The organism is Streptomyces sp. NPDC052109, from assembly GCF_040680195.1.
Classification (GTDB): Bacteria; Actinomycetota; Actinomycetes; order Streptomycetales; family Streptomycetaceae; genus Streptomyces.
Genome location: NZ_JBFAWF010000005.1, coordinates 287106 through 342527, shown reverse-complemented (window position 1 = coordinate 342527; position 55422 = coordinate 287106). Strand labels below are relative to the sequence as shown.

General features: G+C 72.3%; 57 protein-coding genes (2 of these 57 running past the window's edge). 14 read left to right on the top strand and 43 right to left on the bottom strand.

Annotation, left to right across the window (positions count from 1 at the left end):
• The 4 genes from AB0L59_RS14470 to AB0L59_RS14455 form a co-directional block, all read left to right on the top strand.
• On the top strand, positions 1-694 hold the 3' portion of the coding sequence (locus AB0L59_RS14470) for a GntR family transcriptional regulator (protein ID WP_365582671.1). The gene continues 2 nt to the left of window position 1, outside the view; 694 of the gene's 696 nt are visible here — the last part of the coding sequence; only part of the start codon is in view: it crosses the left edge, with 1 base visible at position 1; its stop codon occupies positions 692-694.
• Between the two features lie 48 nt (positions 695-742).
• Entirely contained in the window at positions 743-1393 is a 651-nt protein-coding gene (locus AB0L59_RS14465) for a hypothetical protein (RefSeq protein ID WP_365582669.1), read from the top strand.
• A 77-nt stretch (positions 1394-1470) separates the two neighbouring features.
• Positions 1471-1710 (top strand): DUF6400 family protein, encoded by a 240-nt coding sequence (locus AB0L59_RS14460; protein WP_365582667.1) that lies wholly within the window; start codon positions 1471-1473, stop codon positions 1708-1710.
• Entirely contained in the window at positions 1697-1924 is a 228-nt protein-coding gene (locus AB0L59_RS14455) for a hypothetical protein (RefSeq protein ID WP_365582666.1), read from the top strand. The genes AB0L59_RS14460 and AB0L59_RS14455 overlap by 14 nt, the downstream gene beginning before the upstream one ends.
• A 225-nt stretch (positions 1925-2149) precedes the next feature.
• Here the strand turns inward: AB0L59_RS14455 and AB0L59_RS14450 are convergent, their stop codons facing one another.
• The 4 genes from AB0L59_RS14450 to AB0L59_RS14435 all read right to left on the bottom strand — a co-directional run bounded on the left by AB0L59_RS14450 (position 2150) and on the right by AB0L59_RS14435 (position 6229).
• On the bottom strand, positions 2150-2584 hold the full coding sequence (locus tag AB0L59_RS14450; RefSeq protein WP_365582665.1) for an ester cyclase: 435 nt from the start codon (positions 2582-2584) through the stop codon (positions 2150-2152).
• Between the two features lie 29 nt (positions 2585-2613).
• A complete protein-coding gene (locus tag AB0L59_RS14445; protein WP_365582664.1) occupies positions 2614-4431 on the bottom strand; it encodes a 5'-nucleotidase C-terminal domain-containing protein in 1818 nt (605 codons plus the stop codon).
• 176 nt (positions 4432-4607) lie between these two features.
• Positions 4608-4835, bottom strand: coding sequence for a hypothetical protein (locus AB0L59_RS14440; RefSeq protein ID WP_365582662.1), 228 nt, complete (start codon positions 4833-4835; stop codon positions 4608-4610).
• 110 nt (positions 4836-4945) lie between these two features.
• Entirely contained in the window at positions 4946-6229 is a 1284-nt protein-coding gene (locus AB0L59_RS14435; RefSeq protein ID WP_362111493.1) for an adenylosuccinate synthase, read from the bottom strand.
• A 196-nt stretch (positions 6230-6425) separates the two neighbouring features.
• Here AB0L59_RS14435 and AB0L59_RS14430 point away from each other — a divergent pair, with 196 nt between their 5' ends.
• Positions 6426-7262 carry a diacylglycerol kinase gene (locus AB0L59_RS14430; RefSeq protein ID WP_365582660.1) on the top strand — a complete coding sequence of 279 codons (837 nt, stop codon included), beginning with the start codon at positions 6426-6428 and terminating at the stop codon, positions 7260-7262.
• A gap of 350 nt (positions 7263-7612) precedes the next feature.
• Complete coding sequence (locus AB0L59_RS14425; protein WP_365582658.1) at positions 7613-9124, top strand: APC family permease; 1512 nt, start codon at positions 7613-7615, stop codon at positions 9122-9124.
• A gap of 6 nt (positions 9125-9130) precedes the next feature.
• On the opposite strand, the gene AB0L59_RS14420 is transcribed toward AB0L59_RS14425, so the two are convergent.
• A complete protein-coding gene (locus AB0L59_RS14420) occupies positions 9131-9631 on the bottom strand; it encodes a MarR family transcriptional regulator (RefSeq protein WP_365582656.1) in 501 nt (166 codons plus the stop codon).
• Between the two features lie 73 nt (positions 9632-9704).
• Between AB0L59_RS14420 and AB0L59_RS14415 the strand changes: the two genes are divergently transcribed.
• The gene (locus AB0L59_RS14415) at positions 9705-10598 is read left to right on the top strand and encodes an ABC transporter ATP-binding protein (protein WP_365582655.1); all 894 of its coding nucleotides are present in this window, start codon (positions 9705-9707) and stop codon (positions 10596-10598) included.
• Positions 10595-12166, top strand: a complete 1572-nt coding sequence (locus AB0L59_RS14410) for an ABC transporter permease (protein WP_365582654.1) — start codon at positions 10595-10597, stop codon at positions 12164-12166. The genes AB0L59_RS14415 and AB0L59_RS14410 overlap by 4 nt, the downstream gene beginning before the upstream one ends.
• Positions 12167-12169: 3 nt before the next feature.
• On the opposite strand, the gene AB0L59_RS14405 is transcribed toward AB0L59_RS14410, so the two are convergent.
• The 25 genes from AB0L59_RS14405 to AB0L59_RS14285 form a co-directional block, all read right to left on the bottom strand.
• Positions 12170-13396 carry a cytochrome P450 gene (locus tag AB0L59_RS14405; RefSeq protein WP_365582653.1) on the bottom strand — a complete coding sequence of 409 codons (1227 nt, stop codon included), beginning with the start codon at positions 13394-13396 and terminating at the stop codon, positions 12170-12172.
• Positions 13397-13970: 574 nt separating this feature from the next.
• The gene (locus AB0L59_RS14400) at positions 13971-14636 is read right to left on the bottom strand and encodes a response regulator transcription factor (RefSeq protein WP_365582652.1); all 666 of its coding nucleotides are present in this window, start codon (positions 14634-14636) and stop codon (positions 13971-13973) included.
• Positions 14633-15970: a histidine kinase gene (locus tag AB0L59_RS14395; RefSeq protein ID WP_365582650.1), complete on the bottom strand. Its 1338-nt coding sequence runs from the start codon at positions 15968-15970 to the stop codon at positions 14633-14635. The genes AB0L59_RS14400 and AB0L59_RS14395 overlap by 4 nt, the downstream gene beginning before the upstream one ends.
• Before the next feature lie 140 nt (positions 15971-16110).
• Positions 16111-16791: a response regulator transcription factor gene (locus AB0L59_RS14390; protein WP_365582648.1), complete on the bottom strand. Its 681-nt coding sequence runs from the start codon at positions 16789-16791 to the stop codon at positions 16111-16113.
• Positions 16788-18143, bottom strand: coding sequence for a sensor histidine kinase (locus AB0L59_RS14385; protein ID WP_365582749.1), 1356 nt, complete (start codon positions 18141-18143; stop codon positions 16788-16790). The genes AB0L59_RS14390 and AB0L59_RS14385 overlap by 4 nt, the downstream gene beginning before the upstream one ends.
• A 130-nt stretch (positions 18144-18273) precedes the next feature.
• On the bottom strand, positions 18274-19443 hold the full coding sequence (locus AB0L59_RS14380; RefSeq protein ID WP_365582747.1) for an acyltransferase: 1170 nt from the start codon (positions 19441-19443) through the stop codon (positions 18274-18276).
• Between the two features lie 178 nt (positions 19444-19621).
• A complete protein-coding gene (locus AB0L59_RS14375; protein WP_365582745.1) occupies positions 19622-20614 on the bottom strand; it encodes an alpha/beta hydrolase in 993 nt (330 codons plus the stop codon).
• Positions 20615-20903: 289 nt separating this feature from the next.
• Positions 20904-21800 carry an alpha/beta hydrolase gene (locus tag AB0L59_RS14370; protein ID WP_365582647.1) on the bottom strand — a complete coding sequence of 299 codons (897 nt, stop codon included), beginning with the start codon at positions 21798-21800 and terminating at the stop codon, positions 20904-20906.
• 289 nt (positions 21801-22089) lie between these two features.
• Positions 22090-23274: a kynureninase gene (gene kynU / locus AB0L59_RS14365; protein WP_365582645.1), complete on the bottom strand. Its 1185-nt coding sequence runs from the start codon at positions 23272-23274 to the stop codon at positions 22090-22092.
• Entirely contained in the window at positions 23267-24115 is an 849-nt protein-coding gene (locus AB0L59_RS14360; RefSeq protein WP_365582644.1) for a tryptophan 2,3-dioxygenase family protein, read from the bottom strand. The genes kynU and AB0L59_RS14360 overlap by 8 nt, the downstream gene beginning before the upstream one ends.
• 118 nt (positions 24116-24233) lie before the next feature.
• Positions 24234-24998 (bottom strand): thioesterase domain-containing protein, encoded by a 765-nt coding sequence (locus AB0L59_RS14355; RefSeq protein ID WP_365582643.1) that lies wholly within the window; start codon positions 24996-24998, stop codon positions 24234-24236.
• On the bottom strand, positions 24995-25315 hold the full coding sequence (locus AB0L59_RS14350; RefSeq protein WP_365582641.1) for a hypothetical protein: 321 nt from the start codon (positions 25313-25315) through the stop codon (positions 24995-24997). Before AB0L59_RS14350 ends, AB0L59_RS14355 begins: the two co-directional genes overlap by 4 nt.
• Before the next feature lie 95 nt (positions 25316-25410).
• Entirely contained in the window at positions 25411-26670 is a 1260-nt protein-coding gene (locus tag AB0L59_RS14345; protein ID WP_365582639.1) for an MFS transporter, read from the bottom strand.
• Positions 26671-26743: 73 nt separating this feature from the next.
• Complete coding sequence (locus AB0L59_RS14340) at positions 26744-27139, bottom strand: carboxymuconolactone decarboxylase family protein (protein WP_365582638.1); 396 nt, start codon at positions 27137-27139, stop codon at positions 26744-26746.
• 170 nt (positions 27140-27309) lie between these two features.
• The gene (locus AB0L59_RS14335; RefSeq protein WP_365582636.1) at positions 27310-28329 is read right to left on the bottom strand and encodes an aldo/keto reductase; all 1020 of its coding nucleotides are present in this window, start codon (positions 28327-28329) and stop codon (positions 27310-27312) included.
• Between the two features lie 44 nt (positions 28330-28373).
• On the bottom strand, positions 28374-28583 hold the full coding sequence (locus tag AB0L59_RS14330) for a tautomerase family protein (protein WP_365582635.1): 210 nt from the start codon (positions 28581-28583) through the stop codon (positions 28374-28376).
• A gap of 179 nt (positions 28584-28762) precedes the next feature.
• Entirely contained in the window at positions 28763-29614 is an 852-nt protein-coding gene (locus tag AB0L59_RS14325) for a hypothetical protein (protein ID WP_365582634.1), read from the bottom strand.
• A gap of 5 nt (positions 29615-29619) precedes the next feature.
• Positions 29620-30246, bottom strand: coding sequence for a hypothetical protein (locus tag AB0L59_RS14320; RefSeq protein WP_365582633.1), 627 nt, complete (start codon positions 30244-30246; stop codon positions 29620-29622).
• Positions 30247-30390: 144 nt separating this feature from the next.
• Positions 30391-30714, bottom strand: coding sequence for a YciI family protein (locus tag AB0L59_RS14315; RefSeq protein WP_365582632.1), 324 nt, complete (start codon positions 30712-30714; stop codon positions 30391-30393).
• A 5-nt stretch (positions 30715-30719) separates the two neighbouring features.
• Complete coding sequence (locus AB0L59_RS14310) at positions 30720-31478, bottom strand: AfsA-related hotdog domain-containing protein (protein WP_365582630.1); 759 nt, start codon at positions 31476-31478, stop codon at positions 30720-30722.
• A 37-nt stretch (positions 31479-31515) separates the two neighbouring features.
• Positions 31516-31791, bottom strand: a complete 276-nt coding sequence (locus AB0L59_RS14305; RefSeq protein ID WP_365582629.1) for a phosphopantetheine-binding protein — start codon at positions 31789-31791, stop codon at positions 31516-31518.
• Complete coding sequence (locus tag AB0L59_RS14300) at positions 31785-32561, bottom strand: SDR family oxidoreductase (protein WP_365582628.1); 777 nt, start codon at positions 32559-32561, stop codon at positions 31785-31787. The genes AB0L59_RS14305 and AB0L59_RS14300 overlap by 7 nt, the downstream gene beginning before the upstream one ends.
• Entirely contained in the window at positions 32558-33907 is a 1350-nt protein-coding gene (locus AB0L59_RS14295; RefSeq protein ID WP_365582626.1) for an AMP-binding protein, read from the bottom strand. Before AB0L59_RS14295 ends, AB0L59_RS14300 begins: the two co-directional genes overlap by 4 nt.
• 319 nt (positions 33908-34226) lie before the next feature.
• On the bottom strand, positions 34227-34934 hold the full coding sequence (locus tag AB0L59_RS14290; protein ID WP_365582625.1) for an HAD-IB family hydrolase: 708 nt from the start codon (positions 34932-34934) through the stop codon (positions 34227-34229).
• 54 nt (positions 34935-34988) lie between these two features.
• Positions 34989-35681, bottom strand: coding sequence for a response regulator transcription factor (locus AB0L59_RS14285; protein WP_365582624.1), 693 nt, complete (start codon positions 35679-35681; stop codon positions 34989-34991).
• Between the two features lie 191 nt (positions 35682-35872).
• Between AB0L59_RS14285 and AB0L59_RS14280 the strand changes: the two genes are divergently transcribed.
• On the top strand, positions 35873-36487 hold the full coding sequence (locus AB0L59_RS14280) for a TetR/AcrR family transcriptional regulator (RefSeq protein ID WP_365582623.1): 615 nt from the start codon (positions 35873-35875) through the stop codon (positions 36485-36487).
• A gap of 113 nt (positions 36488-36600) precedes the next feature.
• Here AB0L59_RS14280 and AB0L59_RS14275 read toward each other — a convergent pair whose 3' ends face one another.
• Positions 36601-38232, bottom strand: coding sequence for a hypothetical protein (locus AB0L59_RS14275; RefSeq protein ID WP_365582622.1), 1632 nt, complete (start codon positions 38230-38232; stop codon positions 36601-36603).
• On the bottom strand, positions 38229-39320 hold the full coding sequence (locus AB0L59_RS14270) for a ScbA/BarX family gamma-butyrolactone biosynthesis protein (protein ID WP_365582621.1): 1092 nt from the start codon (positions 39318-39320) through the stop codon (positions 38229-38231). Before AB0L59_RS14270 ends, AB0L59_RS14275 begins: the two co-directional genes overlap by 4 nt.
• A gap of 163 nt (positions 39321-39483) precedes the next feature.
• On the opposite strand from AB0L59_RS14270, the gene AB0L59_RS14265 reads away from it, so the two are divergent.
• Positions 39484-40095: a ScbR family autoregulator-binding transcription factor gene (locus AB0L59_RS14265; protein WP_365582619.1), complete on the top strand. Its 612-nt coding sequence runs from the start codon at positions 39484-39486 to the stop codon at positions 40093-40095.
• A 47-nt stretch (positions 40096-40142) separates the two neighbouring features.
• Here the strand turns inward: AB0L59_RS14265 and AB0L59_RS14260 are convergent, their stop codons facing one another.
• The 9 genes from AB0L59_RS14260 to AB0L59_RS14220 form a co-directional block, all read right to left on the bottom strand.
• Positions 40143-40556: a DUF3151 domain-containing protein gene (locus AB0L59_RS14260; protein ID WP_365582617.1), complete on the bottom strand. Its 414-nt coding sequence runs from the start codon at positions 40554-40556 to the stop codon at positions 40143-40145.
• Between the two features lie 65 nt (positions 40557-40621).
• Positions 40622-42079 carry an MFS transporter gene (locus tag AB0L59_RS14255; RefSeq protein ID WP_365582616.1) on the bottom strand — a complete coding sequence of 486 codons (1458 nt, stop codon included), beginning with the start codon at positions 42077-42079 and terminating at the stop codon, positions 40622-40624.
• 92 nt (positions 42080-42171) lie between these two features.
• Positions 42172-43194 (bottom strand): class II fructose-bisphosphate aldolase, encoded by a 1023-nt coding sequence (gene fbaA, locus AB0L59_RS14250; RefSeq protein ID WP_365582615.1) that lies wholly within the window; start codon positions 43192-43194, stop codon positions 42172-42174.
• Between the two features lie 142 nt (positions 43195-43336).
• Positions 43337-43885 (bottom strand): orotate phosphoribosyltransferase, encoded by a 549-nt coding sequence (gene pyrE, locus AB0L59_RS14245; protein WP_365582613.1) that lies wholly within the window; start codon positions 43883-43885, stop codon positions 43337-43339.
• 10 nt (positions 43886-43895) lie between these two features.
• Positions 43896-44684, bottom strand: a complete 789-nt coding sequence (locus AB0L59_RS14240; RefSeq protein ID WP_365582611.1) for an aldose 1-epimerase — start codon at positions 44682-44684, stop codon at positions 43896-43898.
• 121 nt (positions 44685-44805) lie between these two features.
• Entirely contained in the window at positions 44806-45657 is an 852-nt protein-coding gene (locus tag AB0L59_RS14235; protein ID WP_365582610.1) for an SRPBCC family protein, read from the bottom strand.
• A 54-nt stretch (positions 45658-45711) separates the two neighbouring features.
• Positions 45712-47349, bottom strand: a complete 1638-nt coding sequence (locus AB0L59_RS14230) for a polyamine aminopropyltransferase (protein WP_365582608.1) — start codon at positions 47347-47349, stop codon at positions 45712-45714.
• A gap of 99 nt (positions 47350-47448) precedes the next feature.
• On the bottom strand, positions 47449-47973 hold the full coding sequence (locus tag AB0L59_RS14225; RefSeq protein WP_365582607.1) for a DUF2617 family protein: 525 nt from the start codon (positions 47971-47973) through the stop codon (positions 47449-47451).
• A gap of 319 nt (positions 47974-48292) precedes the next feature.
• Entirely contained in the window at positions 48293-48631 is a 339-nt protein-coding gene (locus tag AB0L59_RS14220; protein ID WP_365582605.1) for a hypothetical protein, read from the bottom strand.
• Positions 48632-48749: 118 nt separating this feature from the next.
• On the opposite strand from AB0L59_RS14220, the gene AB0L59_RS14215 reads away from it, so the two are divergent.
• Positions 48750-49934 (top strand): pyridoxal phosphate-dependent aminotransferase, encoded by a 1185-nt coding sequence (locus AB0L59_RS14215; protein WP_365582604.1) that lies wholly within the window; start codon positions 48750-48752, stop codon positions 49932-49934.
• A 183-nt stretch (positions 49935-50117) separates the two neighbouring features.
• On the top strand, positions 50118-51320 hold the full coding sequence (locus AB0L59_RS14210) for a hypothetical protein (RefSeq protein WP_365582603.1): 1203 nt from the start codon (positions 50118-50120) through the stop codon (positions 51318-51320).
• A gap of 12 nt (positions 51321-51332) precedes the next feature.
• Here the strand turns inward: AB0L59_RS14210 and AB0L59_RS14205 are convergent, their stop codons facing one another.
• Positions 51333-51872 (bottom strand): YbjN domain-containing protein, encoded by a 540-nt coding sequence (locus AB0L59_RS14205; RefSeq protein WP_365582602.1) that lies wholly within the window; start codon positions 51870-51872, stop codon positions 51333-51335.
• Between the two features lie 141 nt (positions 51873-52013).
• Between AB0L59_RS14205 and AB0L59_RS14200 the strand changes: the two genes are divergently transcribed.
• Positions 52014-52499, top strand: a complete 486-nt coding sequence (locus AB0L59_RS14200; RefSeq protein WP_365582600.1) for a hypothetical protein — start codon at positions 52014-52016, stop codon at positions 52497-52499.
• 20 nt (positions 52500-52519) lie between these two features.
• Here the strand turns inward: AB0L59_RS14200 and clpB are convergent, their stop codons facing one another.
• Entirely contained in the window at positions 52520-55117 is a 2598-nt protein-coding gene (clpB, locus tag AB0L59_RS14195; protein WP_365582599.1) for an ATP-dependent chaperone ClpB, read from the bottom strand.
• A gap of 117 nt (positions 55118-55234) precedes the next feature.
• On the opposite strand from clpB, the gene AB0L59_RS14190 reads away from it, so the two are divergent.
• Positions 55235-55422, top strand: partial view of a PPOX class F420-dependent oxidoreductase gene (locus tag AB0L59_RS14190; protein WP_365582598.1) — the 5' end (the start) only. Its footprint extends 205 nt past the window's final position; the window shows 188 of its 393 coding nt (coding positions 1-188); the start codon lies at positions 55235-55237; its stop codon lies off the right edge, out of view.

Sequence of the window (55422 nt, the reverse complement as noted above, 5' to 3'; positions counted from 1 at the left end):
GCCCGGCACCGGCGCCGTGACGCGCAGCACCCTGCGCCGGCAGCTCGCGGACGCGCTCCGTGACGAGGTGCTGGCGGGGCGGCTGCGGCCGGGCCGGGCGTTCACGGTCAAGGAGATCGCGGAGCAGTACGGCGTCTCCGCCACCCCCGTCCGCGAGGCGCTGGTCGAGCTGTCCGCGCAGGGCATCCTGGAGTCCGACGAGCACCGCGGCTTCCGTGTGCCCGAGTACTCCCTCACCGACTACCGGAACATGATCGAGGCGCGCAGCCTGGTCACCGACGGCATGTTCCAGGCCCTCACCACCGGCCATCCCGCCTTCCGCACCCCGGCGGAGGACCCGCGCACGGCCGCGACCCTGGTCACCGTGCGGCGGCGCGGCGAGGAGGCCCAGCGGGCGGCGGCGGCCGGCGACCTGACGGTCCTCATCGGCTACGACCTCCGCTTCTGGCGCGAGCTCAGCGCCCTCTTCGGCAATCCCTACCTCGGCGACTTCCTCAACCGTCTGCGCGTGCAGTCCTGGGTCTGCGCGGTGCAGCACCTGCTCCGCCTGCCCGACCTGCGCGGCCGCCTGTGGGCCGGGCACACCGAGCTGGTCGACGCGCTGGCCCGCCGCGAGGCCGAGACCGCGCGCGGAATCGTCGCCGCCTCCAACGCCCACTCGCTCGCGCTGCTGGAACACCTGACCAACGGGTAAGCGACCGGTACCCTTCCCAGACCACCTTCTGTGTGCGAGGAGCTCTCTTTGGCCTGTGACCTGTGGCTGGTGCCGCTCGTGGACGTGTTGTGCCACACCCCGGACAACCCGTTCGCCGAGGAACTCGCGCAGTACAACAAGGCGCTGGCCGAGGCCGGGTTGCCACCGGTGCCGGTGTACCAGTACATGCCGGGACTGTCCGGCGAGGTCGCCCCGGTGGCCGGCTTCGACTACGACGCCCTGCACTTCCTGCGCCGCGCGTACCTGCTCCAGGTGTGCGGGCTGCCGGTGACCCCGGTGGGCGAACTCGGCGGCGACTACGAGCAGTTGCTGGAGATGTTCGAGTCCACCGCCCAGCAGTCCCACCTGGTCTGGCACTACGACCACGCGGGCGCGTACGTCCCGGTCGACTTCCCGGAGCCGCTGTCGAACGAGGAACTCCTCGCGGGCGGCGGCCCCTTGGGCAGCTCCCAGTCGCTGCTGCGCGAGCTGGAGTACGTCGCCGCGTCGATCGGCATCGACCCGGCCAACCCACCCGCCGCCCCGGCCCCGCCCACGGCCCCCACGGAACTGGAGGAACCGGCCGTCCCGGCGCCGTACGACCCCAGCCCCTTCGCCCGCGAACGGCACGTGTGGCTGGGTCTGCACGCGGCGGCGACCCGGTCCCTGGCGCAGGGTTCGATGATCGTGTTCAGCTGAGTGCCGGGCGGTCGGTCCGGTGTGATTTCACCCACCTGTTCTTGCCGTGGGGCAAATGCCTGCCTACGTTCGGTGGCATGTCCCCCCACGACCCCACCTTCGACTTCAGCGTCGACCTGAGCGCGCACGAGATGCTCCGGCGTACCCACGTCATGGCCGCCCTCGGCCCCGACTGGGACCCCGCGGCGGCGCTGCGCGGCGAAGAGGAGGCGCGTGCGCTGCTCTACTCCGGCCTGGACGCCGAGCAGCAGCGCATCTACGACGAGCTGGTGGCGGCCGGCGTACTCCCGGCGGGACCCGGCGATGCTGCCGCTTGATCCGCAGGCGGACATAGGACGGCGCGCCTGGGTGGCGTGCCCGAACTGTGACGACCGCAGCGGATGCGAGACCTGCCGGCAGGGACGCCCCTGCAGGGCGCACTGGCGCTACCTGCTCTCCAACACCGGAAGCCTGCTGCACCTGCAGTGCCCCTCGTGCACCCACGTCTGGACCCACGAGACCCACTTCGGCGCCACCCGCTCGACCGACTGACGAACCTCCCTGCCGGGCGCCTGATGCGACCGCGGATCGCCGTACCGGCGCCGAGCCGGCCCACCTGGGACACCTCTTCCGGTGCTGCGTCGGCACTGCGTCGAGGCCCGGTGCGGGTCGTCTGCGGACTGACCGGCACGGACCGGCGCCGGACGTACCGCGCCGGCCGGGAAGCGGGCGCCTCGTGCCCCGCTTCCCGGCCGGCGGCCGGTTCGGTGCCGTGGGTCAGCCGGCCACCGGCAGGGGCCAGCCGAGCTGGGCGAACAGGCCGAGGCGGTCGCTCACCGCGCGGATCTCCGCGATCCTGCCGTCCCGCAGCGTGAAGATCCAGATCGCCTCGATCTCGAAGGACCGGCCGGTCGGCTCGGGCATGCGCGGGTGGGCCGCGCTGTGCACGCCCCGCTGGGTCACCCGGGCCACCACCCGGTCGCCCTCGCCGAGCAGCTCGTCCACCCGGACCGTGAGCGGAGCCAGCGCCTCCGCCTGCTGGCGCAGGCCCTCGAAGGCCGCTCCCGGCTCGTCCGCCTCACCATGGATGATCTTGTTGTGGTCCACCACGTCCGCCGCCATGTACTGCGGCAGGTCCTCGAGCCGGCCTTCGCTCACCGCCTCGAAGAAGCCCTGGACCACCTTCTTGCCGTCGTCGGCGCCACCGCCCACAACTCCCCCTGCTCTCAAGGACGTCCCGATCAGAAGACGGGCGTACCGGCCTGCGTCAGCTTCCAGTTGGTGACGGCGAAGTCGGCCGGGTCGAGGCTCTTCTTCGCGGTCACGTAGTCGATCATCAGCTGGCGGATCTCGTTCGTCGAGCTGTACGCGATCGGCGCCGAGGCGATGTGCGGGTAGCCCGAACCGCCGTTCGCGCGGTAGTTGTTCACCGCCACGACGAAGGCCTGGTCGTCGGCGACCGGCGCACCGTTGTAGGTGAGGTTCTTGATCCGCGAACCCTCCGGCTGCGCGATGTCGATCTCGTAGTCGACGCCCGCCGCCGTGTCGTACATGTAGTCCCAGAAGCTGTTGGCGTTGGTGAGGGTCGCCGTGTCGACCTTCGTGCCGGCCGGCACCTGGTGGTAGTACTTCGCCGCGTACTCCAGGTAGTCCTTCAGCTGGGCGCCCGTCAGCTTCTTGCCGTACAGGGTGTTGTCGTAGATGTAGAGGCCGGCGATGTCCTTGATGGTGACGTTGCCCTGGGGGATGTCCGCCGTGCGGCTGAAGGGCGCCGCGACCGAGATCAGCGGGAGCGCCGCGTCGGCCGTCGACAGGCCCGCCTTCACCGTGTCCATCTGGACCTTGTGGATGAAGTCCATGATCGGGACGTCCTTCCAGCAGGAGTCCGCCGCCGAGAGGTCCTGCGTGCAGGTGCCGACCGCCGTGTTGACGTACTTGACCACGAGCTCGTGGTCGGCCTCCAGGAGCTTCTTGATCTCCGGGTCCTCGTCCACGGTGTTGGGGTTGAGGGTCTGCGCCTTCTTGCTCGTCACCTTCCACTGCCCGTGGTGGAGTTCGAGCTCGAAGTCGAAGACGCTCAGGCGGTAGCCCCAGCAGTACGGCTCCGAGAGGAGGACCTCCTCGCCGGTCTCCGCGTTCTTCACCGTGTAGGACGGCACCTCGACGTGCGTGTGGCCGACGAGGATCGCGTCGATACCGGGCACCTGCTCGGCCACCAGGTTCGAGGCGTTCTCCACGTACGGGAGTTCGTCGCCGTAGGAGGACGAGCCGTCGAGGCCCGAGTGGTCCGTCAGGAAGACGACGTCACAGCCCAGCGCGCGCAGCCTCGGAACGTACTTCTTCGCCTGCTCGACCAGCCCGGGGAAGACCATCTTCCCGCTGACGTTGTCCTTGTCCCACAGGGCGATACCGGGGTTGGTGAGGCCGAGGATGCCGACCTTGATGTCCGGGGCGCCGGGGACGCGGATCCGCTTCACGGTGTACGGGTGGAAGGCGGGGCGCAGGGTCTTCGCGTCCAGCGCGTTCGCGCCGAGCAGCGGGAAGTGGCACTGGCTCTCGAACTTGCGCAGTACGTCGATGCCGTAGTTGAACTCGTGGTTGCCGAGGGCGGCGGCGTCGTAGCGCATGTGGTTCATCGCCACGGCCATCGGGTGCTCGGGACCCTTCTTGCCGTCGGTGCCGGTGATCGGCTCGACGCGCGCGAAGTAGTAGGCCAGGGAGGTCCCCTGGATGATGTCGCCGGCGTCGACGAGGAGGACGTGGTCCTCGCCCTTCGCCTCGCGCTGCTGCTTGATGAGGGTGGCCACGCGGGCGACACCGACCGAGTTGCCGGCCTTGTCGCTGTAGGCGGCGTCCTTGTAGTAGTCCCAGTCGAAGACGTGGCTGTGCAGGTCGGTCGTGCCCAGGATGGAGAACGACCAGGTGCGGGGGTGGCAGTCCCGCTTCTGCTCGGCCGCCTGCGCGGGGGCCGCCGCGACGGTTCCCGCGGCGGCGACGGCCGCACCGGTGACCGCCGACTTCTTCACGAACTCCCGGCGGTTCATGGGACTGAGGGGCATACGAGGCTCCTGGAAGGGCTGGAGTGAGGAGGTTGTGTGCGCGTGCCGTGCGGGGACTACCCGCGTAGATGCTTGCCTCACTCCGGTTCGCTGGGAACCAGGAACAACCCAAGGGAAGGTCAAGGAAGTTCATGTCCATGACCACAAGTGAACGAGGGGGTGAACGCGGCGGCCGGTCACCCCGCGAGGCCGTCGACGCGGCCGACGAGCCTGATCTCCGGCGGCCAGAGCACCCTGCTCGCCATCAGCAGGGCCGGGCCCAGGTGCACGGGACACACATACAGCGGGGGCAGGCCGTGCCGGGCGATCTCGAAGACGGCCGGGTCGGAGCAGTCCGTGCCGCCGGCCTCGCGGCCTTCACCGCCGTACGGTCCCCGGCACCGTGCGTTCCGGTGGACGCTCATACGTCCATTGTCCACCCGGGCATGTCACCCATGGACGCGACGAAGGGCCGTCCGCCGGTCCCGCCCGAAGAGGGCGGACCGGCGGACGGCCCCCGGCGCGTGGGGAGCCTCTACAGGAAGGAGTTGATCTCGATCGTCTCGTCCCGGCCCGGGCCCACGCCGATCGCGGAGATCGGGGCGCCGGACATCTCCTCCAGCGCCTTGACGTAGTTCTGCGCGTTCTTGGGGAGGTCGGCGAAGGACTTGGCCTTCGTGATGTCCTCGTTCCAGCCCGGCAGGGTCTCGTAGACCGGCTTCGCGTGGTGGAAGTCGGTCTGGGAGTACGGAAGTTCCTCGACGCGCTTGCCGTCGATCTCGTACGCGACACAGACCGGGATCTGCTCCCAGCCGGTCAGCACGTCCAGCTTGGTGAGGAAGAAGTCGGTCAGGCCGTTGACGCGGGTCGCGTAGCGGGCGATCACGGCGTCGAACCAGCCGCATCGGCGGTCACGGCCCGTCGTCACACCCCGCTCGCCGCCGATCCGGCGCAGCGCCTCGCCGTCCTCGTCGAACAGCTCGGTCGGGAAGGGGCCGGCGCCCACGCGGGTCGTGTAGGCCTTGAGGATGCCGATGACCCGGCTGATCTTCGTCGGGCCCACGCCGGCGCCGGTGCAGGCACCGCCGGCGGTCGGGTTCGAGGAGGTCACGAAGGGATACGTGCCGTGGTCGATGTCCAGCAGCGTGCCCTGGCCGCCCTCGAAGAGCACGACCTTGTCCTGTTCCAGCGCCTGGTTGAGGACCAGCACCGTGTCGGCGACGTACGGCTTGATCTGCTCGGCATAGCCCAGCAGCTCCTCGACGACCTGGTCCACGGCGATCGCGCGCCGGTTGTACAGCTTGGTGAGGATCTGGTTCTTGACGTCGAGGGCCGCCTCGACCTTCTGGGTCAGGATCGACTCGTCGTACAGGTCCTGGACCCGGATGCCCACGCGGTTGATCTTGTCCGCGTAGGTCGGCCCGATACCGCGCCCGGTCGTGCCGATCTTCCGCTTTCCGAGGAAGCGTTCCGTCACCTTGTCGACGGTGACGTTGTACGGCGTGATGATGTGCGCGTTACCGCTGATCAGGAGCTTGGACGTGTCGACGCCACGCTCGTTCAGACCGCTCAGCTCGGAGAGCAGGACCGACGGGTCGACGACGACTCCGTTGCCGATGACCGGAACACAAGTAGGCGAGAGGATTCCGGAAGGGAGGAGGTGGAGCGCGTACTTCTGGTCGCCGACGACGACCGTGTGGCCGGCGTTGTTGCCGCCCTGGTACCGCACTACATAGTCCACCGAGCCACCGAGCAGGTCGGTCGCCTTTCCCTTGCCTTCGTCACCCCACTGAGCACCGAGCAGCACAAGTGCGGGCACGCGCGTACACCCCTTCCGGGCGGGGCATGTCCAAGGTCGGGGGCGTGGGCGTAAGGTTCACCGCCGCGTACCACAGCGACCGTCGTTGGTCGCCAACCGTCGGACCGGATGCCCCGGAATAGACGAAGCCCCTGGCGCAATAGCGCAAGGGGCTCTTGCACAAAGATGCTACCCGAGGAAGCGAGGCAGGACCGAGGTGGCGACTTTCGCGACGTCCGAACAGCTGCTGGTGATCATCGATCCGGTGGCACGGCAGACGGACGGGGAGTCCGTACGGATCGCGAAAGACGTGCTCAGCGCGGGTGCGGCCGCCAAGGTGTGTCTGCCCGACGGGCCGGAGGAATTCGCCCGCGCGCTGGGCCGACGGGGTTCGAGGCGGCCGGTCGTGGTGGGGGACGGACGCGCTCTGATGCGGACCGTGACCCTGCTGCACCGGGCGCGCGAACTGGCCGGATGCGCGCTGTCGGTGGTCCCCGTGGGGGACACCGGCCTCGCCGAGTCGCTGGGCGTGCCGGGCGGGGCGGTGGCGGCGGCGCGGGCCGTGCTGGACGGGGCCGAGCGGCGCCTGGACCTGCTGGTCGACGACAGCGACGGGGTCGTGCTGAGCGGTCTGGGGATTCCGCCGCAGCCGGTGCGGGTGGCCGCCGCCGAGCCGGTGCCGGTCGCCGCCGGGCGGGCCTGGTACCGCTCCCTGGTCCGCACCCTCGCCCCGCGCCCGCCCCGGCTCTCCGCGGTGCCCTCTCCCGGTCCCTCGCGGCTGCGGGTGGAGGTCGACGGGGAGACGGTGGTGGACCTGGGCCAGCCCGTGGAGGCCGTGTCGGTCACACCGGGCACGGGAGGGTTCGCGGAGGTGGAGGTACGGCCCCTGTCGGTGGGTGCGGAGGCCACGCCGCTGCGGACTTCCGGGCGCACGGTGACGGTGACCGGCGCGGACTTCCGCTACCGGGCGGACACGGGGGTGACGGGACCGGTGCGAAGGCGGACCTGGCGGGTGGCGGAGGGGGCCTGGGGGCTGGTGCTGCCGTCAGCGTGAGCCGGGGGCTTGGAAGCCGGAGGTGTCGAGGGTCGGGACCGTACGCACGCTCGTCGCCCGGGAAGACGTACAGGAACGGCCCCGTTTCGATGGGCTCGCCGCCGCTTGTCGTCGGTCGCTCTGGCATCAGCGTCATGATGCGCCCGTTCCACGAACGCCGACCAGGCGCCACTCGGCGTAGCCGAGCGAACACGCAGGCGGGTCGAGATCGTGGAACCAACCCCCCCCCCAATGGTCTGGTGACAAATATTTAACCCCGTCGACCCCTTCCCGCGCCCCTCCCCCGTGCACCATCCTGCTCCATCAGGACCCACCAGGACTCATGGACCGGACACGGAGGGGGCCACCCGATGGCAGTGGACGAGGGCGTCGCCCCGGCGGCGGGAACAGCGGACGAAGAAACGGTTCACCGGCTGAAACCCAACGCTGTGGGGTTGCTGGGCGTGGTCTTCATGGCCGTCGCCACCGCCGCGCCGATCACCGCGATGACCGGCAACGTGCCCTTCATGGTGTCGGCCGGCAACGGGATCGGGGCGCCCGCCAGCTATCTCGTCGCAATGGTCGTCCTGGCAATCTTTTCCGTGGGTTTCACGTCGATGGCGAAACACATCACGTCGACCGGCGCCTTCTACGGGTTCATTTCCTACGGCCTCGGACGGACCGCCGGCCTCGCCTCCGGACTGCTCGCGACCTTCGCCTACGTCGTCTTCGAGCCGGCGCTCATCGGCATCTTCTCGACCTTCGCGACGACGACCCTGAGGGACCAGACCGGCGTCCACCTGCCCTGGTGGGCGTTCGCGATCCTGATGCTCGCCATCAACGCGACCGGCACCTGGTTCGGGGTCAGCGTGGCCGAGAAACTGCTGGTGGTGCTGCTGGGCACCGAGGTGACGGTGCTGGCGGCCATGGCCGTGTCCGTGGCCTTCCACGGGGGTGGCCCGCACGGGTTCAGCCTCGCTCCGGTCGACCCCGTCAACGCCTTCAAGGGCACGTCCGCCGGGCTCGGCCTCTTCTTCGCCTTCTGGTCCTGGGTCGGCTTCGAGTCGACCGCGATGTACGGCGAGGAGTCCCGCGACCCGAAGAAGATCATCCCCAAGGCGACCATGATCAGCGTGCTGGGCGTGGGGGTCTTCTACGTCTTCGTCTCCTGGATGGCCATCATCGGCAACGGCGAGGCCGAGGCCGTGAAGGCCGCCTCCTCCGCCAACCCGCTCGCGCTGTTCTTCCACCCCACCGAGCGGTACGTCGGCCACTGGGCGGTCGACGTCATGCAGTGGCTGATGATCACCGGTTCGCTGGCCTGCGGCATGGCCTTCCACAACTGCGCCGCCCGCTATCTGTACGCCCTCGGCCGGGAGGGCGTCCTGCCCTCGCTGAAGAACACCGTCGGCCGCACCCACGCCCGGCACGGCTCCCCGCACATCGCGGGCCTGGTGCAGACGGTGGTGAGCGCCGTACTGATCGCCGCCTTCTGGATCGCGGGCAAGGACCCGTACAACGCCCTCTACGTGCTGCTGGCCATCCTCGGCACCATGGCGATCCTGATCGTGCAGGCCGTGTGCTCCTTCGCGGTACTCGTCTACTTCCGCAGGCACCACCCCGAGAGCCGCCACTGGTTCAGGACCTTCGCCGCCCCGCTCGTCGGCGGCGTCGCGATGCTCGGCGTGGTCGTGCTGCTGGTGTCCAACATGGGGGCCGCGGCGGGTGCGGAGTCCGGCTCGGCGCTGCTGAAGGCGACGCCGTGGCTGGTGGCGCTGGTCGCGGCGACGGGGGTGGGCTGTGCCCAGTACCTGAAGCGGCGGGCGCCCGAGCGGTACGCGCTGCTGGGGCGGACGGTGCTGGAGGAGACGAAGGAACGCTGAGCGGGCTCAGTCCGTGTACTTCCGCTCGCGGTAGGCCCGCCAGCGCTCCATCATCTCGGCCACGTCCCGCTCGATGAACTCGAAGAAGTCCAGCGTCTCGGCGAGCCGGCGCCCCGCGGGGGTGTCGGCGCCGAGGCCGGCCACCCCTTCCCGCAGGGCGTCCTCCCAGCGCTTGATGATCGCCTCGCGGTTGGTGAGCGCCTCGTACCACTGGTCGCTGTGCACCCGGTAGCGCTCACGGCGCGAGCCGGGCTCCCGCTCCCTGGACACCATGTGGACCTGGGCGAGATAGCGCACGGCGCCGGAGACGGCCGCGGGGCTGATCCGCAGCTGCTCGCCCAGCTCGGCCGAGGTCAGGGCGCCGTCGTCGGAGGCGAGCAGCGCGGCGAACACCCGGGACGGCATGCGCGGCATGCCCGCCTCGACGAGCTGTGCCGCGAAGTGCTCGACGAACCGCGACACCGACTCCGGGTCCCGCTCCGGCGCTCCCGACCTCGACTCCGTCATGCCCTCACCCTAACCGAGATTCATGTGTTTCCTTAACTTCACAAATTTCTGAAAGAAGCGTACGTTCGGGGCCATGACGAAGGCAATCACGGTCGCCGGACTCCACAAGTCCTTCGGCCGTACCCACGCGCTGGACGGCCTCGACCTGGACGTCGAGGCCGGGGAGGTGCACGGCTTCCTCGGCCCCAACGGAGCCGGCAAGTCGACCACGATCCGGGTGCTCCTCGGGCTGCTGCGCGCCGACTCGGGCGCCGCGCAGGTGCTGGGGCGCGACCCGTGGCGGGACGCGGTGGAGGCGCACCGCCGGATCGCCTATGTGCCCGGGGACGTGACCCTGTGGCGCAACCTCTCCGGCGGCGAGGTCATCGACCTCTACGGCCGGCTGCGCGGAGGGCTCGACAACCGGCGCCGTGCCGAACTGATCGACCGCTTCGAGCTGGACCCGGCCAAGAAGGGCCGCACGTACTCCAAGGGAAACCGGCAGAAGGTCGCCCTGGTCGCCGCCTTCGCCTCGGACGTGGACCTGCTGATCCTGGACGAGCCGACCTCGGGCCTGGACCCGCTGATGGAGGAGGTCTTCCAGGCCTGCGTCGAGGAGGAACGGGAGCGCGGCCGTACGGTCCTGCTGTCCTCGCACATCCTGAGCGAGGTCGAGGAACTCTGCGACCGGGTCAGCATCATCCGCAAGGGACGGACCGTGGAGAGCGGCTCCCTGGCCGACCTGCGGCATCTGACCCGCACCAGTGTGAGCGCCGAACTCGCGGGCCCGCCGGACGGACTGGCCCTCCTGCCGGGCGTGCACGACCTGGACGTCCAGGGGCACCGGGTCCGGCTCCAGGTGGACACCGACCAACTCGACACCGTACTGCGCTCGTTGACCGCCTCCGGAGTGCGCTCGCTGGCCGCGACACCGCCGACACTGGAGGAGCTGTTCCTGCGGCACTACCGGGACGAGGTGCCGGCATGACCCGCCCACTGGCCGGGACCGGCGCCCTGCTGAGGTTCGCCCTGCGCCGCGACCGGGTCCTGATCCCGGTCTGGGTCGCGGTGAACGCGCTGATGGTCCTCTCCATGCCGAAGACGCTGAAGAGCCTGTACGGCACGCCCGCCCAACGCGCCGACCTCATGCACCGGATGGCCGCCGACGGCTCCCTGCGCGCCATGGTCGGCCCGGTCTTCGGCGACTCCCTGGGCGCGCTGACGGCCTGGCGGGTCGGGGTCTACGCGGGCGCGCTCGCCGCCGTGACCAGCCTGCTCGTCGTCGTACGGCACACCCGGGACGAGGAGGAGAGCGGACGGCAGGAGCTGGTGTCCTCCGGAATGGTGGGGCGCCGGGCCCCGCTCACGGCGGCCCTGCTGGCGGCGGCGGTCGCGAACGCGGCCCTGTGCGTGCTGGTCGTGGCGGGCCTCGCCGGGCAGGGCGGGTCGGGTGCGCTGGCCTTCGGGCTCGGGGTGGCCGGTGTCGGCATGGCCTTCGCCACCACCGCGGCGATCGCCGCCCAGCTGACGGAGAGCGCCCGGTCGGCCCGGGGGCTGACGGCGGCCGTGCTGGGCGCGGCGTTCGTACTGCGCGCGGCCGGCGACTCGGCGACGGACGCGGGTTGGTCGGTGCTGACCTGGCTGTCCCCGCTGGGCTGGCTGGAGCATGTCCGGCCCTACGCCGCCGAACGCTGGTGGGTGCTGCTGCTGTTCGCGGCGGCCGTCGCCCTCCAGGCCCTCCTGGCCTACGCGTTGGCGGGGCGCCGGGACGTCGGCATGAGCTTCCTGCCGACCCGGCCGGGACCGGCGGTCGGCCGCCTCGGCACGGCGGGCGCGCTGGCCTGGCGGCTGCAGCGCGGCAGCGTGCTCGGCTGGTCGACCGGCTTCTTCCTCGCCGGGGTCGTCTACGGCGGGCTGACGGACGGCGCCGCGGGGCTCGTCGGCGACAACGCCAAGGCGCGGGAGATCTTCCAGCGGATGGGCGGCCAGTCGGGCCTGACGGACGCCTTCCTCGCCGCGATGGTCGGCCTGCTCGGCCTGATCGCCGCGCTGTACGTCGTCTCCTCCGTGCTGAGGCTGAGCGGCGAGGAGACCTCCGGCCGGGCCGAGCCGGTCCTGGCCGCCGCAGTGGGGCGACTGCGCTGGGCGGCCGGCCACCTGCTGATCGCCTTCGGCGGTTCGGCCCTGATCATGCTGCTGGCCGGGCTCGGCTTCGCCGTCGGCTACGGCAGGCAGGTCGGGCCGGTGCTGGGCGCGTGCCTGCTCCAGGTCGCCGCGGTGTGGGTGATCGGCGGCATCACCGTCCTGCTCCACGGGGTCCTGCCGCGCGGCGCGGTGGCGGCGTGGGGGGTGGCCGGCGCGGTGCTGCTGATCGGCTGGATCGGGCCGGCGCTCGACGCGCCCCGTGCGGTGCTGGACCTCTCCCCGTTCGGGCATCTGCCGAAGCTGCCGGGCGGACACCTCGACTGGACCCCGGTGGGCATCCTGGTCGCCGTCGCGGCGCTGCTGGTGGCGGTGGGGCTTGCCGGAGTGCGGCGTAGGGATCTGACCGGCTGAGCCTCAGCCGCCCACCTCGACGGTCAGCCCCTCCAGCCCCCTGATGACGAAGTTCGGCTTGCGCCGCGGCTCCGCCGCCAGGGTCAGCGCAGGGGCCTGCTGGAGGAGGGCCGTCATCGAGGCGGCCAGCTCGATACGGGCCAGGGGCGCGCCGATGCAGTAGTGGATGCCCGCGCTGAAGGAGATGTGCGGGTTGTCGGTGCGGGCGAGGTCCAGTCGCTCGGGCCGCTCGAAGACGTCGGGGTCGTGATTGGCGGAGCCGAAGAGCATGGCGATCTCCGAGCCCCTCGGGATCGTCGTGCCGTCGATCTCGATGTCGTCCAGCACCCAGCGTTCGAAGAGCTGGAGCGGGGTGTCGTAGCGCATCAGCTCCTCGATCGCGGAGGGGACGAGCGAGTGGTCGGCCCGCAGGGCGGCCAGCTGGCCGGGGTTGCGGAACAGCGCCCACCAGCCGTTCACCGTGGCGTTGACCGTGGCCTCGTGGCCGGCGTTGAGCAGCAGGACCGCCGTGGAGATCATCTCCTGCTCGGTCAGCCGGTCGTCGTCCTCGTCGTGCGCGGCGATCAGACCGGAGACGAGGTCCTCGCCCGGCTCCTTGCGGCGGGCCGCGATCAGCTCCCGCAGACACTCCGAGAACTCGAGGGAGGCGCGGACCGCCTGCGCCGCGGTCTCCTCGGACGGGTTCAGCTCGTACATCCCGCAGATGGCCGCCGACCAGGGGCGGAGCTGGGCGCGGTCCGTCTCGGGGATGCCGAGCATCTCGGCGATCACCGCGACCGGCAGCGGCTCGGCCACGTCCCGCAGCAGATCACCGCCGCCGTCGCGGACGAGCGCGGCCACCAGGTCGCCCGCCAGGCCGTGGACGTAGGGCTTCAGGCGCTCCACCGTGCGCGGCGTGAACGCCTTCGACACCAGGCGCCGGATCCGGGTGTGGTCCGGCGGCTCCAGGTCGAGCATGCCGTGGTCGTTGAGCGTGTGGAAGGGCTCGTGCTCCGGCGGGGGCGGGGTCCGCCCGAAGTCCTCGTGCGAGAACCGGTGCTGGTACGTCCGCCCCAGGCGGCGGTCCCGGAGCAGCGCCGAGACGTCCGCGTGGTGCGGGACCAGCCACTGGTCCGTCGGTTCGTACCGGATCACCCGGCCGCGTGCGCGAAGCTCGGCGTAGGCCGGGTACGGGTCGGCGACGAACGCCGGGTCCCAGGGGTCAAAACCGAGGTCGTGAGAGCCTGCCATGCGGGGAAGCTAACCCGCCGGGCCGAGGTCTGACCAGGGGGCGGTCCGCCCGTGACCTGCTCAGCCGCGGGCCTCGCGGCGGAAGTCGTAGTAGTCCTTCCCACCGACGAGTAAGGACGTGACGCGCACCGGCAGCCCCTCGGTGTCCCCGGGGCTCCTGCGAGGTCTGCCGGGTGAAGCCCAGGGACGCTCCTGGGATCACCGGGTACTCGGGCCGGGACGTGTCGACCGTCCAGCCCCGCTCGGCGGCGCGCCGGAGGATGTCCTCCGCGGGGGTGCGGAACACGTCGTCGCCGTCGAGCGGGACCCGCGTCCCGGACGTCCGGCCCTCGCCGGGCCACCACACCTCGACCGCCGTGACCGTGGGGCTGTTCTCCAGGAGGGCCTGCACGCCGACCCCGTCCAGGGACCAGGAGGCGCGCGCCGAACTCCGGATCCTGAGCACTCTCGGGTCGCCCCAGCCGGGCACCGCCGCGATCGCCTCGTCGAGCGTCGTCCCCAGCCGCAGTGGTGCGACTCCGTGCGGTGGGTCGAGTACCAGCTCCATGGAACCCCCAGCTCCGGCGCCTCCCCATCAGCCCGGTGTCACCAGTCGCGCCTCGTATGCGAAAACCGCTGCCTGGGTGCGGTCCCTGAGGCCCAGTTTGACCAGGATACGGCTCACATGGGTCTTGATCGTCGACTCGGCCACCACCAGCCGCTCGGCGATCTCCGCGTTGGACAGGCCCTGGGCGATCAGGATCAGGACCTCGGTCTCGCGCTCCGTGAGCTCGCCGTAGGCCGCCTGGGCCGACGGGACCAGGCGCGGGGGGTCCGAGAGGCGGGAGAACTCCGTGATCAGGCGTCTGGTGACCGAGGGCGCCAGCAGGGCCTCCCCCGCCGCCACCACCCGGACGCCGTCCGCGAGTTGGCGCGCCGAGGCGTCCTTCAGCAGGAATCCGGAGGCTCCCGCGCGCAGGGCCTGGTACACGTACTCGTCCAGGTCGAAGGTCGTCAGGACCAGCACCTTCGCCGCCGCGTCCGCCGCCACGATCTCCCGGGTCGCCTCGATGCCGTTCAGCTCCGGCATGCGGATGTCCATCAGGACGACGTCCGGCGCGAGTTCACGGGTCCGCTCCACCGCCTCCCTCCCGTTCACGGCCTCGCCGACGACCTCGATGCCCGGCATCGCGTTCAGCAGGACGGAGAAGCCCTCGCGGACCATCATCTGGTCGTCCGCGATCAGTACGCGGATGCTCATGCGTCCCCTTCGGCCGAGGCGGCCGCCGGCACCGGCAGGAACACCGTCACCTCATAGCCCCCGTCCGGCGAGGGGCACACCGCCATCTCGCCGTTGAGCATCGACACGCGCTCCCGCATGCCCGTGATGCCGTGCCCCGCACCCGGGGAGGGTTTGACGAGGTGGGGAGCGGGCGGCGGGGTGTTGACTATGCGCAGGCCCAGCCCGCCGAGAACATAGCCGATCTCCACCCGGGCGCTCGCTCCCGGCGCGTGCCGCAGGGTGTTGCTGAGGGCCTCCTGCACGATCCGGTACGCCGACAGCTCCACGCCCTGCGGGAGTTCACGCACGGCGCCGGTCACCGCCTTGTCCACCGTCAGGCCCGCCTCCCGCACGTTGGCGAGCAGCCCGTCGAGGTCGGCCAGGGTGGGCTGGGGGGCGTCCGGTGCCTCGTAGTCCTCCGCGCGCACGACACCGAGGACACGACGCAGCTCGGTCAGGGCCGCCACCGCGTTCTCCCTGATGGTGGCGAACGCCTTCTCCAGCTCCTCCGGCGGGTTCTCCACCCGGTAGGGCGCGGCCTCCGCCTGGATGGCGACCACCGACATGTGATGGGCGACCACGTCGTGCAGCTCGCGGGCGATCGTCGTGCGCTCCTCCAGCAGGGTGCGGCGGTGGCGTTCGTGCTCGGTGACCGTCTGCTGGGCGGTCACCTCCCGCTGGGCCTGGCGGCGGATGTGCCGAACCGCGACGACCAGCAGGAGCAGGGCCGACACGAGCAGCATCGGAGCCACGTTGGTGTCGTAGCGGTGCCAGCCGAAGACGTCTCCGACGACGAAGCCGTAGACCGCGGTCGTCACCCACATCGAGGCCGCGGTGCGCGGGCGGGTGCGCAGCGCGACGACCGTGAGCACCACGAGGTGCGACAGGAAGCTGCCCGGCAGCCAGGGCCAGTCGCTCCACCCGCCCCGGCCGATCACGGCGGCGACCGTGCTCGCGCCCAGCGAGACCCAGAACGCCCCCACCGGACGCGCCAGCGTCAGCAGGACCGGTGCCAGCGCCAGCAGCCCGCACAGCAGGACGGCGGGCCCGGACTCGAAGGAGCCCGCCACCGCGAGGGACATCGCCATCACGCCCAGGGCGGCCACCACCGTGTGCGGCAGCCAGCCCGCGCCGGACAGACGGCGGGTGAGCGGGCCGTCGGCGCTCAGGCGGGGCAGCGGGTCATAGGCGAAGGCGTCCTGGAACAGGTCCTGCCGCAGCCCTCGCAGGGCGTCCGCGGCCAGCCGGAACTCCGGGCTGCGCGGCCGACCGGCCTGGCCCGGTGTCGTCTGCGTGTGCGTCGTCTGGGTCACGTACGCAACGGTAGGCGCGGGCCGGGGCGCGGTCGTCACCTTGGAGAGGGGTTCTCGGACGTCCCTCTCAGGTACTACGGGTCGCCCTTTGAGGGGTTCGGCCCCGTACGGCGCACGTACGGCCGAACCTCCTCGTCTGCTCAGCGGCCGCCCGGGCGGACCACGCCGGACTCGTAGGCGAAGACCGCCGCCTGGGTGCGGTCGCGCAGGCCCAGCTTCACCAGGATCCGGCCCACGTGGGTCTTCACGGTCTGCTCGGCCACGACCAGCCGCTCGGCGATCTCCGCGTTCGACAGGCCCTGCGCGATCAGCGCCAGCACCTCCGTCTCCCGTTCGGTGAGGTCGCCGACGCGCTTCTTCAGCGGGGCGCGGCGGCTGCCGTCCAGGCGGGAGAACTCGGCGATCAGCCGGCGGGTGATGCCGGGCGCGAGGAGGGCGTCGCCCGCGGCCACGATCCGTACCGCCTCGGCCAGCTTGTCCGCGGAGGCGTCCTTGAGCAGAAAGCCGGAGGCGCCGGCCCGCAGCGCCTCGTACACGTACTCGTCCAGGTCGAACGTGGTCAGCACCAGCACCTTGATGGCCGGATGCTCGGCGGTGATCCGGCGGGTCGCCTCGATGCCGCCGAGTTCCGGCATCCGGATGTCCATCAGCACCACGTCCGGAGCCAGTTCGGCGGTCTGCGCGATCGCGTCGAGTCCGTCGACCGCCTGCCCGATCACCTCGATGCCGGGCTGGATGCCGAGCAGCACGCTGAAACCCTGCCGCACCATCTGCTGGTCGTCGGCGATGAGTACGCGGATGGGGCCGGCGCCGCTCGTCATGGGGTCTGCTCTCCTGTCGCGGGGTCGGGGTGGCCGGGCGGTACGGGGGCGCCGCCGCTGGGGAGGAACGCCGTCACCATGAAGCCGCCGTGCGGATGGGGAGCGGCGGTCAGGCTCCCGCCCAGCATCGCCGCGCGCTCCCGCATGCCGAGCAGACCGTGCCCGCTGCCGGGGGACGGCTGAACCGGTTGTCTCGGACGGCCGTTGGCGATGCCCAGGGCTATGCCGTCGGGCAGGTGCACCACGTCCACGCGGACGGTGGCGCCGGGTGCGTGGCGCAGCACATTGCTCAGGGCCTCCTGCACGATCCGGTAGGCGGACAGCTCCACCCCGGGCGGGTAGCCCCGGGGTTCGCCTTCGATGAGCTTCCTGACCTCAAGGCCGGCCGCCCTGGTGTTCTCGATCAGGGTGTCCAGACGGGCGAGGTTCGGCTGCGGGGCGTCCGGGGCCGGGCCCGCGCCGGGGGCGGACAGCCCGTAGGGATCGCCTGCCTCGTCGGGGTCGTCCGCGTTCTCCGACCGCAGCACCCCGAGGACGCGGCGCAGCTCGGTCAGGGCCTCCAGGGCGTTGTTGCGGATGCCGGCGAGGTTCTCCCTGAGCTCCTGCGAGGGGTTGTCCACCAGATGCGGGGCCACCTGGGCCTGGATCGAGATCACGGACATGTGGTGGGCGACCACGTCGTGCAGCTCGCGGGCGATACGGCTGCGCTCCTCCAGCAGGGCACGCCGGGCCCGTTCCTCCGCGGTGATCGTCGTCTGCTGGACCAGTTCCGCGCGGGCCTCGCTCCGGTCGCGCAGGGCGGCTCCGATGACGGCGGCGACGGCGAACAGGCCGACGGCGGTGTATCCCGTCGGGGAGTACGCCTGCGCCCCTATGCCGCCCTCGACGACGAGGGTCACCACGGCCGTCACACCGAGCGCGGCGACCGTGCCCCGGACGCGGACGCGCAGGGCGAGGAGCAGGAGCACGGTCATGTGGGCCAGCAGAACGGGCGTGGACCAGGGCCAGTTGGGACCGATGTGGTGCACGGCGGCCGCCGGCCCGCGCTGCGGCTGCTGGACGAGCCGGAGCTGCGCCAGCTGCTGGCGGGCGAGCAGCGCGGTGGCGACGGCCGTGGTCAGGGACAGGGCCCAGGCGGGCACGGGACGCCGGAGGGCCACGACGACCGCGACGGCCTGGAGGAAGGTGCTCAGGAACGCCACGGCCGGGGCGAAGCCGTAGCTGTCGGACAGCTCCTCGGCGCCGGCGAGCGTGATTCCGAGAGCCAGATAGCCGACGAGAAGGTAGGTGAGCAGGCGCAGCCAGCGGTACTTCGAGAAGGGCGGCGACTGCGACGAGGGCGACTCACCCAGCCAGGCACCGAGGCGGCGGATGCGGCCGGGCTCGGCTCCGGGGGTGGTGGGCGCGGGGGTGGGGGTGGCGCCGGCGGAGGCGTGGGACTGGTCCAGGTCGTGGGGGTCCGCGGGCTTCACGACGTCAACATTAGGCACTGCGCTGGTTCTTTGCGCGGGGCACATGGCGGCTAACCACGTGCGACGTGCGGTGACGGGGGCGGCGGGGGCCCTGTTCGAGGTGGCGGAAGGCCGCCCAGCACACGACCAGGACCAGGGCGAAGACGGGGAGCCAGGCGAGGCGGTACGCCACCCAGCCCAGGGAGTCGGGTGAGGTGTGCAGGCCGGGCAGCCGGCCGGCCGGCAGACCCGTGACCGTCGTCGCCATCATCGCCGTCTGGTGCCAGAGGTAGATCGTCATCGCGGACAGGTTGACGAGGGCCACCGCCGCCCAGAGCAGCGGGCGGGCCATCGCGCGGCGCAGCCGGTCGCGCAGGAGGAGGGCGAGGCCGCACTGGGCCAGGCCGAAGGTGACGGCCGCCAGGGTCGGGGGGTCGAGGTTGGAGATCCGCGCGCCGGGCACGCCGACCATGGACGCCGGGTATCCGGCGCAGGCTATGAGCAGGGCCGTGGCCGCCGTACCGCCGAGGAGGAGGACCCGGGCCGCGCGGCGGCTGTCGAGTTCGCCACGGGTCCAGGCGGCGCCCAGGGTGTACGGGACCAGCCAGCCGGCCGGGAGGTTCAGCCAGCCGAGCCAGGACGGGCCCAGATGCAGGCCGAACCGGAGGAGGTCGACGTGCAGGACGACCGCCAGGGGCCAGAGGGGGCTGAGGCGGGCCAGGAGTGGGGTGGCGGCCGTCAGGGCGACGAGGACCAGGAGGAACCACAGGGGTGACAGGGCCAGTTTGACCAGGGTCTCGACCGTGGCGAGGGGGGTGCCGGTGAGGAGGAGGGCCGTGGCGGTCACCGCCCACAGGCACAGGAGTGCGGCCACCGGGCGGAGGAGGCGGGTCAGGCGGGCGCGCAGCCAGGAGCGGTAGGGGTCGCCTCGGTCGCGGGCGGTGGCCAGGCTTCGAGTCGCCACATGGCCGCCGACCAGGAAGAACACGGCCAGGGTCTGGAACAGCCAGGAGACCGGGGCCAGTTGGGGCATGTGCTGGAGCGGGCTGGCGGTGTGCAGTTGGCCGTCCCGCGCCACCAGCGCGGTCACCAGCCAGTGGCCCAGGACGACACCGGAGATGGCGAACGCCCGCAGGGCGTCCACGGCTCGGTCCCGGGAGGCGGGGGTCGCGGTGTCGATGCGGTGGGCGGCGTGGCGCAGGGTGTGGAGGGCGGTGGCGGGGGTGAGGGGCCTGCGGGTCGCCTTCGGCTTGGTGGGGCGGCGGCTCTCGTGGGGCGCGCTCGCCTTCGGCTGGTGCGGCTGCGGCTGCGATCGAGCAGAGGATGCCGGGGTCGCGTGGGGCGTGGTGCGGTGGGTGGTGGACGAGTTGGCGGCGGGCTCAGGCACGGGTCACCTCCGAGGTCTCGCCGAGGGTGATCCGGGCCAGGTTGGCGAGGGAGACCGAGCCCGGGGTGAAGTAGCCGCTGTGGTCGGCGCCGGCCGCGTCGAAGACCCGGGCGCCGAAGGCGCGGGAGACCGGGTCGGTGCCGAAGCCGACGGTCGTGCCGAAGAGGTCGGCACTGACGTGCGGCACGTCGGCGATCCAGTCCTCGCTGCCGCGGGCCGCCCAGACCCTCGCGCGGGTGTGCAGGGCCGGGACGGAGTCCGCGCCGGTGCCGGGGCTGCCGACGAGGGCGATGTCGTCGGTGTCCAGGCCGGAGGCGGCCCGGCCGCAGACGACCGTGCCGTACGAGTGGCACAGCAGTGAGAGGTGCGCTCGTGCCGGAGCCGCGGCGCGCAGCCGGCGGACGAAGGCGCGCAGGTGAGGGGCGGCTTCGTCGGCACGGCCGGTCGTGGTCACCGCGGGGCTGACGGTGGCGGGCGTGGCGTAGCCGAGCCAGGCGACGACCGCGGTGCGGGTGCCTCGGGCGGCGCGGTGGGCGAGGTCCCCGTACAGGGACGCGGCTGCCCTGTGGAAGCGGTCGTAGGTGTCCAGGGAGGTGTCCGAACCGGGGACCAGGACCGCTATGTGATCCGCGTGGGCGAGGTCGCCGAGCACCTCCGTGGCCTGGCCGGCGCCTCGGCCGTCGAAGGCGAGGAGGTGGCGGGTGGGCGAGGCGAGGGTGCGGTCGGCGGAGGCACGGTGGGCGTCGCCGTGCGCGGCGGCCATCCGGGCGGCGCGGGTGGCGTTGGCGCGGTTGGCGGCGTAGGCCGTCTGCAGGGTCGCCGCCGTGATCGGGGGCAGGGTGGCGGGGGCCGGGGCGGGGATCCGGGGCCGGGCGGCGCCGGAGAGGGGAACGGCTATGGCCGCGGTGAGGACGGTGGCGAGGAGAGCGCGACGCCACGCGCGGGCGCGGGTCGCCTTCGGCGGGACAGGACCTCCCGCCGACATCACCCGTGAGGATTTCGTCGTCGGGTGCGGTAGGCGCTCGTGGGGCGACACAGCCGTCGGCGGCTGCGGGTCCGTGAGCAGGGGATCGTGCTGGGTGCGCCCCATGGTCGGGCTTCCTTTCGGATGCCCGGCCATCGGGCGTGTCCGAGAAGGAAGTTATGGGTCGGCGCCTGTCGTCGGCGTCCCGCCAGGGAGCTGTCTTGCGGGGTAGCTCTCAAGTACTACGGGTATCACCGGGCCGACCCGCAGAGGCGGCCCACGGCCCTCGCCCGGTGGCGGACTCCGGTCCTCACCAGGCGAGTTGGGCGATCTCCTCCGCCACCACGGCGCACGCGTCCGCCGCGGGGTCGATCAGCGGGAAGTGGCCCACGTCCTCCAGCAGCGTCAGGCCCACCACCTCCCCCGCCTTGGCCGCCGCGTCCGCGTACGACTCGGCCACCGCCTGCGGCACCACCAGGTCCGTGCGCCCCTGGACGAGGGTCGTCGCGATCCCCGTCGGGAGGAGCAGGACGGGGTCGGCGTAGGGGCGGCGCTCGGCGAAGCTGTCGTGGCCGCCGAGGAGTTGCAGGCTCGCGTTGCCGCAGACGTCCAGCTTCTCCGCCACGTCGAGGTCCGCGATCGGGGCCAGGGCGACGACGCCACGCAGCGGGGTGGGCTGGTCGGTGCGCCAGGGGGCGTCCGGGGGCAGGACGTGGCGGGCCGCCGCCCACAGGGCCAGATGGCCGCCGGCCGAGTGACCGGTGAGGACGGTGCGGCGCGGGTCGGCCTGCGGGAGCGCCTCACGGACGAGGCCGGGCAAGGCGTCCAGGGCGGCGGCGACGTCCTCGAAGGTGTCGGGCCAGCGGCCGGCCGGCGGGTCGGCGTCGCCGGCACCCCTGTTCTGCCCGGGGATCAGGAGGTCCCCGCCGCGGCGGTACTCGACGTTGGCCACCGCGAAACCCCGGCGGGCCAGGAAGTCCGCGAAGGGGGTGAGGTGACGGCGGTCGTAGCGGGCGCGCCAGGCGCCGCCGTGCAGGACCACCACCAGAGGGGCGGGGGACTCCGCGGCGGTCCGGGGGGCGTAGAAGTCGATCACCTGGTCGGGGTGGGTGCCGTACACGGAGGTGACGTCCGGGTCGACCGGCGGGTGCGAGAAGGCCGACTCCTCTTCAGCGGCGGCGCGGGCCGCCGCGGCGTCGTCCGGCATGCTCCAACCTCTCAGCGATGGAACCTGTTTGGCGTTCCGGCGGACCAGGTGGGGGAATTCGCGTTCGCCGTTGGCGGGACGGTATCAGGCCGGTGACGTGCGGGGACACGGGGATGTGACGGAGGGTGAGGGCAGACGGCTCCGCAGGAGAAGCTGCGGGAAAAGCCATGGGAACGGGCCTGGTGAAAAGGTTGCCCTCCACCGGACCGCGCCCATGGCCCCGGCTCCTCCGCCCGGATCCGGGCCCCTCCGTCACGCCAGTTGCTCCGCCCGGATCCGGACCCCTCCGTTACGCCAGTTCCTCCCCCAGGATCCGGGCCGCCCGCTCGGTCTCGCCGAACGTGACGTACAGCGGGGTGAAGCCGAAGCGGAGGACGTCGGGGTGCCGGAAGTCGCCCACGACACCCCTGGCGATCAGGCGTTCCATCACCTCGCCGGCGTCCGGGCAGCGCAGGGCGACCTGGCTGCCGCGTTCCTCGTGGCGTTCCGGCGTCACGGACTCCACACGCCCCGGTTCGGTGTACTCCCGCACGCAGCGCAGGAAGAAGTCCGTCAACGCCAGGGACTTGGCACGGACGGCGGAGACGGAGACGTCGTCCCAGACGTCCAGGGCCGCCTCCAGGGCCAGCATGGACAGGATGTCCGGGGTGCCCACGCGGCCGCGCGGCGCGCCCGATGCCGGTGCGTAGGACGGGCTCATGCCGAAGGGGTCGGTGTGGGAGTTCCAGCCCGGGAGCGGGGAGTCGAAGCGGGGTTGCAGGTCCCTGCGGACGTAGAGGTAGGCCGGTGAACCCGGCCCGCCGTTCAGGTACTTGTAGGTGCAGCCGACCGCCAGGTCGACCCCGTGCTCGTCGAGACCGACCGGCAGGGCACCCGCGCTGTGGCACAGGTCCCAGACCGCGAGGGCGCCGGCGTCGTGGATCGCCGACGTGAGGGACGGCAGGTCGTGCAGGCGGCCGGTGCGGTAGTCGACGTGGTTCAGCAGCACCGCCGCCGTACGGTCGGTCAGCGCCGCCGGGATCTCGGACGGGGCCGGCGCGCGCAGGGTGCGGCCGGTCAGGCGGGCCGCCGACTCGGCGATGTAGCCGTCCGTGGGGAAGGTGGTCGCGTCCACCAGGATCTCGGTACGGTCCTCGCCCGCCATCCGTACCGCCGCCACCAGCGCCTTGAAGACGTTGACACTGGTGGAGTCGCCCACGACGATCTGCCCGGCCGCCGCGCCGACGAGCGGGGCGATGCGGTCGCCGATCCGCTCGGGCGCGGTCCACCAGCCGCTCTCGTCCCAGGAGCGGATGCGCAGTTCGCCCCACTCGCGGCGGACGACGTCCGCCACCCGGTCGGGGACGTTCGCGGGCAGCGCGCCCAGGGAGTTTCCGTCGAGGTAGACCACCTCGTCGAGGACAAAGCGGGATCTGAGCGGTGCGAGCTCGTCCTGGGCGTCCCGCTTCTCCGCCTCCAGCGCCAGTTCAGACATGGGACCTCGCCGTCCACAGTTCCGGGAACACGTTCTTGCGGGCGCGCTTCTCCAGCCAGGCCACGCCGGCCGAGCCGCCCGTGCCGGGCTTGGCGCCCATCGCGCGGCGGGTGGCGACCAGGTGGTCGTTGCGCCAGCGCCAGACGAGTTCGGCCACGTCGGTCAGCGCTTCGCCGAGGCGGGCGAGTTCCGCGTCCTGGTCGCCGGAGTAGACCGCCGTCCAGGCCTGTTCCACCTGGTCGGAGGGCTCGTAGCGCTGGGACACGTCCCGGTGCAGGACGGACGCCGGGATCGCGTGGCCGCGGCGGGCCAGCAGCCTCAGCACCTCGTCGTACAGGCTGGGCTCCTGCAGCGCCTTCTCCAGTTCCGCGTGGGCGCGCGGGGCACCGCGGTGCGGTACGAGCATGGACGCGGACTTCTCGCCGAGCAGGAACTCCATGCGCCGGTACATCGCCGACTGGAAGCCGGAGCCCTCGCCGAGGGCACTGCGGTAGGAGTTGAACTGTGCGGGGGTCAGCTGGCCGAGCGGCTTCCAGGAGGCGTTGAGGGCCTCCAGCTCCCGTACGGAGCGCTTCAGCGCGGCGATCGCGGTGGGCACGTCGTCCGAGCGCAGGGCGTGCGCCGCCGTCTCCCACTCGTGCACGAGAACCGTGAACCACAGCTCCATGACCTGGGTCGTCACCAGGAAGACCATCTCTCCGGGGTCGTCGGAGAGGGTGTGCTGGAGGTGGGTGAGCACGTCCGCCCTGACGTAGTCCTCGTACGGCGTCGTGCCGGCGAAGTCGAGATGCGGAGTCTCGGGCTCCTGAGTCTCCAAGGACTGCCGAGCCGGTTGGGACATCGCTGTCTCCTGTTTGTTGCTCCGGGTAGCGGTCCGCCCCTGCCGATGCCGGCACGGGGGCCCCGGTCCCCACGGCATCCTGCGCAATCAACCCCGGCGTCCGCAAGGCGGCGGCCCTTCAGGCGAGTGAGACGTGTGCGACGCAACGTGCGAGGTCGGTCGCGATGTCCGCGACCAGTTCATGCCGGTTCGTCCGGTCCGCCAGGTAGAAGTGGCCGCCCGGATAGCGGCGTACGACGAGACCGCCTCGGGTGTGCGCCGACCAGGCGGCCAGCCGGTCCGGCGGTGCCGTGCGGTCCTGCGCGCCGCCGAACGCGGTGACCGGGGTCGAGAGCGGGACCGGCAGCGGGCCGGGCCGCCACTCCTCGACGAGCCGCAGGTCCTCGCGCAGCCGGCGGCCGAAGAGGCGCCACAGGCCCGCGTGTTCCAGGACGGCGCCCGGCGTGCCCCCGGCGGCGCCGGCCCAGCCGCGCAGGTCGGCGTCGGACATCAGGTGCCGCTCGCGCGGGGCGCCGTCCCGCGCTCCGGGCGGCAGCGCGGCCGACACGCCCAGCCAGTGCGGGGCGGCCCCGTCGGCGCCGAGCCGGCAGGCGGTCGCGTACGCGGCCAGGGCACCCATGCTGTGGCCGAAGAAGGCGTACGGCACGCCGTCGAGGCGGGGCCGGATCGCGGCGCGGAAGAGCTCGGCCAGGTCGTCCAGGCCACGCGGCCGGGGCACGGTGACGGCGGCGCCGCGGCCCGGCGCGTCCAGCAGGCAGAGTTCCCAGTCGGCGGGGAAGTGCCGGTCCCAGCCGCCGTAGAAGGCCGCGGAGCCACCCGCGTGGTGGAACAGGAACAGCCGCAGCGCCGGGCCGCCGGGCACCGGGCGCGGCACGGTGATCACCGGATGCTCCGGTGGAGCGCCGGCCGCCGCCATGCCGGCGCCTCGACCAGGCCGGGCACGACGAACAGGGACAGCACGCTGCCCTGCGGGAACGCCCAGGCGTGAGGCGGGGTACCGGGGCCGGCGGGCGGCGTCCCGCGGCCGGCGGGGGCCGAGGCAGACGAGGGGGCGGTCGAGCCCAGGGACCGTACGGCGTGGCGCATGGGGCGGATGGTCAGGAGGGGCGTGCCCGGCTCGGCGGTCGGTCCAGCGGTCGTACCGGCCGTCGCCTCACCCGTCGCCTCACTCGTCGTCTCGGTCGTCGCGATGTCGTGCACGTCGGAACCTGCTTTCTCTCGGGGCGCCGGACACAGCGGGGCCCGTGGCCGGTCGGGGCGGACCGGCCACGGGCCCGGGGAGCGCACGTACCGGTTCAGGAACCGCTGCTCGTGCTCTGCCTGCCGAGGGCGGCGGCGACCAGCGCGGCCGCCGCGAGGGCCGCGGCGATCCAGGTGACGCTGCCGAGGCCGATGTGGTCGACGGTCAGGCCGCCGAACAGCGAGCCGAGCGCGATCGACGCGTTGAAGGAGGTGATGTACATCGAGGAGGCCGCGTCGGTGGCGTCCCCGGCGGACTGCATGACCCAGGTCTGCAGGCACAGGGGCAGCGCGGCGTATGCCAGGCCCCAGACGATCAGCACGGGGTAGGCGACGAACTCAGAGTCCTTCAGCAGGGAGAAGACGACCAGGGCGAGCGTCATCGCGCCGATCGCCGTGAGCAGCGACTTGCGCAGCGAGCGGGCCACGGTCGCGCCGGCGACGAAGTTGCCGATGACGCCGGCGACTCCGAAGACCAGCAGCAGGACGCTGATCAGGTCGGAGTTCAGGCCGGTCTCCTGCTCCAGGTAGGGCGCGATGTAGGTGAAGGCGAGGTAGTGGCCGATCATCGTCAGGGAGGTGACCAGCAGCGCGGTCATGAACGGCGCGTGGCGCAGCAGCCCGCGCAGCGCGGCCAGGTCGGCGCGGCCCTGCGGGGGGAGGGACGGCAGCAGGGTCAGGGCGCCCAGCAGCACCAGCGCGCCGAGGCCGGCCATCGCGAAGAAGGCCACCTGCCAGTGCGTCTGCTGCCCGAGGAACGTGCCGAGCGGCACACCCAGCACGGAGGCGATGGAGATGCCGGACAGCACGACCGCGGTGGCCTTCACGCCGTCCTTCTCCGGGACGAGACGCACGGTGGTGCCGGGCACGGTGGACCAGAACACGCCGTGCCCGAAGCCCATCAGGATGCGGGCGGCGATCAGCACGGGGTAGTTCGGGGCGAGGGCGGTGACGATGTTGCCGGCGACCAGCACGGCCATCAGCACGGTGATCAGCCAGCGGCGGTCGATCCGGCTGAACAGCGCGGTCAGCGGTACGGCGGTCAGGGCGGCGACCGCACCGTAGAGGGTGACGGTCAGGCCGGCGACACCGTTCGAGACGCCGACGTCCTTGGCGATGGGCGGCAGCAGACCGACCGGCAGCAGCTCCGAGGTCACGATGGCGAACACGCCGAGACCGAGGGTGAGCACGGACAGCCAGCGCACCAGCGGGCTGCGGCCGGCGGGGTCGTGGGCGGCCGCGCGGTGGGCGGCGGGCGCGGGACGGGCCGGGGCCTCGTCGTAGGCGTCCCGGAATTCCGTGGGCGAGGTGGTCACGAGATCTCCAAGTCGGGTCCTGGTGGGGGGATCGGGGGTGATCAAGAGATCGGGGGGTGGCGGGCGGGGCGGGTCACTGCTCCGCCGGGGGCAGCACGCGCTTGGCCACGGCCAGGGCGTTCATGACGCGCGGGACCCCGGCGTAGGCGGTGACGTGGGTGAGCAGGGCGACGATCTCGGACCGGGTGGCTCCGGCCCGCAGGGTGGCCCGCAGATGGGTCTCCAGCTGGGCCTCGCAGCCGCCGAGCGCGGTCAGCACGGCGAGGGTCGCCAACTGCCGGGTCCGCAGGTCGAGTCCGGGCCGGCCGACGATGTCGCCGAAGATGTACTCGACGATGGTGTGCCCGAACCGCTCGTCGAGCGGGGCGACTCCGGCGATCACGGCGTCCGGGTCGATCCCGAGACTGCGCATGACCTCGGCACCGTGCGCCTCTCGCTCGCTGACGGTGACGGGGGCCTCGGTGGACATGACGGTTCCCTTCTGCGGGGCTTGGATACGGGTGACGGGTGACGGTCGGCGATGACGGCGACCGGCGAGGGTGGGGGCGTGGGCCCGGGGCGGGGGGCGGAACGGGCCCACGCGGTCCGGGGACCGGATCCGGGAGTCCGGGTGGGACCGGGGAACCGGTGAACGGCGCTCTAGCGGGTGACCGGCATGATCGCTGCGGGGTACCGCTCGCCGACCACGTTCTCCGCCCGGAACGCCCGGTCCAGGGCGTCCAGTTCGTCCTGCTTGAGCTCGACGGCGGCGGCGCCGAGGTTCTGCGCCAGGTACTCCATGCGCTTGGTGCCGGGGATCGGCACGATGTCGTCCCCCTGGGCGAGCACCCAGGCCAGGGCGATCTGGCCCGGCGTCGCGCCGTGCGCCTCGGCGACCGCGGAGACGGTGTCGAGCAGCGGCAGGTTGGCCTCCAGGCTGCCGTCGGCGAAGCGCGGGTTGCCGCGCCGGAAGTCGCCCTCGGGCAGGCTGTCCACGCTGCGCAGGGTGCCGGTGAGGAAGCCGCGGCCCAGCGGCGAGTACGGGACCAGGGCGATGCCCAGCTCACGGCAGGCGCCGAGGACGCCGTCGTCGACGATGTTGCGTGTCCACAGCGAGAACTCGCTCTGCACGGCCGCGATCGGGTGCACGGCGTGCGCCCGGCGCAGGTGAGCCGCGCTGACCTCGCTCAGGCCGATGTGGCGGACCTTGCCCTCGCGGACGAACTCGGCGAGCGTGCCGATGGTGTCCTCGACCGGCGTCTCGCCGTCGAACCGGTGGACGTAGTAGAGGTCGATGGTGTCGACGCCGAGCCGGCGCAGCGAGGCCTCGACGGCCTGGCGGGCGTAGGCCGGGGTGTTGTCGTTCCAGCGCTTGCCGTCCGCGAGCCGGATGCCGAACTTGGTGGCCAGGACGACCTCGTCGCGGCGGCCGCGGACGGCCCTGCCGACGAGTTCCTCGTTGTGACCGCGGCCGTACATGTCCGCCGTGTCGATGAGGGTGGCGCCGGCGTCGAGGGCGGCGTTGATGACCCGGATCGAGCGTTCGTCGTCGGCGGGGCCGTAGTACTCGCCGCTCATGCCCATGCAACCGAGGCCGATGGCGCCGACGAGCGGACCCCCGGCGCCGATGCGGCGCTGCGGGCCGGTGAGGCGGGGGACCTCCACCACGTTCTCTTCCATGGTCTTCTGCTTCCTCACTGGGTGGGGGACTGGTGGCGCGGAGGTCAGCGTCGCCTGCTGAGTTCAGGGAAATCGGGGTCGGAACCGAGCGCGCCGGCCTCGCCCCAGCGGTTCGCCGGGACTTCGCTCAGATAGACGGTGATCTTGTCGAGCGGAAGTCCGAGTACCTTGTGCGTGGTCGCGGTGATTTCCTCGATGAGTTCCTTGGCGGTCTCATCGCTCTGCTCCCACAGAGTGACCTGAATGACAGGCATGGCAGTACCTCCAACTGGTGGAAGAATTTAGTGAGTTGACTCGCGGCCCACAACGCCGCTTTCCGCTACCCCGACGGGTCACCCCGAAGAGGTACGGCGAACGGGCAGGCCAGGTAGGGTGCCCGGACGGGGTGGCCGGACGGGTATGCCCGATCGGCCATCCCCTTCTCCGCCTTTTTTCACCCCGCTGTGGTGGTGAATTCCTGGAAGCTCGGACCCTGAAGTTTCAGCTGCGCGTGAATATCCCCGCCGAGTCCGAAATGGCCGATGGCGCCACCGTAATTCATGCCGTAACTCATCCACAGCAGCACGACGTTCACGATGCGCTTGGGGCCGGGTGCGCCCGGCGCCGGAAAGGGGTTCGGCAGCGTGGCCCGGTAACGGCCCTTTCCGTCCTCGTCGGCCATGAACACGTTCGGCGCACCGAGCGGGCCCGGGCGGGACGGGCCGACGGGGGCCGGCGCCAGGTCGTTCTCCCGCAGCGACATCACGGTGTACATGCTGTCGGGGACCAGACCGGAGAACTCGAAGGAGAACCGCGCGCCGCGGCCGCCGTCCACCAGGGAGACCTCCAGCCACCCCTGCGCCCGCACCCACTGCCCGAGCGTGACGGGCCGGTCCACCCGGCGCCCGTCCTCCGGACGGAAGTCGGGGATGGGCACCTCGTGGAAGGGGTGGCTGGGCCGCACCAGGGAGTTGGCCCCCGGGTTCTGCTCAGGGGCGAACAGCATGGGGTAGTTGTTGACCGGCAGCGGCAGCGGCAGCGTGTACAGCACCATGTCGCGGTCCGCGTCGGTGAGTTGCTCGGGCAGCTCGCGCACGATGGTGTACGGCAGCTGCTCGCCGTGCGGCGGCAGCGGGCTGTCGGCCGAGACGATCGCGCGCCCCCACTCGGAGGTCACCGTGCCGTCCGGGCCGGGCCGGTTGACCCGGCCGATGACGACGAAGTCGCCGTCGGCGTTCATGACCTCGCTGGGCGGATAGGTGGGGCCCTGGGTGGTCAGGCTCAGCTCGTAGACCTTCGACCGCATCCGGCTCAGTCCCCGATCCGCGCGTAGGTCTTGGTGAACAGGCCGCCCTCGCCGCCGACCGGCACGATGTACTTCTCGCGGACCTCCTCGAGGATCGCCTCGTAGGCCGGGGTCTTGTAGATGCCGTTGTGCCGCTCCGGCTCGCAGCTGAACCCGGCGACGAACAGCACGCCGGCGTCGGTGCTGAGCAGCGAGTGGTAGGCCAGCCACACCTCGGACTCGTCGGCGCCGCGGACCGTCTCGAAGATGGTGCGGTCGCGCCAGGCGCGGTACTCGTCCAGCACCGGCGGCTTGACCTCTACCCGGCGCAGCTGGACGTACGGCGTGGCGGGCAACGGGGTGTCGATGTCCTTGGGCGCCTCGACGAACTCCTGCACCTGGCGACGGAAGTCACCGGCCAGGTGCGGGGCGACGGCGTCCCACTGCTCGCGCCACTCCTCGCGCAGCGCGGGGAGCTGGTTCAGGTCGTCGAGCGGGCGCAGCTCCAGCAGCGCGTCGGCGCCCTCGACGGAGCGGTACAGCTGGGCGCCGGAGGGGCGGCGGGCGTGCAGACCGAGCCATTCCTTCGCGGCCTGCTCGGCGGCCTCGGGGCGGACGGGGGCCTCGGTGACGATCAGGAGGGGAGCGGACATGTCTCAACCGCCTTTCGATAGGGGTCTGTTGTCTTTCGGCTGGAGCGTGGGGGTAGGGGCGGGGGGCTGGAGGCGTGGGGCTGGTCGCCTCCACGCGGCGAAGCCGCATGGCGATGCGGCCCCGCGCCCCTTGCGCCGGGTCGGTCACGCCTGTCGAGCGGTCGCCCTCGGCTCCGGGACGCGGACCGGCGAGCGGTCCGACAGGCGGAGGGCGGTGATACGGACGTCCTGCCAGACGCCGCCCGTGTGGAACGGGTCCTCCTCCGCCCAGCGCCGGACCGTCGCGCGGTCCTCGGCACTCAGGACGAACAGGCTGCCCACGGCCGTCTCCCCGTCGTCCGCGACGAGGGGGCCGTACAACAGTGGCCGCGGGGACGCCTCCCCCAGGCGGGCGGAGTGCGCGGCGCGCAGCTCGCGCCGGCGCTCCGCAGCGCCGGGGCCGTCGGTGCAGTGGACGGTCCAGAGCATCCGGCTCACCGCCCGCCCGCGCCGGCGAGGGCGGGCTCGCGTTCGGCGGCCAGCTCCTGCCGCACGGCCAGGCGCGCGGCCATGACCTCCTGCTTCTCGGCGAACCTCAGCGGGATGACGCGGATCTCCGCCTCGAAGACGGCAGCGGTCTCGCCGCCCTGGAGGATGGTCACGGTGAAGGCGAGGGACTCGCCGACCGGAGTCGCCTCCCGCCCGCGCAGCCGGTACTCCACGGTGGCCGGCAGCGGGAAGACGAAGCGGTGGAAGGCGGAGGAGACCGAGCTGATCACGAACCGGGTGGCCGGGCCGGGGTCGAGCAGGAACTGCTCGGTGACCACCGTCCAGGTCTGCCGGGCCGCCTCCAGCAGGGTGACCGCCGGGATGTGCAGCCCCGTGAGGTGGTCGGCGAGCACCTCGACCCGCTCGTCGAGCAGGAGCGGCGCCCGGTACGTGCCCTCGGCCGTCCGCTCGACCGGGCCGATCAGGACGTTGCGCGCGTCGTGCTTGTGGGTGAGGCCCTGCTCGACGTGCGCGGGCACCTCACCCTGACGTATCAGGACGGTGCCGGCGTGCATGGCGGCGAGGACGGACAGTTCGCTGAGCTGGTCGGCGGTCAGGCCCTGTCCGACCGACACCGTGAGCCGCTCCGGCAGGTCCCCGTGGCGCAGCCGGGCGAGCAGCTCCGTCGCGGCGACCGTGCCGCGCTGCGCGAGGAACTCCTCGAACCGGTCGCCGACGACGACCACGCTCTCGTGGGTGGACATCACAACTCCGTTCTGGTCACAGCGGGTTGGGCGGGGGTCAGACGGCGATCGCGGCACTGAGCGCCCGGTCGTAGGCGTCGACGAGGTCGTCGACGGTCCGCAGGTCGGAGACGACCAGGTCCTCCTCGGCGAACGGGTCGACGTCGAGGTCGGTCTCCAGCTGGATGATCAGCCGGGCCAGCAGCAGCGAGGACAGGCCGACGCCGTTCAGCGGCTCGGCGCCGGTGATCTCGCCGTGCTCGACCCCGGCCTCCTCCAGGAGTTCGGTGATGTGCTCGATGACGATGCCCTTGACCGCACCGGGCTTCAGCATGTGATTCCTCCGTCGACGATGATGGTTTGTCCGGTGATGAACGACGACTGCGGAGAGACGAGGAAAAGGACGGCGTCGGCGATTTCCTCGACATCGGCGAGCCGGCCGAGCGGAGTCCGGCGGGCGATGCGCTCGCGGTTCTGCTCGGTGACCTCCGTGGTCATCTCGCTGTCGAAGAATCCGGGCACCAGGGAGTTCACCCGGATATTGAGCGGGCCGAGTTCCCGGGCCAGGCTGCGGCTGAATCCGTCGAGCCCGGCCTTGGTCGCCGAATAGACGGCGACACCCCGGTATCCGCGTACGGCGTTGATGGACGAGATGTTGACGATCTGGCCGCCGCCCCGGTTGCTCATGACCCGGGCGCAGGCCTGGGCGAGGGCGATCGGGGCCGCCAGGTTGCTGGCGAGGAGCAGATCGACCTGCCGGGGCGAGGCGGTCAGGAAGAGCTCCTGTTTGTTCAGCACGGCCGCGTTGTTGATCAGCAGGTCGATGCCGCCGAAGGCGCGGGCCGCGCCGCCCACGAAGGAGCGCAGCGCCTTGCGGTCGACGAGGTCCACGGGCTCCCACAGGAACCGCTCCGGCTGTTCGGCCAGCGTGTCCTTGACGAACTCGTTCGCCGAGCGGCTGAAGGTGGCGACCTTCCAGCCATCGGCCAGCAGCCGCTCGACCAGCAGCCTGCCCAGTCCCTTGCTTCCCCCGCTGACGACGGCGACCTTGCCGGCGCCCGGGCCGCCGGCGCCCGTGTGCGGGGTGTCCTGGACGGCGGTCACACCAGCGACCTGGTCTTCTTGAAGCGGTCGGAGTGGTGCCGCTGGTCCGAGACCTGGACGATCGCCGGGACCTTGAAGGCCTCCAGCTTGCCGGCGCAGTGCGCGCGCACCCGGCGCGCCACGGACCGCTGGTCCTCCTCGACACCCTCGGCCAGCTGCACGGTCGCCTTGACGACCATGCCGGTGACGGGGCTCGGGATGCCGCCGACGGTCACCTCGGCGATCCCGTCGACCTCCAGGACGACGCTCTCGACCTCGCTGGGGTAGACCTTCTCGCCGCCCACGTTGATGATCTCCGAGCGGCGGCCGAGGATCCTGATCCACTCGCCGTCGGTCAGCACCACGTCCTGGGTGTTGAAGAAGCCCTCGTCGTCGAAGGGCGCGGGCGCGTTGAGATAGCCGAGCATCGCCATGTCGGAGCGGATCCACAGCACGTCGTCGACGATCTTGTGCTCGAAGCCGGCGTTGCCCAGCTTGACCCACAGGGTGTCGTCGCCGCGCGACTTGGTGGGCAGGATGCCCAGCTCGGACAGTCCGTACGTCTGCTTCAGGCGCACCTCGGGCAGCGCCTGGGCGAGGCGGCGCAGGGTGCGTTCGGGCATCGGCTCGGTGCCGTAGGTGACCAGCCGCAGCGCGGAGGTGTCGTAACGCTCCAGGACGCCGGAGATCAGCACCATGTTCAGGAAGGTCGGCGTGGTCGGCAGGACCTCCGCGCCGTGCCGCTCGATCGCGGCGAACACCGAGTCGGGCGTGCGCTCGGCCACGGTGATCACGGTGCCGCCCTGGGTGAGGGTGGCCAGCAGGGTGTTGACGCCACCGATGTGGTCCAGGCTGAGGAAGGACAGGATGCGCCGTGCCCTGCCGCCCTCGCCGTAGCGCGCGAGCACCTTGGCGAAGTCCAGCACGGAGGCCTTGCTGCGGCCGGTGGTACCGGAGCTGAACAGCACCAGGCCCGGGCGGTGCGCGGCCCGCAGCCTGCCGTACAGCTCGTGTCCGGCGGTGCGGCCGGTGCGCCGTACGGTGTGCTCGCCGGCGTCGTCGACGGCGATGGTCACCTCGACCTCGGCGACGTCGAGGAACTCGGCGCGCTTCGCCTCCGGGAGCGTGGTCAGCGGGACCACGACGACCTCGCGCTCGATCAGCGCGATCAGGCCCGCGCAGGACCGCGGGGAGTACGCCCCCTCCAGGGTCACCACCTCACCGGGGCGCACCCCGTGGGTGTCGAGCAGCCGGCGCCAGTCGTCGACCATGGCGAGCAGCTGCCGGTAGGTGTACGTGCCGCCGTGGAACACGACGGCTTCGGCGTCCCCGAAGGACGCCATTCGGTTCACCAGAGATATCGTCACACTTCTCTCCTGTGAATTGTTTTCTTTTCACCGCTTGATTCGCCACCGAGCCTAGAGGGCCTATTTGCGGTCCACAACGAGCCTTTGGAGCGCCGATAACGGCAGCTCCTTTCAGGCAGTCGGACAATGGCGTGACCGTGCGGACATTCCTTTTCGGTGTCGCCGAACGGGTATACCGGCACGGGTATACCGGCACAGGCATGCCTGCACAGGTATGCCGGTGCGGTTATGCCGGGGCGGGCATGGCCGTTCGGGCACATGAAAAAGACGGCCGTCCGCGGGAAGCGGACGGCCGTCGGTGGTATTGCCGCGGCCGGGGTTACGCCGGCGCCCCGGCCGGCGCGGGGCCGGTGGCCGCGCTCAGCACGGTCCAGCCGGCCCGCCGCGCGTGCTCGGTGAGCACGGGGTCGGCGCCGACGACACGCGGGGCGCCGACCAGGCTCAGCATCTCCAGGTCGCTGGAGTGGTCGCCGTAGGCGAAACAGTCCTCGGGGCGCAGTCCCAGCCCGGCGATCACCTCCCGTACGCCGAGCGCCTTGTTGGGGCCGATCATCGGGCGCGGTACGGCACCCGTGAGCACCCCGTGCTCGTCGACGGCCGGTTCGCTGCACAGCACCAGGTGCGCGCCCAGCTCCTCGGCGAGCGGGTCGAGGACGCCCCGGAAGGAGCCGGACACGAGCACCACGGCGTGTCCGTCGGCGCGGTGCCGCGCGGCCGCCCGCACGGTGGCGGAGACGAAGGCGTCGGCGCCCCGCCGGTACTCCTCGTACCAGGCACGCCCCGCGGCGAACAGCTCGGCGCGCGGCACCCCGGCGAACCTCCGGTAGTAGGCGCGGTTGATCTCGATACGGTCCACCCCGGCGTCGGCTCTGGCCTTGGTCTCGGCCCACTCGGCGGCGAAGGAGCCGCCGTCGTCGTCGCCGTGTGCGGCCAGCCAGTGACGGCGGAACGCGAACATGCTCTTGACGGTGATCAGCGTCTCGTCGACGTCGAAGAACGCGGCGTGCGTGAACGAGCTGGATTCCATGGGCCTTTCGGTCCTTTCTGACGGTCCGCCAAAGTCCGGATCAGGGAAACGGGTTCAGCCGGGGAGTTCGGCGCGCTCGCCGCCGTAGAGGCCCTCACGCAGGGCGCGTGCCACGGCCGTGGTGCGGTTGGGGCAGTCGAGCTTGGCGAGGATGTTCGCCACCAGGCGCTTGGCGCCGTGCTCGGAGATCTCCAGCCTGCGGCCGATCTGCTTGTTGCTCAGGCCGTCCACCATGAGGTCGAGGGTCTGGCGCTCGCGCGGGGTCAGCCGGGGCAGCGGGCGGGCCGCGGGCGCGCGCCGGGCGGGCTCCAACAGCCGACGGGCGAGCCCGGCCGGCAGCGGCACCTCGCCGCGGGCGACCCGGACCAGCGCGTCGTGCAGCGCGTCGGCGGTCAGCCCGCGCACCGCCAGCACACCGGCGCTGCGCACCGCGGTGACCCGGTCGAGGTCCACCGTCTCCTCGTCGTCGACGAGCAGCAGCACCTTGAGGCCGTCGGGGCCGAGCGCCGCGAGCCGTTCGGCCGTCGACGGGTCGACCTCGTCCGCCGACAGGACCAGCAGCCCGGCGCCCGCGTCCCGGGCCGCCTCCACGGCGCCCGCGGAGTCCGTGTGCGAGCGCAGGCCGCGGACGGCGGCGGCGGACTGCAGCATCCGTTCCACGCCGTAGCGCTGCAGATCGTTCCTGAGGCCCAGGACCACGTCGAAGGCCGGGGCTGCTTCCAGCTGGCTTGTCTCTTGACTCCGCACTGCGGCGATCCCCCTAGGTCACACGCTCCCGGTCGGCGGACTGCCGGCCGTACTCCACCATGCCACAAACAAAATACCTTCGGGAAGGTATCTTATAGCTTGACTCGCGCTCCCCACCGGCGGAAACTCACTCTTAACAAAAGATACCTTTGAGTAGGTATCTTTTCGAGCCATGCCGACGAGGAGGTGGGATGGCCACACAGGACCGTGCACGCCGGACGTACGAGGTCATACTGGACGCCGCTGCGGAGGAGTTCGTCAGTCTCGGATACACCCGCGCGACACTGAACGGGGTGATCGCCCACACCGGCCTCACCAAGGGCGCCCTGTACGGGCACTTCTCCTCCAAGGAGGACCTCGCCCGCACCCTCATCCGGTACGGCGGCACCGTCTGGACCCGTCTCCTCGCCGAGACCCGGGCGTCCCGGCTGGCACCGCTCGCCGCGCTGCGGTCCGTCACCGTGGCGCTGACCTGTGCGATCTGGGCGGACGTGCGGGTGCGCGCGGCGTTCCGGCTGGCGTCGGAGATCCCGGAGGTGCAGGACGGGATGCTGCTGGCGGACACCTGGGCGTTCCTGGTGCACCACGCCGAGCGTGCGCGGGTGGCCGGCCAGATCCGCGCGGCCCACACCCCCGAGTCCGTCGCGCAGCTCCTGCTGTCGATGGTCTTCGGCTTCCAGCACCTCCCCACCGCCCAGCGCGAACAGCCGGTCAGAGAGCGCGTCGAGTCCCTGTGGCGCATCGTGTCACCGGCCCTGCGCCCGGCCGGCGACCGGGCCGAGCCGAGCGCCGCCCACCACCGCTGAGCACCCGGCGGCCACGGAGCGGTGGGCGAGGCCCGGCCCGGCGTCGGCACCCGCCCTGCGGCCCCTACGGCCTCGCGCACCGCCCCGCACCGGGGTGCGGGCGCGTCCCCCGACTACGCCCCCCACACCGCCCGGGCGTACGACCGCGCCGACGGGCCGAAGCGCAGCATCGCGTGCGAGGCGCCCGCCTCGATGTCCCGCCGACGGCGCTGCACCGGGTCGTCCGCCGCCTGGACGCGAGTGCCGCCCGTCTTGAACAGGCGGTCGGCCGCCGCGCCGCACAGCTCCACCGCGGCCACCACGTCCCGCACGTTCTCGGCCACCGCCAGCGGCTCCACACCCCCGCTGTCCGCCCGCTCCGCCGCGGCCCGCACCAGCAGCTCCGCCGCGCGCAGTTCGCCCGAGGACCGGGCCAGCACGTCCTCCGTGCGGTCGCAGGTCGGCGCCGAGCCGATCCAGTCCGCGAGCGCACCCCGTGCCGCGCCCACCAGCGGTGCCGCGAACATCAGCGCCGCCACCAGCGGATACGGCACGCTGTGGCAGCGCGCCGCGTCCGCCGCGCGCGGCCGCAGCAGCGCCTCGCGGGCGACCGTGCGGTGCGCGGGCACCCGGACGCCGTCCAGACGCACGGTGTTGCTGCCGGTGCCGCGCATGCCGAGGGGGTGCCAGGTGTCGAGGACGGTGCAGTCGTCGGCGGGGACCAGGAAGAGGCGGGACACCGCCCCGCCGGGCTCCTCGGCGAGGGCGGCGAGCAGCACCCAGTCCGCGAAGTCGGCCCCGCTGACACTGGGCCACTCCCCGGCCAGCGCCCAGCCGCCGGGCACCGCACGGGCCCGGACCACCGGCGGGGCGACACCCGCGGCGATGCGCACGTCGGGCGAGGCGTGCCACAGCTCGTGCCGGGCCGGCTCGGGCAGATAGGCGGCGATCCGACCGTGCGCGGCGAAGAGCGTGGCCACCCAGGCCGCCGAGGTGCACCGCTCGCCCACCCGGGCCGCCGCCGCCGTCAGGGACGTGAACGAGCCCGCCGTACCCCCGTGTTCGATGGGGACGAAGTGCCGGTTGAAGCCCGCCCGGCCCATCTCCGCGACGACGTCGGCATCGAGCCGCCGCCGCACATCGGCCCGCTGGGCCCGCGCCCCGGCGAGCCGCGCGAGTCGCGCGATCCGGGCCCCGGCATCCGAGTCCTGGAGCGTTCCGGCCTCTGACCCCACCCCCACCTCGGCGGCGGTCGCGGATCCGGCCTGGCCGACGGCCGCACCTCCGCTCTCGACGGCGGCCGCAGGTCCGACCTCGGCGGCAGTCGTGCCTCCGGCCTCGGCGGCGGTCGTACCTCCCTCCTCGGCGGCGGCCGCAGGTCCGACCTGGACCACGGCCGCACCCCCGCCCTCGGCGGAGCCCGCAGGTCCGACCTGGACCACGGCCGCACCTCCGCTCTCGGCAGCGGCCGCAGGTCGGGCCTGGGCGGGAGTCGCCGATCCCGCCTGGACGACAGCCACACCTCCGCTCTCGGCGAAGGCCGTGCTGCCGGCCGGGACCACGGTCGTGCCTGCGGCCGGGGCGGTCGTGCGTTCGCGCTGGACAACAGCTGTGCGTCCAGCCGGGGCAGCGGTCGTGCGGCCGGGCCGGGCCGCCGTACGTCCCGACCGGGCCACGGTCGTGCGTTCGCGCTGGACGAGCGTCGTACGTCCGGCCGGAGCAACGGTCGTGCGCGCGGTCGGAGCAACGGTCGTGCGGCCGGTCATGCCGCGGCCTCCGCGCGATCGGCGAGAAACGTTTTTCCTGGGCCGTCGGCGCCCAGTGCCGCCGAAAGCCCGGGAGCCATCCGCGCGGTCGGCCACTCGGCCCACCGCGCCTGGCCGGTGGCCACCACCGTGTCCCCCTGTACCGCCTGGAGGACCAGCCCCGGGCCGCCGGCCGCGTCGGCGGAGGGGCGCACCTCGATCCGTACCGGCACGTTCAGCTCGCAGAACGCGGCGAACGTCACGCTCCCGCCGGACAGCACCCGCCCCTGCGGTGCCCCGGCCGCCCGCGCGGCCTGCCGGAAGGCCTCCAGCAGCAGCATCCCTGGCACGTGGTCGCTGGGGTGGTCGAAGTACGAGGGGTGCCGCTGGTCCACCCGCAGCGCCCAGACTCCGCCAGGCTCGTCCTCCCCGCCACCGAGCCGGGCCACCACCACGTCCGGCTCCCGCTCGCGGCCGACCCGTTCGGGCGCCTCCACGACCGCGCCGGCCGGCAGCGGCGCCGACGGCACCTCGCCCGCCCGCGGCACGGGGGCCCCGCCGAGTCCGCGCCGGCGCACCGCGGCGTACCGGGTGGCGTGCACGGCCTGCCAGGACACGCTGCCCGCGGCACGGACGCCGCCGTCGGCCAGCAGCCGGGCGTCGAGGCTCATGGCGGTGCCGCGCGGGCCGCGGCGCCCGGTCTCGCGGCACTCGACCTCCAGGAACACCGCCTCTTCGGGCTCGGCGGGGCCGAGGCCGCCCGAGGCGAGGTCGAAGTCCAGGTCGCAGAAGATGAAGGGGTGCTCCAGGGGCACCCCGTAGAAGCGGTGCGAGAGGTAGATGGCGGTCTGCCGCAGCATCTCCACGAACAGCGTAGGATCCACCGCCGGCCCGGCCGGACCCGGACGGAACGGCGCGTGCCCGGCGGGCCCGCGGACCGCGAGGTGGAAGTGTCCGTGGCCGACGCGCACCGCGTCGGTCAGGAGCACCTCGTCCTCGGACGTCTTGTGCACGAGCCGGCGCGGAACGCTCCGCTCCAGCCCGGGCCCGCCCGCCTCGTCCCGCCGCGCACCCCCGTGCACGTTTACCGTCCATACGTCGACACTCATGACTCTCCCCCAGTGAGTTGGATGAAGCAGACGCAGAGCACACGTGTCGGCGAGCCCCTCGCGGAGCCCGCCCGGGAAAGAAATATACCTTCGGGAAGGTATATTTCAACGGGAATCCTTGAGACCCTTGAACGACCAGAGTCCGTCAGAAAGGCTGCACAGGATGACCACCACGGGGCACCGCACGCTGAAGCAGGAGCGCGCCGTGCGCACGCGCAAGCAGGTGCTCGACACCGCGGCCGAGCTGTTCGCCGAGCGCGGCTACGCCGGAACGTCGGTCGTCGACATCGCGGAGCGCGTCGGCATGACCAAGGGCGCGGTGTACTTCCACTTCAAGAACAAGGAAGCCATGGCCGTGGCGGTGGTCGAGGGCAACTACCAGCTGTGGCTGGACATCCTCAAGGAGGTGCGTGCGGAGGGGCTCGACCCGCGCGAGACCATCCTGCAGCTGCTGGACCGCACCACCGAGGCGTTCATCGGCGAGCCCATGGTGCAGGCGGCCACCCGGCTGCAGTCCGAGCGGTCGCTGATCGGCGCCCCGCTGCCCGAGCCGTACGTCGGCTGGCTGAAAATGCTCACCGACCTGTTCGAAGAGGCCGGCGAGGCGGGCCAGTTGAAGGAGGGCGTGAGCCCGCGTGCCGCCGCGCACGTCGTGGTCGCGTCCTTCTACGGCGTCCAGCACGTCTCCGACGTGCTGCACCGCCGCGCGGATCTGATCGACCGCTGGCAGGAGCTGCGGGCCATCACCCTGGAGACCGTCCTGCCCCGGGCCTGAGCCGGGGCCGGCCGTCCGGCGGGCCCCGGTCGCATGCGGTACGGCGGTCAGCCCAGGGTCTGGGACGCCGTCGGCGAGGAGTCCTTCAGGAACTGCGCGCAGCGCTCGTACTCCTCCTGCTCGCCGATCGCCTGCGCGGCGCGGGCGAGGGCGTGCAGGGCCCGCAGGAAGCCGCGGTTGGGCTCGTGCTCCCAGGGCACCGGGCCGTGACCCTTCCAGCCGTTGCGGCGCAGCGCGTCCAGTCCGCGGTGGTAGCCGGTGCGGGCGTAGGCGTACGACTCCACCACCGCGCCGCGCTCGAACGCGTCGTCGGCCAGCTGGGCCCAGGCGAGCGAGGAGGTCGGGTACTTGGCGGCGACGTCCGCGGGGGCGGTGCCGTTCGCGAGGAGTTCGCGGGGCTCCGGGTCGTCGGGCAGGTGGGTCGGGGGCGGGCCGCCCAGGAGGTTCTCATGAATCGTCATGAGGTCCAGTTTCGCGCACCGCACGGCCTCCTGCGCCATGCCGGTGTCATGTGCGGGCACGGTTCCTAGCCGCCCCGCCGCTCCCCCTCCAGCGGCGGAGTCGTCACGTTGCCGTGGGTGCGGCATTCCGGGTGGCGGCACTCGGGGGCCGGGCTGCGGACCAGGGCGAAGGCGAGGGCCGCAGCCAGCACCAGCACCCCCGCGCAGATCGGCATCGCACGACGGAACGCCGCGTCGAAGGCCGACGGAACCCGGTACGCCTCGGGCCCCATGCCCGTCAGCAGCGGCAGCGCCGCGACCGCGATCAGGCCCGCCGCTCTCGCCGCCGCGTTGTTGATGCCGCTGGCCAGGCCTGCCCGGGCGGCGTCCACGGAGGCGAGGACCGTCGCGGTCAGGGGCGCCACCAGGGTCACCATGCCGGCGCCCATGACCAGGAGGGCCGGAAGCACGTCGGTGGGATAGTCGGCGCCCTTGCCCACCCGCAGCATCAGCAGCATTGCCGCCGCGCACAGGAGGGGGCCGACCGTCAGCGGCAGGCGCGGCCCCGTACGGTCCGCAAGGGCCCCGGAGCGGGCGGAGAACAGCAGCATCAGGACCGTCGTCGGCAGCAGGGCCGTACCGGCCGCCAGGGGCGAGTAGCCGGCCACCACCTGGAGCTGGAGCGCGGTGAGGAAGAAGAAGCCGCCGAACGCCGCGTACACACACAGGGTGACGAGGTTGACCGCCGTGAACTGGCGCGAGGCGAAGATGCCCGGCGGGAGCATCGGGTCCGGACGGTGCCGCTCGACCAGGACGAAGGCCACCGCCGCCGCGAGGCCCGCTACCCCGCTCAGCGTCACCGCCACGGTGCCCGCCCTCGCCTCGATCAGCGCGTACGTCAGCAGGGCCAGGGCCAGGGCGCCCAGCGCCGCGCCGAGGACGTCGAAGCGGGCGTGCTTCCCGCCCTCCCGCGACTCCGGGACGTGCCGCAGGGCCACCGGCACGCACAGCAGCGCCAGCGGGACGTTCAGCAGGAACACCCAGCGCCAGCCGGGGCCGGCCACCAGCCATCCGCCCAGGAACGGGCCGACCGCCGCGCCGATCCCGCCGAAGCCGGACCACAGGCCGACGGCTCGGCTGCGGTCGTCGGGGTGGAAGGACGACTGGATGATCGCCAGCGAGCCGGGGGTCAGCAGCGCGCCGCCGACGCCCTGCAGGGCCCGCGCGGCGATCAGCATGGCCGGGTTCAGCGAGAGGCCGCACAGCAGCGACGCCGTCGCGAACCACACCACGCCGACCACGAAGACCTTCCGGCGGCCGTAGCGGTCCCCCAGCGAGCCGCCCAGCAGGATCAGCCCGGCCAGCGTGACCATGTACGCGTTGACCGTCCACTGCAGAGCGGACAGGCTGGCGCCCAGATCGCGGCCGATGCGCGGCAGCGCCACGTTGACGACGGTCGAGTCCAGCAGCGCCATGCTGGATCCGAGGATGGTGGTGAGCAGGATCCACTTGCCCTGGGGTGAGGCCAGCCGGACGTCGGGCATGTCCCCAGGTATACCGCCGGGGAGAAGGAAATGCGGCGGGCCCGGCGCAGGAAACAGCCGCCGGGCCCCCGGAGGAGGAACGGACGTACCGCTTACTTGATCTTGTTGCCCGCCGAGCGCAGGTTCTGCGTGGCCTCGACGACGCGCGCGGCCATGCTCGCCTCGGCCAGCTTGCCCCAGGTGCGCGGGTCATAGGCCTTCTTGTTGCCGACCTCGCCGTCGACCTTCAGGACGCCGTCGTAGTTCTGGAACATGTGGGCGGCGACCGGGCGGGTGAAGGCGTACTGGGTGTCCGTGTCGAGGTTCATCTTCACGACGCCGTTGTCCAGCGCGGTCAGGATCTCCTGCTCGGTGGAGCCGGAGCCACCGTGGAAGACGAAGTCGAACGGGGAGGCCTTGCCGAACTTGGCGGCGACGCCGTCGCTCAGCTCCTTCAGCAGGTCGGGACGGAGCACGACGTTGCCCGGCTTGTACACGCCGTGCACGTTGCCGAAGGAGGCGGCCAGCAGGTAGCGGCCCTTCTCGCCCAGGCCCAGGGCCTCGGCCGTGCGGATCGCGTCCTCGACCGTGGTGTACAGGGAGTCGTTGATCTCGTGGGAGACGCCGTCCTCCTCGCCGCCGGTGGGGGTGATCTCGACCTCGAGGATGATCTTCGCGGCGCGGGCCTGCTCCAGCAGTTCCTGCGCGATCTGCAGGTTGTCGGCGAGGGTCTCGGCGGAGCCGTCCCACATGTGGGACTGGAACAGCGGGTTGAGACCGGCCTCGACACGCTTCTTCGAGAGCGCGAGCAGCGGACGCACGTACCCGTCGAGCTTGTCCTTCGGGCAGTGGTCGGTGTGCAGCGCGATGTTCACCGGGTACTTCTCGGCGAGGATGTGCGCGTACTCGGCGAGGGCGACCGCGCCGGTGACCATGTCCTTGCTGTACTGGCCGCCGAGGAACTCGGCACCACCGGTCGAGATCTGGACGATGCCGTCGCTCTCCGCCTCCGCGAAGCCGCGCAGCGCCGCGTTCAGGGTCTGGCTCGAGGTGACGTTGATGGCCGGGTAGGCGAACTTGCCTGCCTTCGCCCGGTCGAGCATCTCGTTGTAGACCTCGGGGGTTGCGATGGGCATCTGTCCGCTCCTTGTGTTGCGGGTTGGCTTCCGTGCGTTACGGCCCTGACCTAGACCTTGGGGGTGACGTCGTCGTCGGCCCCATCTTTCCAGACACGGGGCGCTGGTCGGCGCCCCGCCAAGTCCAGGACACCGGGGCGTGTCAGTCCAGACCCAGTTCATCCTTCGAGAAGGCGAAGCGGTACGGAACACCCGCGCCGGCCTCGATCTTCTCCGCGGCACCGGTGGCCCGGTCCACGATGGTCGCCACGGCGACGACCTCGGCGCCGGCCTCGCGCACGGCCTCCACGGCGGTCAGCGGGGAGCCCCCGGTGGTGGAGGTGTCCTCCACGACGAGCACCCGGCGGCCCGTGATGTCCGGGCCCTCCACGCGCCGCTGCAGGCCGTGCGCCTTCGCGGCCTTGCGGACGACGAACGCGTCCAGCCGCTTTCCCCGCGCGGCGGCGGCGTGCAGCATGGCCGCGGCGACCGGGTCGGCGCCCATGGTGAGGCCGCCCACCGCGTCGAACTCCAGGTCCGCGGTCAGATCCAGCAGGACCTGGCCGACCAGCGGGGCGGCCTCGCCGTCGAGGGTGATGCGGCGCAGGTCGACGTAGTAGTCGGCCTCCAGACCCGAGGAGAGGGTCACCTTGCCGTGCACCACGGCCTTGTCCTTGATCTGCTGCAGCAGCTCGCCGCGTACATCCGTCATGGCAGCCAGCTTAAGGGCGCCGCCAGCTCCAGGTGGTCGACGCCTCCAGCGGCTGAAGCGGGGTGACCAGGCGCGGGAGGGTGTTCAGGCCGTTGGGCGGCCCGGTCTGCGGCTCCACGCACACGGCCTCGGCCTGCTCGTCGTAGACCACCACCCACTCCTCGCGGCTGCTCACCTTGAGCTCCAGCTGCCCCGGCCAGGTGAGGGTGACGTCGACGCCGCCGGGCATGCCGAAGCAGTCGTCCCAGGGGCCGGGCTTCGGGTCGATCCGGTTTCCGGTCGGCAGGTGGTCCGCCCCGCGCTCCTCCTGCCAGGTGGGCTTGAAGTCGACGGTGACGTCCTCGCCGCCGAGGTTCCGGTTGAACCAGGGGTGCCAGCCGATCTGTGCCGGGAACGAGTCGTCCCGCGCCTCCACCGACATGGTCAGCGTCAGGCCGTCCTCGGCGAGCGTGACGACCTGGGTGACGCGGCCGGGGTGCGGCCAGGGGTCGACCAGGTCGTACGTGATCACCGCCTCGTTCTCCGCGACGCGCGCGGTGCGCCAGGCGCCGTCGCGGGCGGTGCCGTGGATGGCGTGGGGCGGGGAGTTGAGCGGCATCTGGCGGACGGAGCCGCCGTCCAGGAAGCGGCCTTCGCGGATACGGCCGCACCAGGGAACCATCGGGAAGCAGCCGTAGCGGTGCCCTTGCCTCAGCAGTTCCAGGGAATCGACCTCGAGGCCGCTGATACGGCCGCCGTTGGCGGGGCTGACGTGTACCTCGGCGTTGCCCGCGGTCAGCGTGATGTCTTCGTTACTCACGGGAAGAGGCTACTGGGGAGACGAGTTCGGTGGTGGACGGCCGCGGGCCGGTGGGGCTGGTTGCGCCACGCGGCGGAGCCGCACATCGGACGCGGCCCGCTCTCCCCTCGGGGACTTCCGCTCAGCGGCGTTTGCGCAGTGCCCTGGTGACGACGATCGCCGACGCCAGCGCCAGGGCCGCCGCCGGGGCCGCCCAGCGCAGCGCCGACGCCGCCGTGACGGGCTGCGGCATCGGAACCGGTGCGTAACGCCCGCGCGGTGGGGCGTGGTCTACCTCCTCGGCGCTGCGGCCGATCATCGTCCGGCGCGCGTGCGCGGCCTCGGCCGGGGGTTCGCCGGTGTCGGCGAAGTCCTCCGCGAGGCGGTCGGCGGCCGGGTCCAGCGAGGGCGGAGGCACCTCGGCGTCGAAGACGGAGGCCCGCTCACCTTCCGGCTCCGGCGCTTCCGGCTCCCGCGCTTCCAGCCCCGCCTCTTCCGACCCCCGCTCCTTCGGCTCCCCCGCTTCCGGCCCCGGCGCCTCCGGCTCCCGCTCCCGATCCTGCTCGGGCTCCTGCGGGACCGTCGTCAGGTTCTCCACGAAACGGCTCAGCAGGCGGGTCGCCGCCGCGGTCACCGCGTCCGGGGAGAGTTCGGCGATGCGGCCGGCCGCGTCCGCCGTGCCCTCGACCGTGACCGTCGTACCGCCCCCGCTGGCCGCGAGGCGCAGGGTGAGGGCGAGCTTGACGGCGCCGGTGCCGCGGGCCTCGGTGGCGTCGGCCTCGACGGCGAACGTGCCGTCGTCGCGGGCGGCCACCCGTGCCGTCCCCCGGTAGGTGACGGAGTGGCCGCCGACGCGCAGCTTCAGGCGTCCGGCGACGGGTTCGGCACCGGCGTCCTGGTGCAGGCCGGGGACCGCGCGGGCGACGCGCGCGGGGTCGGCGAGGGCGTCTCTGAGCGGCTCGACCGGGACCGGGACGAAGACCTGGTGCTCCATGTCCGCTGAGCCTACCCAGCTGCGACCGGAAATCACCCGCACCTGACCGGCTCGTCAGTACCGCGGATGCACCAGCGTGGACGCGGGCAGCCCGCCGATCCGCGTCCGTGCCGCCGCCCGGGCGTCCGCGGTCAGCTCCGCCTGCGTCAGCGTGCGCAGCCGTACGGCGCCCAGCCGCAGCGGTGGCGGGGTCCGCCCGGGCACCGCCAGCAGGAACCCCCAGTCGTACGGGGTCCCGGACGCGCCCGCCGAGCGGTCGGGGCCGGCCGGGAAGCCGGGGTCATGGCCGAGGACCCGGTAGGGGGCGTCGGCGAAGCCGGCGGCGCGCAGGGTCGCGGAGACCGTCCAGAAGGCGCGGGAGCGGGTGGTGACGGACCCGGCGTGCACGACGAGGCGCCCGCCGGGGGCGAGGACGCGGCGGGTCAGACCGTAGAACTCCTGGGAGTACAGCTTGGTGCTGGCGGTGATGCCGGGGTCGGGAAGGTCGGCGATCACCACGTCGTACGCGGCGGGGCGTGCTCCACGCAGCCAGCCGAGCGCGTCGGCGGTGGTGACGTGGACGCGGGGGTCGTCGTAGGCGTGGCCGTTGGCGGCGGCGAGACCCGGGTCGCGACGGGCCAGGCGGACCAGGCCGGGGTCGAGTTCGACGATGTCGAGGCGGCGCACCCCGGGCCGGCGCAGCACCTCGCGGGCGGCCAGGCCGTCGCCGCCGCCGAGGATCAGCACGCGCGCGTGCGGCCCGCCGGACAGCGCGGGGTGGACGAGTGCCTCGTGGTAGCGGCGTTCGTCGCGGCCACCGACGCGGAGCCGGCCGTCCAGGAAGAGGTCGAGGGGCTTGCCGTCGGTGCCGCCGGCGAGGACGACCTCCTGGACGTCGGTCTGTTCGGCGACCCGGACGTCCTTGCCGTAGACGGCGTGCCGCGCGGCGCGTTCGAAGTCGCCGGCGAGCGCGGCGGCGGAGGCGAGGACACCGAGGACGGCGAGGCCGACGAGGAACAGGGTCCAGCGGGCCCGGCGGGTCAGGTCGCGGCGGAAGAGGCCGAGGACCAGGGCGCCGCCGGCGACGACGTTGACCGTGCCGGTGAGCAGGGCGCCCGTCAACTGGCCCAGGAAAGGCAGGAGAAGGAAGGGGAAGGCCAGGCCGCCGACCAGCGCGCCCACGTAGTCCGCCGCGAACAGGTCGGCCACCGCGCCGCCCGCGTCCTGGTGCCGGATGCGCTGGATCAGCTCCATCAGCAGCGGGACTTCGGCGCCGATGAGCAGGCCGATGCCGAGGGAGAAGGCGACCAGGAGGCAGCGCGGGCCCTCGGCCCACGCCCCGCCCCAGCCGCCGGTCCAGGCGAAGACGGCGTACAGCGCCATCGCACTGCACCCGCCGATCAGCGCGAGGGCGGTCTCGATCGCGCCGAAGCCGGCGGCCGCGTGCCAGCGCAGCCGCTTGGCGCCGAGGGAGCCGATACCCATCGCGAACACCATCACGGACAGCACGACGGAGGCCTGGGTGACCGAGTCGCCCATCAAGTACGAGGCGAACGCGACGAGTTCGAGCTCGTACACGAGTCCACAGGCCGCGCAGACGAAGACGCACACGAGGACCAGGAACCGCCCGGTGCCGGGCCGGACGGGCAGCCGGACGGGGCCTGTCCAGGAGGGCGGGGCGCCCGGGGGCGCGGGGGCGTGCGGTTCGATCACGCTGCGACGTTACGTCACGCGCTCGGTACGCTTCGTCACCCACACGTGTGGAAGTGGACAGCGATTTGCGCCCGGTGGGTTTATGTTCGCGCGGTGCGCTCAACGCGGCTGTGCCACCACCACCCGCTCCCCCACCCGGGTCCGGGTGGCCACCAACTGCCCGTCCTGCGGGTAGGCGTGCCAGGTGCGCCAGTGCACCTGCCCCCCGTGGCGCTGGGCCAGCATCGCGGTGAAGGCGTGCGGGCTGCCCGGGAAGACGCCGGCGAGGCCGTGCGGATGGTCGGAGACGAGGGCCAGCAACTCCTGGGCGCGGCCCTCGAAGGAGCCGGGCGTGAGCACCTCGACGCGCGCGGCGAACTCGTACTCCCAGTCGCCGACCCGCTTGGCCACGCCGAGCGGGAGCGGGGTGCTGGAGCCGGGGATGCACGCGACCGTCTCCGAACAGATGCCGTGCTCCTGCTCCAGCAGCACCTGGTGGGACGCGCCGAGCAGTCTCAACTGGAGCCTTTTTCCGGCGAGTTCCAGATCGAGGGTGGCCAGGGCCGGCAGCGGCTCGCGTCCCAGGGCCCAGGCTAGGTCGGCAGCGCGCGTATCGGTGTAGGAGGTGTTCAGGGTCGTGAGCATGGATCGGCTCCGCTAACACGCGATGAGAGGGAGATCGGCCATGTCAGCCCAGTCGGCTCGGCCGGGGTGGGGAGTCTCGGGGACGTCCGAGGGGCTGCGTTGGCGATTTAGAGGGAATCATGAACAGAGGCGCCACCACAGCGTTTTTACCCAACTTCGCCGGGTTTCCATCCCTCAGAGGGCCCCACAGTTCAACTGTTCAACCATGGCGTACGCGGGGCGCGGGAAACGAACGGCGAGCGCCCGCCGGCTGCCCTGCCCGGCGGGCGCTCCCGTGCGGCCCGGACAGGGCTCCCCCGACGAGCTCGGCTGCCCCGTGTCAGCTGCCTCCCCCGCATCCGCCGCCGCACGACGAACCGCCGCCGCAGGAGGAACCGCCACAGGAGGAGTGGCCCCCGCAGGAATGTCCGCCGCCGCAGGAGTGACCGCCGTGGTGGCTCCCGTGATGGCCGCCCGACGAGCCCGAGTCCACGCCGCCCGCCCACCAGCTGCCGCTGCCGTCGTACGACGAGGACGACGAGCGGTACGACCCGGACCGGCGGCGGCCGCTCTTGCCGAGCGACACCGTGCGCCGCCGGTTGCGGTGCCGACCGCCGGCCAGCGCCGTCATGGTCACGAACGCGACCACGACCAGGATGAAGATGATGCCGACGACCATGGCGCCACCGTCCTTCCGTTCCCCCGAAGCGGCCCCCCGTGGACCGCGGTGACCGGGGGATGCCCGACCGTCTCCGGGCTCAAAGCAGAGTTGAGGAACTTCAGAGCCTGGGCGCAGGATGGCGGGCATGACCTCCAGCGCACGCCCTCACCTCAACCGCCGGCTCGCCGAGTTCGGGACGACGATCTTCGCGGAGATGTCCGCGCTCGCCGTGTCCACCGGGTCGATCAACCTCGGCCAGGGCTTCCCCGACACCGACGGGCCCGAGGAGATCCGGGAGGCGGCGGTACGGGCGCTGCGCGAGGGCCGCGGCAACCAGTACCCGCCGGGCCCTGGCATCCCCGAGCTGCGCACCGCCGTCGCCGCGCACCAGCAGCGCCGCTACGGGCTGCCGTACGACCCGGACACCGAGGTGCTGGTCACCGCGGGCGCGACGGAGGCGATCGCGGCCTCGCTGCTGGCCCTGCTGGAGCCGGGTGACGAGGTCGTGGCCCTGGAGCCGTACTACGACTCCTACGCGGCCAGTATCGCCATGGCGGGCGGCACCCGGGTGCCGGTGACCCTCAGGCCGCACGAGGGCAGCTTCCGCCTCGATCTGGACGAGCTGCGCGCGGCCGTCACCGACCGCACCCGGCTGTTGCTGATCAACACCCCGCACAATCCGACCGGCACGGTCCTCACCCGCGCGGAGCTGGCCGCGATCGCCGAGCTGGCCGTCGAGCGGGACCTGCTGGTGGTCACGGACGAGGTCTACGAGCACCTGGTCTTCGGGGACGCCGAGCATCTGCCGCTCGCCTCCTTCCCCGGCATGCGCGAGCGCACCGTGACGATCGGCTCGGCCGGCAAGACCTTCTCCTTCACCGGCTGGAAGGTCGGCTGGGTGACGGCCGCGCCGGAGCTTGTGAGCGCGGTCCGTTCGGTGAAGCAGTTCCTGACGTACGTGTCCTCGGGGCCCTTCCAGTACGCGGTCGCGGAGGCGCTCGCCCTGCCCGACTCCTACTTCGAGGGGTTCCGCCGGTCCATGCAGACCCGCCGCGACATCCTCGCGCGGGGGCTGGCGGAGGCGGGCTTCGAGGTCTTCCGGCCGGCCGGCACGTACTTCATCACCACCGACATCCGCCCCCTCGGCGAGAAGGACGGCTTCGCCTTCTGCCGCGCCCTGCCAGAGCGGGCGGGCGTCGTCGCGATCCCCAATGCCGTGTTCTACGACGACCGGGAGGCGGGGGCGCCGTTCGTGCGGTTCGCGTTCTGCAAACGCGAGGAGGTCCTGGGGGAGGCGGCGGAGCGGCTGCGGGCGATGTAGGGCACCGAGGCCGGCGGCGGCCTCGGACACGCGGCTGCCGCCGGGTGAGCGCGACCAGCCACGACACCCCCGGCCGGGAGACGGCCGACGGCTCGACGGCGGGCAGCCGAATCGGTGAACCCGCGCCGCACTCGGCGGCCGCCTGCTCGCTTCGGCGCGCAAGCCCTTGCAGGGTGCTCAGATGTGACCCACGCCAGCACCACCCTCGCCCCGCCCGTAGCCGCGTCCCAGCCGGCGCAGCGAGACCGCGCCCGGCCCTCGTTCCTCCGCACGAGCGGGGTCGCCGTAGGCCTCTTCCTCGGCGTCCGGCTCACCGGTGTGGCCGTGCTCGCCCTCGTCGCCCGTGGCGCCGGCCGGCACCCGCTGACGTTGCTCACCCGGTCCTGGGACTCGGTCTGGTACCTGGGCATCGCGGCGCACGGTTACGGTCACGACCTGCCCTCCCGCGACCCTGACCCGCACAGCGACCTCGCGTTCTTCCCGCTGTACCCGGCGCTGTTGCGGGCGGCGACGGCGCTGACCCCGTTCAGCGGCGGCATCGCCGGGCTGCTGATCTCGTGGACCGCGGCCGCCGTGGCCGCCGCCGGGATCCACGCGGTCGGCTCCCTGCTGCACGGGCGGGCCACCGGCGTCGCGCTGGTGCTGCTGTGGGGGCTGCTGCCGCACTCGGTGGTGCTGTCGATGGCGTACACCGAGCCCGTGCTGGCCGCGTTCGCCGCCTGGTCGCTGTACGCGGCGCTGGCCGGGAAGTGGCTGTGGGCGGGTGCGCTCGCGGCACTGGCGGGGCTGGCCCGGCCGAACGGGTTCGCGGTCGCCGCGGCGGTGCTGGCCGCGGCGGGAGCGGAGGCGTGGCGACGACGAGGAAAGGTTTCCCGGGTTTCCCACAGGCTGTGGACGGGTGCGGCGCTCGCCCCGCTGGGCTGGACGGCGTACGTGCTGTGGGTGGGCCGGCGCAAGGACGATCTGCTGGGCGGCTACTTCGAGGTGCAGCGGCTGTGGGGGTCGACGTTCGACTTCGGGTGGGGTTCGGTGCAGTTCCTGCGCGCGATGCTGCTGCACGGCAGCCGGTTCGTGTTCCCGATGGCGCTGGTGCTGGTCGCGGCGGGGACGGTGCTGTACGCGCTGCTGCTCCTGGACCGCGCTCCGCTGCCGCTGCTCGTCTTCAGTGGGGTGCTGCTGCTGATCGCGCTCGGCGGGTCGGGCTTCTTCGAGTCCAAGCCGCGGTTCCTGCTGCCGGCGTTCCCGCTGCTGCTGCCGCTCGCCCGGGGGCTGGTCCGGACGGCGAGAGCCCGGCCCTGGCACGCGACCGTGCTGGTCGCGGCCCTGGCCGGGCTCAGCTATCTCTACGGCGCGTACCTGCTGGTGTACGCGCAGGAACCGCTGTAGGTCCCGCGGGGCCTATTCGCCGTCGGCCTCGGGGTTCTCGGGCTTGTCCGCCTCGTTGACCTCCTGCTCCAGGCCGAGCTGCTCGACGAGCCACTTGTCGAACTCGATCGCGGCCCGCACCCAGCTGACGGTCGAGGAGACGAAGTGGTTGATGTCGACACCCGTGCCGATCAGCATCTGCGCCTCGCCGATCAGGCGGACGGTGCCGTCGTCGTGGGTGTGGGTGTAGACCTTGGGCCACAGGGTGCGGCGGTTCCAGTCGTCGACGGACTCCAGCAGCTGCGCCTTGTCGTCGATCTTGTGGGGGCGGTCGTAGAAGGTCCGCACCGAGAAGACGGCCTGCTCTTCCTCCCCGCGGAACATGAAGTAGGTGCGGAACTGCTCCCACGGAGCCGCGAGGTCTCCTTCCTCGTCGACGACGTACTTCAGCTCCATCTGGTCGAGGAGCTGCTTCACGAGGTCCTGATCCGGGAGGACGGGGCCGGCCGGTCCCTGGGGCTGCGGTTCGGGCTGGCCCCCGAAGTTCGGAATCGAGGACGGGTCGATGCTCACCGTGTTTTTCCCTTCATGGTGGATTCCGCCATCCTCCCCCACGGGGGGAGGGGGGAAGCAAGCCCCGACGCCGCCTGTCAGCCGTGGGCTGACATGATCCGGCTGGCCGGGCGGACGGCCGGTGAACGAGGGGGGGTCGGTATGGTGAGGCGGGCCCTGAAGAGGCTGGGGAAGTGGACCCTGGTCCTGGGGGTCGTCGCGCTGCTCGGCATGGGGACGATGCGGCTGGCCTCCACAGTCGTCGGGTTCGCGGCCTCCTACCTGCTGGACGGCGCCACGGAGCCGCAGAAGGCGCCCTGCGCCGAGGCCCTGGCCTTCGGCGGGGCGAAGCTGCCGCGGGGGGCGCACGACGCGCACTGCACGGTGCAGGCCTGGCTGGACACCTCCTACGACGCCACCTTCCGGATGCCGCGGAACGGCGTGCGCGCCTGGCTGAAGGCCACCTATCCGCACGCGCCGGGACCGGAGACGGAGTACTGCGCGGACGGAGCGGCCTACTGCCTGAACCTGAACGGCGGGGGCGACGACGCTCCCCCCGCCCGCGCCGAGGCGGACGCGGTCGAAGTGGACGTGGCGTACGAGGGCCGCGACCAGGCCCTCGTACGTTTCTCCGCGTTCACCGTGTGAGTGTCACCGGCGAGTGGGCGTCACAGCGTCTTCCCGGTCGCCGGACCCACCAGCAGGCCCTCGCCGAAGCGGTCGACGCGGACCGTGTCGCCGTCCTTGACCTCGCCGGCGAGGATCTCCTTGGCGAGCCGGTCGCCGATGGAGGTCTGCACGAGGCGGCGCAGCGGGCGGGCGCCGTACGCCGGGTCCATGCCCTCCTCCGCCAGCCAGGCCAGCGCCTGCGGGGTGACGTCCAGGGTGAGCCGGCGCTCGGCGAGCCGCTTGGCCAGCCGGTCGATCTGCAGCCCGGCGATCCGCTCCAGTTCGGGCTTGGTCAGCGCCGAGAAGACCACCAGGTCGTCCAGCCGGTTGAGGAACTCCGGCTTGAAGGAGGCGCGGACCGCCTCCAGGACCTGCTCCTTCTTCTCCGCCTCGCTGGTGATCGGGTCGACCAGGAACTGGCTGCCCAGGTTGGAGGTGAGCACCAGGATGGTGTTGCGGAAGTCGACCGTGCGGCCCTGGCCGTCCGTCAGGCGGCCGTCGTCCAGGACCTGCAGGAGGATGTCGAAGACCTCGGGGTGGGCCTTCTCCACCTCGTCCAGCAGCACGACGGAGTACGGGCGGCGGCGCACCGCCTCCGTGAGCTGGCCGCCCTCCTCGTAGCCGACGTACCCGGGAGGCGCGCCGACCAGCCGGGCCACGCTGTGCTTCTCGCCGTACTCCGACATGTCGATGCGGACCATGGCCCGCTCGTCGTCGAAGAGGAAGTCCGCGAGCGCCTTGGCGAGTTCGGTCTTGCCGACGCCGGTCGGGCCGAGGAAGAGGAAGGAACCGGTGGGCCGGTCGGGGTCGGCGATGCCGGCGCGGGAGCGCCGCACGGCGTCGGAGACCGCCCGTACGGCCTCGGTCTGGCCGATGAGCCGCTTGCCCAGCTCGTCCTCCATGCGCAGCAGCTTCTGCGTCTCGCCCTCCATCAGGCGGCCCGCCGGGATGCCGGTCCAGGCGGCGACGACGTCGGCGATGTCGTCGGAGCCGACCTCCTCCTTCACCATCGTGTCCTTGGCGGCCTCCTCCTCGGCCTCGGAGGCGGCCTCCAGCTCCTTCTCCAGCTGCGGGATCTCGCCGTAGAGCAGCTTGGCGGCGGTGTCGAAGTCGCCGTCGCGCTGGGCGCGTTCGGCCTGGCCGCGCAGGTCGTCCAGGCGCTCCTTCAGCTCACCGACCCGGTTGAGGGACTGCTTCTCCTTCTCCCAGCGGGCGGTGAGGCCGCGCAGCTCCTCCTCCTTGTCGGCGAGGTCACGGCGCAGCTTCTCCAGGCGGGCGACGGAGGCGGGGTCGGTCTCCTTGGCGATCGCCAGCTCCTCCATCTTCAACCGGTCGACCGCGCGCTGGAGTTCGTCGATCTCGACCGGGGAGGAGTCGATCTCCATGCGCAGCCGTGAGGCGGCCTCGTCGACCAGGTCGATGGCCTTGTCGGGCAGGAAGCGCGAGGTGATGTAGCGGTCGGAGAGGCTGGCGGCGGCCACCAGCGCGCTGTCGGCGATCTGCACCTTGTGGTGGGCCTCGTACCGGCCCTTCAGTCCGCGCAGGATCGCGATGGTGTCCTCGACGGTCGGCTCGGCGACCATCACCTGCTGGAAGCGCCGCTCCAGCGCCGGGTCCTTCTCGATCCGCTCCCGGTACTCGTCCAGGGTGGTGGCGCCGACCATGCGCAGCTCGCCGCGGGCCAGCATCGGCTTGAGCATGTTGCCCGCGTCCATGGCCGAGTCGCCGCCGGCACCGGCGCCGACGACGGTGTGCAGCTCGTCGATGAAGGTGATGATCTGCCCGTCGGAGTCCTTGATCTCGGCGAGGACCGACTTCAGGCGCTCCTCGAACTCGCCGCGGTACTTGGCGCCCGCGACCATCGCGCCGAGGTCGAGCGCGACCAGCCGCTTGTCCTTCAGCGACGAGGGCACGTCGCCCTTGACGATCCGCTGGGCGAGCCCCTCGACCACGGCGGTCTTGCCGACGCCCGGCTCACCGATGAGCACGGGGTTGTTCTTCGTGCGGCGGGACAGCACCTGCACGACCCGCCGGATCTCCTGGTCCCGCCCGATGACCGGGTCGAGCCGGCCCTCGCGGGCGGCGGCGGTGAAGTCGGTGCCGAACTTCTCCAGGGCCTTGTACTGGCCCTCCGGGTCGGCGGTGGTCACGCGGCGTCCTCCCCTGGCCTTCTGGAAGGCCTGCTGCAACTTCTTCGCGTCGGCGCCCTGGCCCTTGAGCAGCTCGCCGGCCGCGCCGCCCTTCGCGGCGATGCCGATGAGCAGGTGCTCGGTCGACAGGTACTCGTCGCCGAGTTCCTGCGCGCGCTCGGAGGCGTCGGCGATCACGGCGAGCAGTTCACGGTTGGGCTGCGGGGGCGCAACCGTGGAGCCGGTCACGCTGGGCAGCGCGGCCAGCAGCTTCTCCGCACCGGCGCGCACGACGGCCTGGTCGGCCTCGACGGCCGCGAGCAGATCGGTGATGTTCTCGTTCTCCTGCCCCTGGAGCAGAGCCAGCAGCAGGTGAGCAGGGGTGAGGTCCGGGTGCCCCTCGGACACGGCCCGGTTGCCGGCCGTGTTGATCGCGTCCCGGCTCCTGTTGGTCAGCTCGGCGTCCACGTTGTCCGTTCTCCTCCTCGGCCACACTCTCCACTGCTGACTTCACCAGCGTACACAAAGTTGAGTCTATTCCGCTCAAGGTTCCGAGGGTGGGCCTGCGGGGCTAGGTTGCGGGACATGGCGAAGCACTCTGAGCAGTACCTGGAGTTCTGGCGGGAACGCCACCTGTGCACCCTGACGACGCTCCGGCCCGACGGCAGCCCGCACGTGGTGCCGGTGGGGGTGACGTACGACGCGCAGGCCGGGCTGGCCCGCGTGATCACCAGCGGCACCAGCGCGAAAGCGGGGCATGTGCGCGCGGCGGG

Excerpts from the sequence above, each read along its gene's own strand:
- AB0L59_RS14220 (WP_365582605.1), bottom strand. The coding sequence starts at position 48,631 with ATGGTCGTCGGCATCATCTTCATCCTGGTCGTGGTCGCGTTCGTGACC.
- AB0L59_RS14315 (WP_365582632.1), bottom strand. The coding sequence starts at position 30,714 with ATGCTCTGGACCGTCCACTGCACCGACGGCCCCGGCGCTGCGGAGCGC.
- AB0L59_RS14415 (WP_365582655.1), top strand. The coding sequence starts at position 9,705 with ATGACGAAGGCAATCACGGTCGCCGGACTCCACAAGTCCTTCGGCCGT.
- AB0L59_RS14335 (WP_365582636.1), bottom strand. The coding sequence starts at position 28,329 with ATGGAAGAGAACGTGGTGGAGGTCCCCCGCCTCACCGGCCCGCAGCGC.
- AB0L59_RS14440 (WP_365582662.1), bottom strand. The coding sequence starts at position 4,835 with ATGAGCGTCCACCGGAACGCACGGTGCCGGGGACCGTACGGCGGTGAA.
- AB0L59_RS14405 (WP_365582653.1), bottom strand. The coding sequence starts at position 13,396 with ATGGCAGGCTCTCACGACCTCGGTTTTGACCCCTGGGACCCGGCGTTC.
- AB0L59_RS14410 (WP_365582654.1), top strand. The coding sequence starts at position 10,595 with ATGACCCGCCCACTGGCCGGGACCGGCGCCCTGCTGAGGTTCGCCCTG.
- AB0L59_RS14340 (WP_365582638.1), bottom strand. The coding sequence starts at position 27,139 with ATGTCCACCGAGGCCCCCGTCACCGTCAGCGAGCGAGAGGCGCACGGT.
- AB0L59_RS14290 (WP_365582625.1), bottom strand. The coding sequence starts at position 34,934 with ATGGAATCCAGCTCGTTCACGCACGCCGCGTTCTTCGACGTCGACGAG.
- AB0L59_RS14225 (WP_365582607.1), bottom strand. The coding sequence starts at position 47,973 with ATGCTCACGACCCTGAACACCTCCTACACCGATACGCGCGCTGCCGAC.
- AB0L59_RS14425 (WP_365582658.1), top strand. The coding sequence starts at position 7,613 with ATGGCAGTGGACGAGGGCGTCGCCCCGGCGGCGGGAACAGCGGACGAA.
- AB0L59_RS14420 (WP_365582656.1), bottom strand. The coding sequence starts at position 9,631 with ATGACGGAGTCGAGGTCGGGAGCGCCGGAGCGGGACCCGGAGTCGGTG.
- AB0L59_RS14360 (WP_365582644.1), bottom strand. The coding sequence starts at position 24,115 with ATGTCCCAACCGGCTCGGCAGTCCTTGGAGACTCAGGAGCCCGAGACT.
- AB0L59_RS14375 (WP_365582745.1), bottom strand. The coding sequence starts at position 20,614 with ATGTCGGCGGGAGGTCCTGTCCCGCCGAAGGCGACCCGCGCCCGCGCG.
- AB0L59_RS14215 (WP_365582604.1), top strand. The coding sequence starts at position 48,750 with ATGGCGGGCATGACCTCCAGCGCACGCCCTCACCTCAACCGCCGGCTC.
- AB0L59_RS14305 (WP_365582629.1), bottom strand. The coding sequence starts at position 31,791 with ATGCTGAAGCCCGGTGCGGTCAAGGGCATCGTCATCGAGCACATCACC.
- AB0L59_RS14370 (WP_365582647.1), bottom strand. The coding sequence starts at position 21,800 with ATGCCGGACGACGCCGCGGCGGCCCGCGCCGCCGCTGAAGAGGAGTCG.
- AB0L59_RS14265 (WP_365582619.1), top strand. The coding sequence starts at position 39,484 with ATGACCACCACGGGGCACCGCACGCTGAAGCAGGAGCGCGCCGTGCGC.
- AB0L59_RS14255 (WP_365582616.1), bottom strand. The coding sequence starts at position 42,079 with ATGCCCGACGTCCGGCTGGCCTCACCCCAGGGCAAGTGGATCCTGCTC.
- AB0L59_RS14275 (WP_365582622.1), bottom strand. The coding sequence starts at position 38,232 with ATGACCGGCCGCACGACCGTTGCTCCGACCGCGCGCACGACCGTTGCT.
- AB0L59_RS14400 (WP_365582652.1), bottom strand. The coding sequence starts at position 14,636 with ATGAGCATCCGCGTACTGATCGCGGACGACCAGATGATGGTCCGCGAG.
- AB0L59_RS14460 (WP_365582667.1), top strand. The coding sequence starts at position 1,471 with ATGTCCCCCCACGACCCCACCTTCGACTTCAGCGTCGACCTGAGCGCG.
- AB0L59_RS14260 (WP_365582617.1), bottom strand. The coding sequence starts at position 40,556 with ATGACGATTCATGAGAACCTCCTGGGCGGCCCGCCCCCGACCCACCTG.
- AB0L59_RS14235 (WP_365582610.1), bottom strand. The coding sequence starts at position 45,657 with ATGGAGCACCAGGTCTTCGTCCCGGTCCCGGTCGAGCCGCTCAGAGAC.
- kynU (WP_365582645.1), bottom strand. The coding sequence starts at position 23,274 with ATGTCTGAACTGGCGCTGGAGGCGGAGAAGCGGGACGCCCAGGACGAG.
- AB0L59_RS14390 (WP_365582648.1), bottom strand. The coding sequence starts at position 16,791 with ATGACGAGCGGCGCCGGCCCCATCCGCGTACTCATCGCCGACGACCAG.
- AB0L59_RS14310 (WP_365582630.1), bottom strand. The coding sequence starts at position 31,478 with ATGTCCACCCACGAGAGCGTGGTCGTCGTCGGCGACCGGTTCGAGGAG.
- AB0L59_RS14280 (WP_365582623.1), top strand. The coding sequence starts at position 35,873 with ATGGCCACACAGGACCGTGCACGCCGGACGTACGAGGTCATACTGGAC.
- fbaA (WP_365582615.1), bottom strand. The coding sequence starts at position 43,194 with ATGCCCATCGCAACCCCCGAGGTCTACAACGAGATGCTCGACCGGGCG.
- pyrE (WP_365582613.1), bottom strand. The coding sequence starts at position 43,885 with ATGACGGATGTACGCGGCGAGCTGCTGCAGCAGATCAAGGACAAGGCC.
- AB0L59_RS14325 (WP_365582634.1), bottom strand. The coding sequence starts at position 29,614 with ATGCGGTCGAAGGTCTACGAGCTGAGCCTGACCACCCAGGGCCCCACC.
- AB0L59_RS14330 (WP_365582635.1), bottom strand. The coding sequence starts at position 28,583 with ATGCCTGTCATTCAGGTCACTCTGTGGGAGCAGAGCGATGAGACCGCC.
- AB0L59_RS14445 (WP_365582664.1), bottom strand. The coding sequence starts at position 4,431 with ATGCCCCTCAGTCCCATGAACCGCCGGGAGTTCGTGAAGAAGTCGGCG.
- AB0L59_RS14270 (WP_365582621.1), bottom strand. The coding sequence starts at position 39,320 with ATGAGTGTCGACGTATGGACGGTAAACGTGCACGGGGGTGCGCGGCGG.
- AB0L59_RS14200 (WP_365582600.1), top strand. The coding sequence starts at position 52,014 with ATGGTGAGGCGGGCCCTGAAGAGGCTGGGGAAGTGGACCCTGGTCCTG.
- AB0L59_RS14455 (WP_365582666.1), top strand. The coding sequence starts at position 1,697 with ATGCTGCCGCTTGATCCGCAGGCGGACATAGGACGGCGCGCCTGGGTG.
- AB0L59_RS14320 (WP_365582633.1), bottom strand. The coding sequence starts at position 30,246 with ATGTCCGCTCCCCTCCTGATCGTCACCGAGGCCCCCGTCCGCCCCGAG.